The 55,927-nt window shown below is 58.9% G+C and carries 48 protein-coding genes; 11 read left to right on the plus strand and 37 right to left on the minus strand.

The window, feature by feature from the left end; translation table 11 throughout:
- The coding region (locus GA0061102_RS33345; protein WP_208858706.1) for a hypothetical protein at nucleotides 1–265 on the minus strand (265 nt) is incomplete at its 3' end.
- Between the two features lie 332 nt (nucleotides 266–597).
- Between GA0061102_RS33345 and GA0061102_RS26140 the strand changes: the two genes are divergently transcribed.
- Nucleotides 598–1,203 carry a Pr6Pr family membrane protein gene (locus GA0061102_RS26140; protein ID WP_245298143.1) on the plus strand — a complete coding sequence of 202 codons (606 nt, stop codon included), beginning with the start codon at nucleotides 598–600 and terminating at the stop codon, nucleotides 1,201–1,203.
- 92 nt (nucleotides 1,204–1,295) lie between these two features.
- Here GA0061102_RS26140 and GA0061102_RS26145 read toward each other — a convergent pair whose 3' ends face one another.
- From GA0061102_RS26145 to GA0061102_RS26165, 5 genes are all read right to left on the minus strand, one after another.
- Complete coding sequence (locus GA0061102_RS26145; RefSeq protein WP_092854627.1) at nucleotides 1,296–2,483, minus strand: galactarate dehydratase; 1,188 nt, start codon at nucleotides 2,481–2,483, stop codon at nucleotides 1,296–1,298.
- Between the two features lie 128 nt (nucleotides 2,484–2,611).
- Nucleotides 2,612–4,333, minus strand: a complete 1,722-nt coding sequence (locus GA0061102_RS26150) for an ABC transporter ATP-binding protein (RefSeq protein ID WP_092854628.1) — start codon at nucleotides 4,331–4,333, stop codon at nucleotides 2,612–2,614.
- Nucleotides 4,334–4,340: 7 nt separating this feature from the next.
- A complete protein-coding gene (locus GA0061102_RS26155; RefSeq protein WP_092854630.1) occupies nucleotides 4,341–5,462 on the minus strand; it encodes an ABC transporter permease in 1,122 nt (373 codons plus the stop codon).
- Between the two features lie 9 nt (nucleotides 5,463–5,471).
- Nucleotides 5,472–6,458 carry an ABC transporter permease gene (locus GA0061102_RS26160; protein ID WP_092854632.1) on the minus strand — a complete coding sequence of 329 codons (987 nt, stop codon included), beginning with the start codon at nucleotides 6,456–6,458 and terminating at the stop codon, nucleotides 5,472–5,474.
- Nucleotides 6,459–6,544: 86 nt separating this feature from the next.
- Nucleotides 6,545–8,491 (minus strand): ABC transporter substrate-binding protein, encoded by a 1,947-nt coding sequence (locus GA0061102_RS26165; protein WP_092854634.1) that lies wholly within the window; start codon nucleotides 8,489–8,491, stop codon nucleotides 6,545–6,547.
- A 212-nt stretch (nucleotides 8,492–8,703) separates the two neighbouring features.
- Here GA0061102_RS26165 and GA0061102_RS26170 point away from each other — a divergent pair, with 212 nt between their 5' ends.
- Together GA0061102_RS26170 and GA0061102_RS26175 are read left to right on the plus strand one after the other, a co-directional pair.
- The gene (locus GA0061102_RS26170) at nucleotides 8,704–9,417 is read left to right on the plus strand and encodes a FadR/GntR family transcriptional regulator (protein ID WP_092854712.1); all 714 of its coding nucleotides are present in this window, start codon (nucleotides 8,704–8,706) and stop codon (nucleotides 9,415–9,417) included.
- 89 nt (nucleotides 9,418–9,506) lie between these two features.
- On the plus strand, nucleotides 9,507–10,421 hold the full coding sequence (locus GA0061102_RS26175; protein ID WP_092854636.1) for a dihydrodipicolinate synthase family protein: 915 nt from the start codon (nucleotides 9,507–9,509) through the stop codon (nucleotides 10,419–10,421).
- Nucleotides 10,422–10,509: 88 nt separating this feature from the next.
- Here the strand turns inward: GA0061102_RS26175 and GA0061102_RS33035 are convergent, their stop codons facing one another.
- The 9 genes from GA0061102_RS33035 to GA0061102_RS26215 all read right to left on the minus strand — a co-directional run bounded on the left by GA0061102_RS33035 (nucleotide 10,510) and on the right by GA0061102_RS26215 (nucleotide 20,241).
- Entirely contained in the window at nucleotides 10,510–10,656 is a 147-nt protein-coding gene (locus tag GA0061102_RS33035) for a hypothetical protein (protein ID WP_159432212.1), read from the minus strand.
- 47 nt (nucleotides 10,657–10,703) lie between these two features.
- Nucleotides 10,704–11,465: an ABC transporter ATP-binding protein gene (locus tag GA0061102_RS26180; protein ID WP_092854638.1), complete on the minus strand. Its 762-nt coding sequence runs from the start codon at nucleotides 11,463–11,465 to the stop codon at nucleotides 10,704–10,706.
- The gene (locus tag GA0061102_RS26185) at nucleotides 11,462–12,502 is read right to left on the minus strand and encodes a FecCD family ABC transporter permease (RefSeq protein WP_092854640.1); all 1,041 of its coding nucleotides are present in this window, start codon (nucleotides 12,500–12,502) and stop codon (nucleotides 11,462–11,464) included. Before GA0061102_RS26185 ends, GA0061102_RS26180 begins: the two co-directional genes overlap by 4 nt.
- Nucleotides 12,499–13,524: an ABC transporter substrate-binding protein gene (locus tag GA0061102_RS26190; protein ID WP_092854642.1), complete on the minus strand. Its 1,026-nt coding sequence runs from the start codon at nucleotides 13,522–13,524 to the stop codon at nucleotides 12,499–12,501. The genes GA0061102_RS26185 and GA0061102_RS26190 overlap by 4 nt, the downstream gene beginning before the upstream one ends.
- A gap of 242 nt (nucleotides 13,525–13,766) precedes the next feature.
- Nucleotides 13,767–15,908 carry a beta-galactosidase gene (locus GA0061102_RS26195; RefSeq protein WP_092854644.1) on the minus strand — a complete coding sequence of 714 codons (2,142 nt, stop codon included), beginning with the start codon at nucleotides 15,906–15,908 and terminating at the stop codon, nucleotides 13,767–13,769.
- 17 nt (nucleotides 15,909–15,925) lie between these two features.
- The gene (locus GA0061102_RS26200; protein WP_092854646.1) at nucleotides 15,926–17,077 is read right to left on the minus strand and encodes an ABC transporter ATP-binding protein; all 1,152 of its coding nucleotides are present in this window, start codon (nucleotides 17,075–17,077) and stop codon (nucleotides 15,926–15,928) included.
- Nucleotides 17,078–17,116: 39 nt separating this feature from the next.
- The gene (locus GA0061102_RS26205; RefSeq protein WP_092854648.1) at nucleotides 17,117–17,968 is read right to left on the minus strand and encodes a carbohydrate ABC transporter permease; all 852 of its coding nucleotides are present in this window, start codon (nucleotides 17,966–17,968) and stop codon (nucleotides 17,117–17,119) included.
- On the minus strand, nucleotides 17,968–18,843 hold the full coding sequence (locus GA0061102_RS26210) for a carbohydrate ABC transporter permease (RefSeq protein WP_092854650.1): 876 nt from the start codon (nucleotides 18,841–18,843) through the stop codon (nucleotides 17,968–17,970). Before GA0061102_RS26210 ends, GA0061102_RS26205 begins: the two co-directional genes overlap by 1 nt.
- Nucleotides 18,844–18,963: 120 nt before the next feature.
- On the minus strand, nucleotides 18,964–20,241 hold the full coding sequence (locus tag GA0061102_RS26215; protein WP_092854652.1) for an ABC transporter substrate-binding protein: 1,278 nt from the start codon (nucleotides 20,239–20,241) through the stop codon (nucleotides 18,964–18,966).
- A gap of 200 nt (nucleotides 20,242–20,441) precedes the next feature.
- Between GA0061102_RS26215 and GA0061102_RS26220 the strand changes: the two genes are divergently transcribed.
- Nucleotides 20,442–21,587 (plus strand): ROK family transcriptional regulator, encoded by a 1,146-nt coding sequence (locus tag GA0061102_RS26220; protein ID WP_092854654.1) that lies wholly within the window; start codon nucleotides 20,442–20,444, stop codon nucleotides 21,585–21,587.
- 285 nt (nucleotides 21,588–21,872) lie between these two features.
- Here GA0061102_RS26220 and GA0061102_RS26225 read toward each other — a convergent pair whose 3' ends face one another.
- Both GA0061102_RS26225 and GA0061102_RS26230 read right to left on the minus strand, forming a co-directional pair.
- Nucleotides 21,873–24,131, minus strand: a complete 2,259-nt coding sequence (locus GA0061102_RS26225) for a bifunctional diguanylate cyclase/phosphodiesterase (protein ID WP_092854656.1) — start codon at nucleotides 24,129–24,131, stop codon at nucleotides 21,873–21,875.
- A gap of 474 nt (nucleotides 24,132–24,605) precedes the next feature.
- The gene (locus tag GA0061102_RS26230; protein ID WP_092854658.1) at nucleotides 24,606–25,247 is read right to left on the minus strand and encodes a dihydrofolate reductase family protein; all 642 of its coding nucleotides are present in this window, start codon (nucleotides 25,245–25,247) and stop codon (nucleotides 24,606–24,608) included.
- A gap of 33 nt (nucleotides 25,248–25,280) precedes the next feature.
- Between GA0061102_RS26230 and GA0061102_RS26235 the strand changes: the two genes are divergently transcribed.
- Complete coding sequence (locus GA0061102_RS26235) at nucleotides 25,281–25,526, plus strand: hypothetical protein (RefSeq protein ID WP_092854660.1); 246 nt, start codon at nucleotides 25,281–25,283, stop codon at nucleotides 25,524–25,526.
- A gap of 539 nt (nucleotides 25,527–26,065) precedes the next feature.
- Here GA0061102_RS26235 and GA0061102_RS26240 read toward each other — a convergent pair.
- Both GA0061102_RS26240 and GA0061102_RS26245 read right to left on the minus strand, forming a co-directional pair.
- A complete protein-coding gene (locus GA0061102_RS26240; protein ID WP_092854662.1) occupies nucleotides 26,066–26,842 on the minus strand; it encodes an SDR family oxidoreductase in 777 nt (258 codons plus the stop codon).
- 55 nt (nucleotides 26,843–26,897) lie between these two features.
- On the minus strand, nucleotides 26,898–27,791 hold the full coding sequence (locus tag GA0061102_RS26245) for an aldose 1-epimerase (protein WP_092854664.1): 894 nt from the start codon (nucleotides 27,789–27,791) through the stop codon (nucleotides 26,898–26,900).
- A 288-nt stretch (nucleotides 27,792–28,079) separates the two neighbouring features.
- On the opposite strand from GA0061102_RS26245, the gene GA0061102_RS26250 reads away from it, so the two are divergent.
- The 5 genes from GA0061102_RS26250 to GA0061102_RS26270 all read left to right on the plus strand — a co-directional run bounded on the left by GA0061102_RS26250 (nucleotide 28,080) and on the right by GA0061102_RS26270 (nucleotide 33,316).
- Nucleotides 28,080–29,063 carry an arabinose ABC transporter substrate-binding protein gene (locus GA0061102_RS26250; RefSeq protein WP_092854665.1) on the plus strand — a complete coding sequence of 328 codons (984 nt, stop codon included), beginning with the start codon at nucleotides 28,080–28,082 and terminating at the stop codon, nucleotides 29,061–29,063.
- A 71-nt stretch (nucleotides 29,064–29,134) separates the two neighbouring features.
- Entirely contained in the window at nucleotides 29,135–30,640 is a 1,506-nt protein-coding gene (gene araG, locus GA0061102_RS26255) for an L-arabinose ABC transporter ATP-binding protein AraG (RefSeq protein ID WP_092854667.1), read from the plus strand.
- Between the two features lie 16 nt (nucleotides 30,641–30,656).
- Entirely contained in the window at nucleotides 30,657–31,613 is a 957-nt protein-coding gene (gene araH, locus GA0061102_RS26260; RefSeq protein ID WP_167668064.1) for an L-arabinose ABC transporter permease AraH, read from the plus strand.
- A 107-nt stretch (nucleotides 31,614–31,720) separates the two neighbouring features.
- A complete protein-coding gene (locus tag GA0061102_RS26265; RefSeq protein WP_092854671.1) occupies nucleotides 31,721–32,497 on the plus strand; it encodes a FadR/GntR family transcriptional regulator in 777 nt (258 codons plus the stop codon).
- A gap of 312 nt (nucleotides 32,498–32,809) precedes the next feature.
- Nucleotides 32,810–33,316, plus strand: a complete 507-nt coding sequence (locus GA0061102_RS26270) for a hypothetical protein (RefSeq protein ID WP_092854673.1) — start codon at nucleotides 32,810–32,812, stop codon at nucleotides 33,314–33,316.
- 87 nt (nucleotides 33,317–33,403) lie between these two features.
- Here the strand turns inward: GA0061102_RS26270 and GA0061102_RS26275 are convergent, their stop codons facing one another.
- The 18 genes from GA0061102_RS26275 to oiaX form a co-directional block, all read right to left on the minus strand.
- Nucleotides 33,404–34,309, minus strand: a complete 906-nt coding sequence (locus tag GA0061102_RS26275) for a LysR substrate-binding domain-containing protein (RefSeq protein WP_092854675.1) — start codon at nucleotides 34,307–34,309, stop codon at nucleotides 33,404–33,406.
- 75 nt (nucleotides 34,310–34,384) lie between these two features.
- Entirely contained in the window at nucleotides 34,385–35,773 is a 1,389-nt protein-coding gene (gene argH / locus GA0061102_RS26280; RefSeq protein ID WP_092854677.1) for an argininosuccinate lyase, read from the minus strand.
- Between the two features lie 48 nt (nucleotides 35,774–35,821).
- Nucleotides 35,822–37,183 carry an MmgE/PrpD family protein gene (locus GA0061102_RS26285; protein ID WP_092854679.1) on the minus strand — a complete coding sequence of 454 codons (1,362 nt, stop codon included), beginning with the start codon at nucleotides 37,181–37,183 and terminating at the stop codon, nucleotides 35,822–35,824.
- Nucleotides 37,173–38,072, minus strand: a complete 900-nt coding sequence (locus tag GA0061102_RS26290) for a polysaccharide deacetylase family protein (RefSeq protein ID WP_092854681.1) — start codon at nucleotides 38,070–38,072, stop codon at nucleotides 37,173–37,175. Before GA0061102_RS26290 ends, GA0061102_RS26285 begins: the two co-directional genes overlap by 11 nt.
- On the minus strand, nucleotides 38,069–38,941 hold the full coding sequence (locus GA0061102_RS26295) for a polysaccharide deacetylase family protein (protein WP_092854683.1): 873 nt from the start codon (nucleotides 38,939–38,941) through the stop codon (nucleotides 38,069–38,071). Before GA0061102_RS26295 ends, GA0061102_RS26290 begins: the two co-directional genes overlap by 4 nt.
- A gap of 131 nt (nucleotides 38,942–39,072) precedes the next feature.
- Nucleotides 39,073–39,903 (minus strand): ABC transporter substrate-binding protein, encoded by an 831-nt coding sequence (locus GA0061102_RS26300; protein WP_092854685.1) that lies wholly within the window; start codon nucleotides 39,901–39,903, stop codon nucleotides 39,073–39,075.
- A 38-nt stretch (nucleotides 39,904–39,941) separates the two neighbouring features.
- The gene (locus GA0061102_RS26305; RefSeq protein WP_092854687.1) at nucleotides 39,942–40,703 is read right to left on the minus strand and encodes an amino acid ABC transporter ATP-binding protein; all 762 of its coding nucleotides are present in this window, start codon (nucleotides 40,701–40,703) and stop codon (nucleotides 39,942–39,944) included.
- Nucleotides 40,703–41,590, minus strand: a complete 888-nt coding sequence (locus GA0061102_RS26310) for an amino acid ABC transporter permease (RefSeq protein WP_245298144.1) — start codon at nucleotides 41,588–41,590, stop codon at nucleotides 40,703–40,705. The genes GA0061102_RS26305 and GA0061102_RS26310 overlap by 1 nt, the downstream gene beginning before the upstream one ends.
- A 398-nt stretch (nucleotides 41,591–41,988) precedes the next feature.
- Entirely contained in the window at nucleotides 41,989–43,059 is a 1,071-nt protein-coding gene (locus tag GA0061102_RS26315) for an ABC transporter ATP-binding protein (protein ID WP_092854690.1), read from the minus strand.
- 15 nt (nucleotides 43,060–43,074) lie between these two features.
- On the minus strand, nucleotides 43,075–44,595 hold the full coding sequence (locus tag GA0061102_RS26320) for a DUF5060 domain-containing protein (RefSeq protein WP_092854692.1): 1,521 nt from the start codon (nucleotides 44,593–44,595) through the stop codon (nucleotides 43,075–43,077).
- Nucleotides 44,596–44,625: 30 nt separating this feature from the next.
- Nucleotides 44,626–45,507, minus strand: a complete 882-nt coding sequence (locus GA0061102_RS26325) for a carbohydrate ABC transporter permease (RefSeq protein ID WP_092854694.1) — start codon at nucleotides 45,505–45,507, stop codon at nucleotides 44,626–44,628.
- Nucleotides 45,504–46,403 (minus strand): carbohydrate ABC transporter permease, encoded by a 900-nt coding sequence (locus tag GA0061102_RS26330; protein ID WP_092854696.1) that lies wholly within the window; start codon nucleotides 46,401–46,403, stop codon nucleotides 45,504–45,506. Before GA0061102_RS26330 ends, GA0061102_RS26325 begins: the two co-directional genes overlap by 4 nt.
- 92 nt (nucleotides 46,404–46,495) lie before the next feature.
- The gene (locus tag GA0061102_RS26335) at nucleotides 46,496–47,749 is read right to left on the minus strand and encodes an ABC transporter substrate-binding protein (protein ID WP_092854698.1); all 1,254 of its coding nucleotides are present in this window, start codon (nucleotides 47,747–47,749) and stop codon (nucleotides 46,496–46,498) included.
- A gap of 224 nt (nucleotides 47,750–47,973) precedes the next feature.
- Nucleotides 47,974–49,827, minus strand: a complete 1,854-nt coding sequence (gene apnL / locus GA0061102_RS26340; RefSeq protein ID WP_092854700.1) for a D-apionate lactonase — start codon at nucleotides 49,825–49,827, stop codon at nucleotides 47,974–47,976.
- On the minus strand, nucleotides 49,824–50,858 hold the full coding sequence (locus GA0061102_RS26345) for a Gfo/Idh/MocA family protein (protein WP_092854702.1): 1,035 nt from the start codon (nucleotides 50,856–50,858) through the stop codon (nucleotides 49,824–49,826). The genes apnL and GA0061102_RS26345 overlap by 4 nt, the downstream gene beginning before the upstream one ends.
- Before the next feature lie 100 nt (nucleotides 50,859–50,958).
- Nucleotides 50,959–51,786 carry a phosphogluconate dehydrogenase C-terminal domain-containing protein gene (locus GA0061102_RS26350; protein ID WP_092854704.1) on the minus strand — a complete coding sequence of 276 codons (828 nt, stop codon included), beginning with the start codon at nucleotides 51,784–51,786 and terminating at the stop codon, nucleotides 50,959–50,961.
- Nucleotides 51,787–52,028: 242 nt separating this feature from the next.
- A complete protein-coding gene (locus GA0061102_RS26355) occupies nucleotides 52,029–53,363 on the minus strand; it encodes a four-carbon acid sugar kinase family protein (protein WP_092854714.1) in 1,335 nt (444 codons plus the stop codon).
- Nucleotides 53,364–53,368: 5 nt separating this feature from the next.
- Nucleotides 53,369–54,625 (minus strand): 3-oxo-isoapionate-4-phosphate decarboxylase OiaX, encoded by a 1,257-nt coding sequence (gene oiaX / locus GA0061102_RS26360; RefSeq protein ID WP_092854706.1) that lies wholly within the window; start codon nucleotides 54,623–54,625, stop codon nucleotides 53,369–53,371.
- Between the two features lie 175 nt (nucleotides 54,626–54,800).
- On the opposite strand from oiaX, the gene GA0061102_RS26365 reads away from it, so the two are divergent.
- On the plus strand, nucleotides 54,801–55,505 hold the full coding sequence (locus GA0061102_RS26365) for a transcriptional regulator NanR (protein ID WP_092854708.1): 705 nt from the start codon (nucleotides 54,801–54,803) through the stop codon (nucleotides 55,503–55,505).
- Nucleotides 55,506–55,927: the final 422 nt, after the last annotated feature.

Below are 55,927 nucleotides of genomic sequence, written 5' to 3' on the forward strand. Positions count from 1 at the left end.
TTCCCATTCCCCCCACAAAGGCAGCCTGACGAAGGGGCGCCAAATACAAAGGAGAAAGGTTTAATTCCATCACGCTGCTTATTGTTGGGCGTGGCGGCCGGTCAGGGCAACCCTCGTTGTGATTCTGCGAGCCTGAAACGGCAACACGCGCCATGTGAGACAGAGGAAGGCCCGAGACGAACCACGGTCCTGCGGTATTCAACCCGCGCATCAGAGTCTGATCAACCGTCGTCTCAATGCCGCCGCGTCCTGCAATAGGCAGCATATTTGTCCCTCGTCGACGCTGAAAAAGGCGACAAGAAAAACCTATGCCCAAACTCTTGAAAACGGACATGAGAATCATACATCGCATTTTTTGCCCGGAATGCAGAGGCTCATTTTGAGTGGCTTTGCACATAGGTGCCCGACGATCCTCAGCCATCGAGCCGAAAATAGATTCCGATTTTGGAGTTGATGCGCTAGAGACAGGCTCTGTCGATTTGACCGCACGGCCGCGTAAATCTTTTGCTTTTCGTGGGCCGCTCGGTTGCCTTAGAGTTTTGCGAGTCCACGATGTCCATGAGAGCTTCAGTCCGCCTTTACCGCTGGGCGATCGCGTTGCTGGCGCTGTCAGGTGTCGTCATATCATATGTTGCCATTACACCGGCAGCGCATGTCTCGCGATTGACGTTGACGACGAATTTTCTCAGCTACTTTACGATCCAGGCGAACATTCTGTTTGCCGTTGTGCTGCTGTCGGCGGAGATCGCACCGTCATTGGCATTTGGGCGATGGGCGAGCCGTTCCTCGACAAAGACCGCTCTGCTCATATATGTCGGGGTCGCCGGCGGCATCTATGCCTGGCTGCTAAAAGATGTCTGGCATCCGAGCGGCTGGCAGCTGCGGGGCGATCAGATACTTCACTATTGCATCCCTTTATTGGCTGCGTTCGATTGGATATTCCTTGTCGAGCGTAACAGGCTCGACTGGCGCAATGCGATTTGGTGGTTGTTATTTCCGGCGCTCTACTCGGTGTACTCGCTCGTGCACGGTCAATTATCGCGCTTTTATCCCTATCCTTTTTTGGACGTGCGCGACATCGGTCTGCAAGCCGTTCTGATCAATATGGCGTTCCTGGGCGTATTGTTCCTGGCTCTTGGAGGCGTGCTCATTCTGCTTGATCGTGTTGCGGCCAGGTTTGGTTCGCAGACACCGCAAGCTTGACACGCTTGAAATGAAAAAAGCGGCCAAAAGGCCGCTCCTCTCAAATCGATGATAGCAATTCCTGCATTTGTCGGCAGTGCATTCAGAGATCGTCAGGCAAAGGCATAGGATCCGTCGGGACGCTTAGGCACGCGCCGCTGCCAATGGATATAGCCTTCCTCTTCCATCGCCTTTTCGTCCATATCGACGCCCCAGCCAGGTCGATCGGGCCGAAGCTCCAGATAGCCGTCCTTCGGCAGGTAGGGGTCGACGACGTAGCGCGTTTCTCCCTGTCTCTGCTCGACCTCGTTGCCGCCGTAGACATAGGCCTGGCCCTTCGGCAGCCGGTATTCGAGGATCTTGAAGTTCTGCGCGGCGGCCGAGAAATGCACATTGACGGCGGTTGCCAGCGGGCCCATCGGATTGTGTGGAGCAACACCGACGAAATGCGCCTCGGCGATCGTCGCAATGCGCCGCATCTCGCTGATGCCGCCGACGACGCAGATATCGGGCTGGATCAGGTCGGCGCCCTTGACCTGCAGCAGGCGCAGAAACTCATTGCGGTTATAAAGGGATTCACCGGTCGCCAAGACGCAATTGAGGCCTTGCTTCAATTCACCCCACATCTCGATATTCTCTGGCCGAAGGGGCTCCTCGTAGAAGAGCGGATCATAAGGTGCGAGCGCATTGCCGAGCTGACGCGCAGCGACCGGCTCGAAGATCTTGGCGTGCGCATCGAAGGCGATCTCATAATCGTCACGCACGGTTTCGCGCAGCGAGCGGAAGTAGTCGGCCGATGCCTTGACGACATTGCCCCAGCGATGAGCATGCATGTCGATGCGCCATGGGCTGAGCTTGAACGCGGTAAAGCCCCATTCGGCATTCAGGCGATCAAACTCTTCGCGCGCTGCCGGAGCATCCGGTGCGGTATAGACGCCGGCATAGACCTTGATGCGATCACGCACCGCGCCGCCGAGCAGCTTGTAGACCGGAACATTGAGGGCTTTTGCCGAGAGGTCCCAGAGGCAATGGTCGAGCGCGGAGATCGCTGAAAGTCCAAGGGCGCCGGGCGGGAAGCGGCTTTGCTGGATCAGCAGGTTGATGAGATAGTCGATGCGGCTTGGGTCCTGGCCGGCGATAAAGCCATAGAGATAGTCGAGGATCGGCGGCAGTGCCAAATCGGGGCCGTGATTGTAGCATTCGCCCCAGCCGGTCAGTCCGTCATCCGTATCCAGTGCCACGATGACGCGCGGACGATCCTTGTCGCGGGTCATGAATATCCGCATGCGGTCGATCTTCATCTTACTTTCCTTCTATCGATGATTATGGATGCGGCATGGGAGGTGCTGCAGGTCAGGAAATCGTCGCCACGTCGAACCGAAGTCGGATCGGTGGCGAATGCGTTCCGGGGCAATGTCGATCGAGAGCCTCATGCGGCACTGCCGTTCTTCACGGTTTCGGGCTCGACATAGCGGAAGCGCCGCGAACGATCCCGATCGCGAGGATCGGGGCGCGGGATCGCTGAGATCAGCGCTTGCGTATAGGCATGTTCGGGTGCGTTGCAGACCTTGTCGGCATCACCGACCTCGACCAAGCGCCCCTTGTACATGACGCCGACGCGGTCGCACATGTAACGGATGACGCCGATATCGTGGCTGATGAAGATATAGGCAAGACCGAGTTCGTCCTGCAGGCGCATCAATAGATCAAGCACCTGGGAGCGTACGGAAACGTCAAGAGCCGACGTCGCCTCGTCGGCGACGATCACCCGTGGATTGAGGGTTATGGCGCGGGCAATACCGATGCGCTGGCGCTGACCGCCGGAGAAGGCATGCGGATAGCGCTCGCGCGACCTTGGATCGAGCCCGACTTGCTCCATCAGATGGCAAACGCGTTCATCGAGTGCCCGGCCCTTGACAATGCCGTTGACGAGCAACGGCTCACCGATGATCTGCGAGACGGTCATGCGCGGATTGAGGGAGCCGAAGGGATCCTGAAACACCATGCGCAGTTCGCGGCGGGCGGCCGCAAGAGTTGTCCCTTTCGCGCTTGCCAGATCCGTGACGCCGCCATCGGAGCCACGATAAAGGATTTCCCCGGCAGTTGGGTCGATAAGACGCATGATCGAACGGCCCATCGTCGTTTTGCCTGATCCACTCTCGCCGACGATTCCGAGCGTTTCGCGCGGCAAAAGCGAGATCGAGACATCATTGAGGGCGCGGACTTCGCTGAAGGCCATCGACACGTTGCGCAATTCAAGGATCGGAGCCGCGGCTCTGTCGAGCGGCGGGCGTGCCAACCGGATTTCGGCCTTCCTTTCGAGCTTCAGCACCGAGCCGATCAGCATGCGCGTATAATCATCCTTCGGCGCATGGAAGATCTGCTCGACCGGCCCGTACTCCTTGACGACACCATTATGCATGACGAGCACGTCGTCAGCGATCTGGGCGACCACGCCCATGTCGTGGGTGATGAACAGCACCGCCATGCCTTTGGCCTTCTGCAGCCGGGCAATGAGATCGAGGATCTCGGCCTGCGTCGTCACGTCGAGCGCCGTCGTCGGCTCGTCGGCGATCAGGAGCTGCGGCTTGCAGGCAAGCGCCATGGCGATCATGGCGCGTTGCCGCATGCCGCCCGAATATTGAAAAGCGTAGCGGTCTATAGCCCTTTCCGGCGAGGGGATTTCCACCTGTTTCAGAAGCGAGATCGTCTCGGCGCGCGCTTCGGCCTTGCTCATTTTTGTATGGAGGCGCAGTGCTTCCATGATCTGGTCGCCGACCGTGTGGACTGGCGAGAGCGATGCCATCGGCTCCTGAAAGATCATGGCGATGTCGTGCCCGCGGATCGACCTGATCTGGCGCCCGCGCGGGTTGAGCTTGACGAGATCCACCGAATTGCCGCCGGCGCCATTCAGGATGATCGAACCGCCGGTGATGCGTCCGGGGGAATCGACGATCTGGAGGATCGAGCGTGCGGTGACAGATTTGCCCGAGCCGCTTTCCCCGACGACGCAAAGTGTCTTTCCAGACTCGATGGAGAAGGAGAGGTTGTCGACCGCGCGAAATGTGCCGGTTCGCAAGGGAAAGTCGACAGTGAGATTCTTGACCTGCAGCAGCGGGCGGGCGGTACTCATTGAAACGATATCGGTCATGCCCGCCTCATTTGTTGTAGGGATCGGCCGCGTCACGCAGGCCATCGCCGAGAAGGTTCAGAGCCATCACGGCGATGACGACGGCGACCCCCGGCAGGAAGAGCCATGGTGCTGTGGCGATCGAGCGGATGTTTTGCGCCTCGCGCAACAGCACGCCCCAGGAGACGGTCGGCGGCTGCAGGCCGAGCCCTAGGAAGGAGAGGGACGTCTCGGCCAGGATCATCGCCGGCACTGCAAGCGTGATAGAAGCAATGATGTGGCTGGCGAAGCTCGGCAGCATATGGCGGAAGATGATGCGCCCCTCGCTGGCGCCATCGAGCCTTGCTGCAGCGACGAATTCTTCCGTTCGCAGCGACAGGAAACGACCGCGTACGACGCGGGCAAGCTGCGCCCAGCCAGTCAGCGACAGGATGATTGTGATCATCATATATTGCAGCGCTGCCGGCCAGCCTTGCGGCAGGGCCGCCGCCATGGCGAGCCAGATCGGGATAGTAGGCAGGGACAGCACGAAGTCGATCAAGCGTTGGATGAAGAAGTCGAGCTTTCCGCCGTAATAGCCTGAAATTCCTCCAAGAACGATACCGAGCAGAAGCGAAAAGAACACGCCGACCAGACCGATCGACAGCGAAATCTGTGCGCCTTGGACGGTGCGGCTGAAGACGTCGCGGCCGAGCCGATCGGCTCCGAACAACAAAAGAGGCGTCGATTTGTCCGAGGATGCCAGCAGATGGATGTTGCTCGTGAAGAGACCCAGCACGGAATATTCGTAGCCGCGCCCGAACAGGCTGATGGCGACGCGCTTCGAGGTATCTTCCTTGAAGATTGCCGCGAGCGTTTCCGGGTCGCGAGTCAGCTTCAGCGGGTAGTAGTGCAGCCCGATAGAGAAGCCGTTAGCCGTATCGATGAAATGGACCCTTTGCGGCGGATGGAAGGTTGCGCGCGCGTTTTGCTGATTGGGATCGTTGATCGCAAAGAACCCAGGCAGGATCGCGACGACATACATCACCACGGTGACGACGAGGGCGGCCATGGCGAGCTTGTGGCGGCGGAATGCCCACCAGATCAGCTGCCATTGCGAGGCGACCGCGTTGCGGTCAGGGCGCAGGTTTGTAACGGCAGTATCGGCCATGGGCTGCTCCTATTCCAACCGGATGCGGGGATCGACGAGGGCAAGCAGGATGTCGCTGATGAGTGACCCGATCAGCGTCAGCGCACAGATCAGCAGCACGAAGGCACCGGCGAGATACATGTCCTGCGCCATCAGGGCCTGCAGCAGCAGAGGTGCTGCCGTTGGCAGATTGAGAACGATCGCCACGACGACGGACCCCGAAATGAGATTTGGCAGCAGCCAGGCAATTGTCGAGATGAACGGATTGAGCGCGATGCGCAGCGGATATTTCACCAGCAGCCGGAACTCCGACAGGCCTTTCGCGCGGGCGGTCGTCACATAGGGCTTTGGTAGCTCATCGAGCATATTGGCGCGCATGACGCGGATCAGGCTTGCCGTCGAGGAGACTGCGAGAATGATCACCGGCAACCAGAGATGCGACAGGAGGTTCAGCATCTTGGCGATGCTCCAGGGGGCTGTCTCGAATTCGGAGGAGAACAGGCCGCCGACATCCTGACCGAACTCGACCGCGGCGACATACATCAGCGCCAGCGCCAGCAGGAAGGAGGGGATGGCAAGCCCGAGAAAGGTGAAGGCGGTAAAGAAATAATCGCCGATCGAGTATTTCCTGACGGCGGAATAGACGCCGATCGGAAGCGCGATCGCCCAGGTGGCGATCAGGGTCGCAAGCGCCAGCACGAGCGTCAGCGCCATGCGCTCCCAGATGAGGCCGGAGACGGGCTGCTGCCATTCGAACGAAATGCCGAAATCACCGCGCGAAAGAATGCCCCACATCCATTTGATATATTGGATGATCATTGGCTGATCGAGACCGAAGCGCTCGCGCAATTCCGCGGCCATGTTCTGGTCGATCACTTCATTCGAGGAGGCAAGCGTGGCGATATAAGTGGTCACATAGTCGCCGGGCGGCAGCTGGATCAGCACGAAGGCGAGGAAGCTGATGGCAAACAGGGATGGGATCATCCATAAGAGACGTTTGGCGATAAAGACCAGCATGGCTATTTCTCGCATTGAACGCTGCCTTGGGCAGCTTCGCATGAAGGAGAGCGCCGCCCTTTGCGGACGGCGCAGGATCATTGTGATCAGCTGGTGAAGAAGAATTGCTGCGGCATGGCCGGTCCTGGATTGGGCCAGGACCAGCTATCCGGCTGCTTCTCCGGAACATTGTGCAGGTTGTTGCGGATGATACCGAAGCCGCCGACGGCAAGGCAAAGCCCAACGGTTTCAAACTCTTCGGCGGCGATGTCGAAGATCTGCTTCATGACGGCGCCGCGCTTTTCCAGATCGGCCGTCGAGCGCGCCTCGTCGAAAAGTTTCATGCGCTTCTTCTGGCTTTCCGGCGGCTCCTCGCCCTGCTTGCCGTTCGAGGTGTACCAGACCGACCATGGAATGGCGTAGCGCGAACCCTGCGGATGGAAGGCGAAGAAATCGCGCGGATCGAGCATGGGATCGAGACCGCCGGGCCCCGGCCAGACCTGGGCATCATGGGCGTTGTCGTCGCCGCGGGTGTAGTAGAGCGCCCGCTCGATCGTATTGACCTTCATGTCGACGCCGATCTGCGCCCAATGTGCCTTCACCAGTTCAAGTGCGTCGACCAGATCGGGATAGAGGGTCGGAATGACATCGATGGCGAAGAACATCTTTTGACCGTCCGGTCTCAGACGGAAGCCGTTCGCATCCTTTTTGCCGTAACCGGCTTGATCGAGCATGGCGCCTGCCTTGTCCGGATCGTAGCCGGTGAATTGGCGGGCATACTTCTCATTGTACCAGGGATGCTCCGGTCGCGGCCCAGCCTGGTAGCTCTGGCTTTGGCCAAAGTAGACGATGTCGATGATTTCCTGCCGATTGATCCCGAGTGAGAGCGCCTGCCTGACCGATTTGTCGGCAAACATCTTGCGCATAGCGGGATCTTTATGGGTAATGTTGAAGTAGATCTGGCATTGCTGCGAGCTCGAAGGAATAAGAGTTAGAAGGCGATAGTCACCTTTCTTCATGTTCTGCGAAAGTGTCGGCTTGTTCGCGAGCACGCTGATGTGACGTTCCTGGATATCGATCTTGCCGGAAATGACATTCAGCATCAGAGATTCCACGTCCTGCGAGATGCCGAAATTGATCTCGTCGACATAGGGAAGCTGGTTGCCGGCCGTGTCGACCTGCCAAAAATAAGGGTTGCGGGTCATGACGACGCGGGTGGCGCCGCCGCTATAGGGTTCCTTGACGACCCAAGGATCGAGCGTCGGTTTATCGGGATTGCCCCAGCGCGACGGAATTTCGATATCGCCGCAGCGTGCACGGAAGAGTTCGGCCCAGCTGCTGGCACCGGCCTTTTTCGCGTCTTCTGCCACGTTCGGATTGTATTTCGGCAGGAACTGGCTGCAATAGTGCTTCGGAAACAGCGTCGGATGCTGGCCGAGCGGCGTCGCCAGATTTTCGAGATAGAGTGCATTCGGTGCAGCAAAGGTGAATTTCACCGTGTAGTCGTCGATCTTCGTGACATCGACGGCCTTGCCGGCGACGGTCAGTTGTGCCGGCGTCGCGCTGTAGAGATTGGTATTCTTGACGCAGTCTTCGATGGCGAAGACCACATCGTCGGCTGTGAACGGATGGCCGTCAGACCAGCGCGCGCCCTGGATGAGATAGAAGGTGAATTGCGTGGCGTCGGCATTGACGTCCCAGTGCTCGGCAAGGTTCGGCAGCACCTGGGTGAACTCAAGATTCCAGCGCACCAGGCTCTGATTGCCTACCATGCGCAGAATGCCGTTATGGTCGGATGAGCCGCGCAGGCCGCGTCGCAACGTGCCACCATAACTGCCGACCTTCTCGTAAGGGGTGACGACCATCGGCTTTTTCGGCAGTCGGTCCGCCAGCGCCGGCAGCTTGCCGTCCTTGACGAGTTGCGCCAAGGCAGGCGCCTCGCCACCGGTGTCAGCAGCGCTGGCGCGGCCGGCCAAAGATAGGGCGGCCATTCCTGCCATGCCTCCGAGGACGGCGCGTCTGCTCACGCCGCGAGACAATATTTCATCGCGCATCGAATCCCTCCCAATTGAACCTCGGCCGGACTGTGCCTCTGCCGATGCGACAAGCTCCCAACCCGCCGCGATGCACCCCTCTGGCGCAGCGTCGAGACCATATTATGTTCTCAGATAATTACAAGAGTTGACAGATATTTACAGATTTAGTAGCCCTGTCGCGCAGGAAATGCGCTATGGCTGTCGCCGGTCGGCATTCACGAAGGACGATGATGAAACTCTCTGTCGCCAACGATTCCGGTACGGGCGCGACGCGCTTCGGCGACATCATCTACGAGAGGATCGTCGCCATGATTGCGGACGGAACGTTTCCGGTAAACGAACGACTGCCCGCGGAAGCGAAGCTCGCAGAGATGTTCGGCGCCTCACGGCCCGTGGTGCGCGACGCTTTGGAACGGCTTCGCGCCGACGGTTTGATCGTCTCGCGCAAGGGGTCAGGTTCCTATGTCAGGCAAAGGCCCGATTCCTCGGTCCTGAAGATGGTGCCGGTCGGATCGCTCGCCGATGTCCAGCGCTTCTTCGAATTTCGCGCCGGGCTTGAAGCCGAGGCTGCAGAGCTCGCTGCACGTAACTGGCAGCCTGCCGACAAGGATCGCATTATGGCCGCGCTGCAGAAGATCGAACAGTGTCTTCGTGAGGGCAGGCTCGGTGCGGAAGAGGATCAGGAATTGCACGATGCGATTGCGATCGCGACCGGCAATCAATTCCATATTACGGCTCGCGAATTGTTCCGGCCGCATTTTGCCATTGGTCATTCCGTGACCCGCAGTCTCAGCCTCAAGCGGACGGCTGAACAGATCCGCAGCGTCCAGGATGAGCATGCGGTGATCGTGCAAGCAATCTTTGCGCGTCAGGAGACCGAAGCGCACGATGCCATGAAGCGACACATATTGAATGCACGCGCCCGCATGTTCCAGGGCGTCTAGGACATTGGATGAGGTGAGAGTGAAGCGACCGGCTTCTTGAAGCTTCCTCGCTTCCACCTCGGCAGGTGATGAGGGTAAGGGTTAAGAAGATGAGCATTGAAACCATGCGGCAGGCGCTGACCGGCGTATCCGGCGTTCCAGTGACGGCCTATGATGGAAGCGGCGAGGTAGAACCGCGCGTGACCGCCAGGGTCTATCAGCGCGTGGCTGCCGCCGGCATTCACAACATCGTTGCGGCAGGCAACACCGGCGAGTTCTATGCGCTGACGCCAGAGGAAATCTGCCGCGTCCACGAAGCTGCGATATCAGGCGTCGATGGCAAAGCGCCGGTCACGGCGGCAATCGGCCGCTCGTTGCGCGAGGCGATCCGCATGGCCAAGGATGCCGCCTCCATCGGTGCCTCGGCGGTAATGTCCCATCAACCCGTGGATCCCTTCGCCGCTCCTGCTTCGCAGATCGACTATTTCCGCGACCTGGCGGAGGCTTCGCCCCTGCCACTGGTTGCCTATGTCCGTGCCGATGGCTTCAGCGTCGACGACATGGTTCGACTGGCCGGCCACGGCAATATTGCCGGCATCAAGTTTGCGACGACGGACCTGATGTTGCTGACGCGGGCGATCGCCGCTTCTGACCCCAATGGTGCACTGTTCGTTTGCGGTCTGGCCGAAAGCTGGGCGCCGACCTTTGCGGCGGCTGGGGCGCGGGGTTTCACCTCCGGGCTCGTCAACGTGGCACCAAAGCTGTCGCTTGCCGTTCACGCGGCCCTGGTGAAAGGCGATTTTGCCGCTGCGCGGGCCATAGTCAACAAGCTCGAACCCTTCGAGCGCATGCGCACCAAGTTCCGCAATGGGGCAAACGTCACCGTGGTCAAGGAGGCGGTCACATATTCCGGCTTGAATGTCGGGCCGGTCCGCGTTCCCGGCCTGCCACGCCTCGACGAGAAGGATCGCGACGAGTTGTTTGCTTTGCTTCGTGGTTGGCAGGAAACGGGCGACGCCTTTTAGGGCCGAATTCAACCGGCGTCGAAAAATCTCGTTTCGGCGCCCAAGACGATGAGGGCTGAGATCTCCGGTTGCTGATCTATATGGCGTCTCAGCCTTGTTGGTCTTCGGGCTTGCGTCGCAGCTGCACGATTTCATCGACAAGCAGTAGTTCGGTGACGCGAACGAGCAGGTCAACATCTTCCTGATGATTTTTCTCTGACGAGCATTCGTCGTGGCGACGGAGTGAGAAGGTCATGGCGATGGCTGGCCGTTTTATGGCTATCAATCGAGGCCCGTCGCGTTTCATCGAAGGTAATGAACGTGAGGCCGCCCATGATGGCGTGAGGTCTCGACCCGTGCTTCCACGGCGAAGACGTCGCTTAAGAGATCTTCGGTCAGCACATCTTGCGGGGTGCCGGTGGCAACGATCTTGCCCTGCTGCATGATGATCAGCCGGTCGCAGAACATGGCGGCATGGTTGAGATCGTGAAGTGCGATGATGCTGGTGACCGGCAAGCCGGCAACCAACCGCATCAGGCTAATCTGATGCTGGATATCGAGATGGTTGGTTGGTTCATCGAGGATGAGTTCCTTCGGCGCCTGTGCCAGGGCTCGTGCGATATGGGTGCGCTGCTTTTCTCCGCCCGACAGGCTCTGCCATCGGTCGTTGCGTTTCCCCATCATGCCGGTGCGTTCAAGTGCGTTTTCGACAGCCTCGTCGTCCGCCGAGGTCCAGCCTGAAAACATCGATCGATGCGGAAATCGACCGAGCTTTACCACATCGATGACCTTGAGATTGGCGTCGGTGGTACTGTGCTGTTCGACGAAGGCGATACGCTTTGCGATCGAACGGCGAGGCATCTGCCGAAGATCCTTTTGCTCAAGGATGATGCGGCCGGAATTCGGTCGTTTCAATCCGGCAAGCAGGCGCAGAAGCGAAGTCTTGCCGGAGCCGTTGGGTCCGAGCAGGCCCAGCATCTTGCCGGCCGGCACCTCGAAGGAGACCCCATCGAGAATGGTCCTCGCGCCGATTTTCCAGATGATGTTGTCGGCCTTGATGCTCATGATGCGCGCTGGAACCGGTAGAGAATGATCGAGAAGAAGGGAACGCCCACCAGTGCCGTGACCACCCCGATCGGTAGAACTTGTTGGGGGATGAGGAGGCGCGAGGCGATATCCGCCAGCACCATGAAGATTGCTCCGACGATGGCGCAGGCCGGCAGCAGCCGGACATGGAGCGGCCCGACGACGAAGCGCGCCACATGCGGCACGACGAGACCGACAAATCCAATCGAACCGACCATGCTCACGATCGTTGCCGTCATCATCGCGGTCAGTGCGAAGAATCCGATGCGCGCTCGCCCGACATTAACGCCAAGCGACGAGGCCGCCTCATCACCAAAGGCGAATGCATCGAGGACGCGCGCGTTAAGCAGGCAGGCGGCTAGACCTAAGTTGACAATGGTTGAAACCAGCATGAATTCCGGCCAGCGGACGCCGCCGAAACTACCGAGTAGCCAGAACATCACATCGCGCGCTTGCTGTGCATTTCCCGATGTCGTCACGATATAGGACGTTGCGGCGTTGAACAGCTGAGAGGCGGCAACGCCGGCAAGGATCGTGCGATCAGCGCCGCCTCGTGTGCCGTTTGACAAGAGAGCGACGAAGAGAAAGGCTGTAAATGCGCCGGCAAAGGCCCCGGCCGAGAGCGAAACGGCGCCAGCGCCGACACCCAATATGACGATTGCCACGGCGCCGGTCGAAGCGCCCGCTGAAATGCCGAGCACATAGGGTTCGGCAAGTGGATTTCGAAGGAGCGACTGCATGATCGCTCCCGATAGCGCCAGGCCGGCTCCGCAGAAAGCAGCCACCAATGCCCGACTGAGGCGATAGTCCCAGATCACCGTTTCGTGGATGCGGTTAAGTTCGATCCCCGTCCATCCCAGCTTGTTGGTGACGGCATGGAAGGTCGTCGACAGCGGGATCGGCAGGTCGCCGATACCGACGCTGACACCGATAATCAGGCTGATCGCCGCAAGAGAAGCGAAAAGCAGCAGGCCGATAGCGGCCAGCTGCCTGAGGGTCCGATAAGTGGCGGTCACTTCAGGAGGCCAAGCGCCTTGAGTTGCTGGGCGACCTGCTCGGCGCCATAGATCGTCCGGATGGTCGGGTTCATTGCCTGGCCGTCCATGACGACGATGGCCTTGTTCTTGACCGCAGGAAGCTGGCTGACGGCGGGATCGGCGGTGAGAAACTTGATCTTGGCTTCCGGCTTGTCGAGTTCCCAGCGATTGCGATCAAGGCTGGCGACGACAATGACGTCCGGGTTGGCGGCGATGATGCTCTCCCAGCCGAGCGTCGGCCATTCCGCCTCTGCCGTAATCGCGTTACGGCCGCCAAGCAGATCGGCGATAAATCCGGATGCACTGTTCTTGCCGCCAAGATAGGCGTCGGAGGAGGGCGACTGGCTGGAAAACCAGAAGACATAGGAGAGCTTTCTGCCATCTTTCGACACGGTCGAGCGCAGAGCCGCTTCACGTGCCCTGAAATCGGCAATCAGGGCCTGCCCGCGGTCGGGCACATTAAAGATCTGCGAGAGCTCGTCGATCTCCCTGTAGAGAAGGTCCATGTTCCAGAGCTGGGCGCGGCTGCCATATTGGTCCTTGACCACAGCGGTGCTGAGGCATGTGCTCGGCGAAAGATAGGTCGGGATGCCGACCTTTTCGAAATCCTCACGCTTGGCGACCTTGCTGTTCGGCCCCATCAGGCTTGGCAGGGCGGCGGCGACGAAATCGGGATTTTCGGAAAGGATCGATTCAAAAGTGGGGAACTCGACGGTCAGGAGCTTGACCTTGGCATTGGCGTCGGCGAGCTGCGGGAGAACCTTGCTCGGCCAAAAGGCGGTGCCAACCATTTTGCCCTCGAGACCGAGCAGAAGAAGGATTTCGGCACTATTCTGTCCGAGCCCGATCGCGCGCTCCGGAGCTTTTTGGAACGTGACCTTGCTGCCGCAATTATCGATAGTCAATGGATAGCTGGTCGAAGCCGCTGAGGCTGTCGTCACAGCGAAGCCGAGTGCGGCACAAAGGCCCGAGACGGCCAAAAATGATTTCAATATGGTCACGGAAAATATCCTGGCGATTACTGTGCGCTCTAACCCATGAAAGCGTCTGCGGCCGTATAGCCCAGCCAGGTGATTAAAAACAAGAGAGTTAAACTCATATTTACGTGGCGCTTGAAAATAGGAGGAGGCTTGAATAGCGGCAATTTCCCTAGCCTAAAGGCAGGCCCTGAGGATCGAGCACCTCCAACCCATGTGTCATGGCGCCGAAGATTTATCCTCGGCGCCTGCATTTCATTGGCGTGTCAGGCCGATTGTTCGATCACCAGTACGCCATAGCCGCTAAGTTCGGTCGTGCCCGATATAGCCTTGTCGGTCAGCAGATCGATACCCGCCGGCAGATTGACGGTCTTCGGTTCATGCTCCGTATTGAGAACGAACAGCAGTTTCCTGCCTTCACCTTCTCGCAGCGACACTTCGACACCCGCCGGCAGGTCCTGCACCAGGGGCATCACCACACCGTCGCCAATCACCATATCGCGGATAGTTTCAGCAAGCGGCTCGGTCAGATAGGTGCCGAGATAATAGACCTGACCATTGCCATGCCGGCGCCGCGTCAGCATGGGAGAGCCTTCCAGAAAGCGGTCGGACCAATGGCCGATGATCTCAGTATCCGCGGTCGTTTCCAGCTTCTCGTAAAGGTGCCCAGCCTCCAGCTGGCGGTTTCCGATCGCATAGGCATATTTGCGTGAGGCCGACGTCGCTGCCGGACGTGGCGAGGGTTGGTGGCTGCCGATGCCGCCCTCGCGGAAACCGGTGAACAGCCCGTCCGCACCTGGAGCGGAGACGGGGCCGAATTCGTAGACGCGCACGCCCGAAAGCTTCGAAAGTGCCGTGCCCGGCGCCTGAGTGCGGATGATGTGGTTGTTGTCGTCGCGGGTTCCCGTCATCGCCGACAGGATGAGCGTGCCGCCATCGGTGACGAATTTCTCCATCGCTGCCGACCACTCCTGCTTCCACATGACCCAATGGGGAACGTAGAGAGCCTTGATGCGCGACAGATCGTCTTCCGGATGGATGAAGCCGCAGGCGATGCCTGCCTTGTAGCAGGCGCGGTGCAGATGGGCAGCGTCCTGCATGGGGCTCGGCAGGCCGATCGCATAGGTCTTGTAGGCTTCCTGATTGTCGAAATCCGCTCCGGCGATGGCAATGTCCATGCGAACCGTCGTGCCGAGAAGCTTGTCCTCGATCTTGCGGATGTCCGACGCGAATTGCTTGGCTTCCTCGTAACGGCGACGCGGAACGTCATCGTGGTCGATAATGCCGTTCCAATAGATCTCGGCGCCGAAATGCGCGGGACGCCAGCGGAAGAACATCAGGCCGTCTGCGCCGCGCGAGACCGAGGTCATCGCCATGCGGCGCATCTCGCCCGGTTCGGGAACGGATGAGGAAAAGCCCGGCTGGCTGCCGAGGCCCGAGGCCTGTTCTGGAACGATGAAATTGCCGGAATAGGCGCGGCACTGATCGAGATGAAAGGCTTGCGTGATCGCATGCCCGCCGCTGCGACGCATCTCGTCATAGAGGAAGGGATAGATGTCGAAGCCGATGAAATCGAGATCCTGGCCGAACTGGCCGCGGAAGTCGATGTCCGCGAGGTTGCCGAGATTATGGAAGATGAACCATGCGGGATTGGTAGCTCTTAGAATTTCCACCTGATCGTGCTGGAAGAGGGCCGTGGCGAAGGCGAGAAAGCGGTGATAGTCCTGCACATGACCGGGGCTCGAGAAGGATGGATTCATCGGCTTCGGGAAGACGATCTGGTCGAAGCTTTGATAGGCTGTCGCCCAGAAATCGCCGCCCCAGGCAAAGTTCAGCGCGTCGATTGTCGCGTATTTCGCGCGGCAGAATTTCTGGAACTCGATGAGCGCCGATGGGGAGTAGCTTTCGGACGTGGTCGTGTTCAGTTCGTTATCCGTCTGCCAGCCGATGACGTGAGGATTGTCCCGGTAATGCTCGGCCATCGCACGGGTGATGCGCTGGCTGTGTCGGCGCAGCACCGGGCTTGTCGTGTCGCAATGCTGGCGCGATCCATGGCTTGCCTGCCTGCCATTGGCATCGACGCGCAGGACTTCGGGGTATTTTGCCGTCAGCCAGCGCGGCGGTGTTGCCGTCGGTGTGCAAAGGATGGTCTTGATGCCGTGTTTGGCCAGGCCGGCGATCGCCTTGTCGAAGAGCGAAAAATCGAAATGATCCTCATGCGGCTCCATGATATGCCAGGCGAATTCCGCCATGCGAACGGCGTTGAAACCGGCGGCTGCCATGCGTTCGGCATCGCGTTCCCAATAGCTCTCATCGACATGTTCGGGATAATGCGGCACACCGACCATGAAGCCGTCGAGATTGAGCGTCCGCCAGACCGACAGCGGTTTTCTTTCCAAAACTTTCATGAAATCACAAGCTTTCTTTACAGAGAGGCAATGATGGGCTTCGGCCGGCTGATGGTTCTGCCATCGGGACCGAAGAGGTAGAGGGAGGATGTGGAAGCGGAGAGCTTGATCTGCTCGCCGGCTGAAAACCCGGTCGCGTTGCCGAGCTGAACGGTGAAATTGCACGTGCCGCTTTCCGAGCCGACCGTGGCGAGCGGACCTGCGTCGACGTAGAGAATGGTTTCGCGGCCGAGTTGTTCGACGAGCCGGACCTTGCCGTCGAATGAAATGGCGGCGTCGGCAGCGGATGAGCCGATCTTCAGCGATTCCGGCCGGATGCCCAGCGTGAGGCTCGCCTCGGCCCTGATATCGCTGGCATCGCCCACAGGAACGCGGATCGTCGTGCCGCCACCCTCGAGCGCGACTTCAGCCAAGCCGTCGCGAAGGGAAACGAGCTTTGCGTTGATGAAATTGATCCGTGGTGCGCCGAGAAAGCCGGCCACGAATTGGTTTGCCGGATTGTGATAGAGGTTAAGCGGCGCGCCTTCCTGCTCGATGATGCCCTTGTTGAACACGACGATGCGGCTCGCCATGGTCATGGCCTCGACCTGATCATGGGTCACGTAGATCATCGTCGAGCCGAGCTGCTGGTGCAGCGTCGAAAGCTCCACGCGCATTTGTGTGCGCAGCGCCGCATCGAGATTGGAGAGCGGCTCGTCGAAGAGGAAAACTTCCGGCGAACGGGTAATGGCGCGGCCGATGGCGACGCGCTGGCGCTGGCCGCCCGAAAGCTGCTTCGGGCGCTTGTCAAGCTGGTCGGATATTCTAAGGATATCGGCAGCGCGCTTAACGGCAGCCTCGATCTCGGCTTGCGGACGCTTGGCCATCTTCAGGCCGAAACCCATATTCTCGGCAACCGTCATGTGCGGATACAGCGCATAGGATTGGAAGACCATGGCAATGCCGCGGTCGCCCGGCTCCTCGCGCGTCACGTTGCGGCCGTTGATCCAGATCTCGCCGGAGCTGATGGTCTCAAGGCCGGCAATCGTCTTCAGTGTGGTGGACTTGCCGCAGCCGGAGGGGCCGACCATGACGATGAATTCACCTTTGTCGACGGAAAGGTTCACCGAACGCAGGGCGTGGTAGCCACCATAATATTTGTCGATATCGATCAGTTGTACGTGGGTCATCAGTGATACTCCAAATCGTCTCCAACAATGCCGGAAAGGTCAGCCCTTGACGGCGCCCATGGTGAGGCCTGCGATGAAATGCTTTTGCATCAGGAAGAACATCAGGACCGGGGGGATGGCGACGAACAATGTTGCCGCCGCCACGATGTTCCAGGCTGACGTCCATTCGCCTCTGAGGTTGTTCAGGCCTGCCGTCACCGGTTTCACGACGTCGCTCTGGGTGAGCACGATCGCCCAGAAATAATCGTTCCAGACGAAGGTAAAGATCAGGATCGCAAGCGCTGCGAGCGCCGGCCGCATCAGCGGTATGACGACATGGCGCATGGTCTGCCAGGGAGATGCCCCTTCCGCACGCGCGGCCTGGAACAATTCGTCGGGGAGCGCCGCGATGAAATTGCGCATGAATAGGGTCGCGAAGCCGGTCTGGAAGGCGACATGGAAGATGATCAATGCGAAATAGGTGTCGTAGAGGCCAACCGAGACCATGAGGTCGCGCACCGGGATCATCATGATCTGCGCGGGCAGGAAGTTGCCGCCGACGAAGAGCGAGAAGAGCAGCCCATTGCCGCGAAAATTATAGCGCGCAAGCACGTAGCCGGTCAGCGTCGAGAACACGAGAACCAGCAACACCGAGGGCAGGGTGATGATGAGGCTGTTGATGAAATAGCCCCACATGTTCGTCTGCTGGAACACCGACTGGAAGTTCTCGATGAGATTGAAGTGCTCGGGCCAGCTCCAGTATTTGCCGGCCATGATTTCATCGGCCGTCTTGGAAGCAGTCAGCATGACGGCAAAAAGCGGCAGCAGCCAGAGTATGAGGATCAGGCCGACGAAGCCGGTATAAAGGCCGCGAAGCGCGGGCTTTTCGTCTGGGATAGGGCGAGGATACATCAGCGCGTCTCCCGTTCCATGCGCACCATGACACGCAGATACCAGGTGATGAAAATGATCATGATTGCAAAGAGGACGGTGGCGATCGCAGCGCCGTAGCCGAAACGATAGGAGAAGATCGACTGTTCGTACATCTGGTAGGCCAGCACCTCCGACGAGCCGAACGGGCCGCCCGATGTCATCACCGCGATCATGTCGAAGGATCGCAAGGCGCCGACGACCGTCACGGCAAGCGCAATGAAACCCACCTGGCGCAACTGTGGCAGAACGACGTGCCAGAGCATGTTCCAACCGCGCGCGCCATCGACACGTCCTGCCCCGATGATATCGGAGCTCAGATTATTGAGGCCGGCGAGAAAGAGCACCATGCAAAATGCGATCTGCGGCCAGAGCGCGGCGGCGACAATGGCAAAGGTCACGAAATGCTCGTCGGCAAGCAGTGCCGGTGCCGTCGCCCCGAAAAGACCGAAGATCAGAGCAAGGAGCCCATAATTCGGGTCATAGACCCAGCCGAACACGACGCCGACTGTGACTGTTGCCAGCACCAGCGGGATGAAGAAGAGCGACTTCAATATCCGCATGCCGCTAATCTGTTGGTTGACGAGCAGCGCCAGCGCCAGTCCAAGCGGCGGTGCCGCCATGAACATGGCAAGCCATATCAGGTTGTTCTTTAGTGAAACGTAGAATTGGGGGTCGGAAAGGAGTTCGGAATAGTTCGCCAATCCCACCCAGGTCTTCTGGCCGACGCCGTCCCAATCGAAGAACGATATCCAGACCGATTCCGCCGAGGAGGCGATGATGATCGTCCCGAACAGGATGCATCCCGGCACAATAAAGAGGACGGGCGTCAGCCAGTTCCTGTGCTTTTTCCACATGGCTCAGACTTTTTGGTTCGATAACTCGAGGCGCTTCAGCAAGTGCTGCTTTTGATGACAGGCGCGGCGGGCGCAGCGGGCCGCAAGACCCACGACCCGCCGCGGCTTGGTCCGGGAGGACTATTTGAAAATGCGCGCGCGGGTCTTTTCGAGCCGCGCCAGGATCTGGTCGCGCCGCTCGGGCTTGACCGTGAATTCCTGAAAGCCCTTCATGCCGTCCTGCGCCATATCCGGATCGGTGTCGCGATCGTAGTATTGCGACGTTCCCTTCACGGTCTTGAGCGACTCCACCGCGACATTGACCATCGGATCCTTGCTTGGCGGGCAATCACTGCGCGGCGGGATGGCGCCTTCGGCTTCGAGGAACGCGCCGAGATTTTCCGGCTGGTAGAAATAGGCGAGAAAATCGCGGGCACCTTGCCGGTTCTTCGCCTTGGCCGGGATATGCACCGAGTTGACGGAGAAATCCTCATAGCGTTCGATGCCGGGAACGATTTCCGGGAAGGGGGCGAAGGCAAGCTGGTCATGGTCGCTCGGCTGAAATGCGGACTTGATGAAGCCTCCAAGGTCCATCATCGCCGCCTTCTTCTGCGCCAGAGCGGCGCCGGCCTGTTCCCAGCCGAAGGACGGCCCGCTTGCGGAGAAGAAATTGGCCTTGAGGAGCTCTTCCCATTTGTCGAAGACCGGCTTCAACATCGGGTCCGTGTAAGGGATCTTGCCTTCCATCAGGGCAAGGTGCTTATCCAAGCCGTTGATGCGCAGGTTCATGTGGTCGAACCAGCCGCCGGTCGGCCATAGTTCCTTCGTGCCCATGCTGATTGGGATCATGCCGGCGGATTTCGCCGCCTCTCCGAATTTCAGGAAGTCGTCCCAGTTTTTCGGTGCCGTCCAACCCTTTTCGGCGAAAATGTCCTTGCGATAGAAAAGACCCCAGAGAATGCCGCCAAGGGGCAGGCCGTATTGCTTGCCGTTGACGGTGACGGCCGTCATGGTGGCGCCCAGCTTGTCGCTGTAACCTTCCTTCGCGAACAGATCGGAAATGTCGTCAAACAGCCCGCGATCGACGAAAGCCTTCATTCGATTGCCGGAGAACCAGAAGCAGATATCGGGGGCGCCGACGACAAGGTAGCTGCGGATAGCCGTCTTGTGGGCTTCATGGTCCATATTGTTGATGGTGACTTTCGTCCCCGTCTTCTTGGTGAAATCGGCAGCGATGCGCTCTAGGACCGCCCGCTGGTCGGCGTTGCCGATATCCGAGATGATCGTCACTTCGCCGCCATTGGCAATTGCCGGGCGATAGAGCGTGGTAGCAGCCAGGGCAGCACCCGTGCCGATTATGAACTGACGCCGAGACGCCCTGATTGCATTGATGAGTGAAATTTCGTTCTTCGATGCCATCTACTTCCTCCCGAGGCACATAAAATCCAACCCCGTCCACAGATGTGAACGGCCGCTAACCTTCAGAAATTACGCAATAAACCGGCATTTCCGCTTATGCGACCACAAGCGGATATTCCTCCATTGCCATGGGCTATTGCATACCGTATCTTGCGGGAGGCAACAATAGTTAATTTACAAAATTAATTTAAAGGATCATCGTGCGCGGCAACCCAAGTACCTCCAGAGCTCTCAACCGGCGGCTCATCCTCAACCTGCTGCGAAACCGCGGACCGATGCCGCGTGCCGAGATCGCCACGGTGACGGGCCTCAGCCCGGCGGCCGTGACCTTCGTGGTCACGGAACTGATCGAGGAGGGGCTCGTCGTCGAAGGAAAGACGCAGCCGGGTGCAACGGGGCGTCGGCCGATACCGGTTGACATCAACTACGCTGGCCATCTGGCGGTCGGCTTCAAGCTACGCCACGATAGCATTGATTGTGTTCTGACCGATCTGGCGACGACGCCAATTGCCTCTTTCGACATGCCGGTGCCAGACACGTTGCCGGAAACGATGGTCGAGGCCATTGCGACGGCGATCCCGAGGCTTCTGGCCGATGCTGATCGCGCCGGCTCACCCGTGATGGGCGTCGGCGTTTCCATCCCTGGCGAGGTCGACGCAGTCAAAGGTATCTGCATCCAGAGCCCGCGCTTTGGCTGGCGCAATCTCGCCTTTCCCGAATTGCTGCGTGAGCGGGTCAATATCCCGGTCTGGATCGATGACGATATCAGTGCCTTCACCGTCGCGCAGCGGCTTTTCGGAGCTGGCCGCAACTACAGCAATTTCGCGACGATCGCAGTCGGTACAGGGGTTGGGTCATCGCTGGTCATGGGTGGCGAGATCTATCACGGAAGCCATGGTCTTGCGGGGAAGCTTGGTCACATCATCACGGTTCCAGGTGGTCGGCTTTGCGAATGCGGACGAAAGGGTTGCCTTCAGGCCCATACGGCAGAGGCCGCGATGATCGACGAGTGGGGTCTGCGCCGAGGCGCAAAGGCAACGCGTGATGAATACGCCGCCGCGATCGAGGGTGGCGATGCGGATGCCCTCGAGACCATGGCGCAAGCGGGGGAGTTGATTGGGCGTCACCTGGCGGATCTCGTAAACTTGTTCGACCCCGAGGTTCTGATTGCTGGTGGCGAAGCCATGCAGTTCGGCGATGCGATTCTCGAGCCGATCCGACGCTCGATGGCAAAATATGTCTTCTTGAATACGCCCGAATTGCTTCCGGATTGGGTGCCGGGTTCCTGGGCGCGGGGTGCCGCCGCTCTGGCGACCCAGCATTTCTTTGATCTCGACGTCGAATAGCGGCACCGGAGCGGATGGTTCATATTATAGGGGCATCATATGTTCGAGAAAGTCGCGCATCGGCTCCGGACACATGCGCCTTTTCGTTATTTGCGCTTGACGTCGAACCATCGCAATAGCGCAGTTCGCTTGGGAAATTGACCGGCGGAGCGATTTAACGCTATTCTCGTCACCTCCGCGTCCATCTTGCATAGAATTTCTGCTGGTGGCCGTTCAGATCGAACATATTCGGCAACCGAGGCGCACTTCAACTGGAGTGCGGCGGCGGAAAGCATGATGTCGCTTTTATCCCGCCTGTGCGAATCCAACGTCCTTCGTGCGGCAAAATTCGATCAAATGCTTCGAGGTCATTGGTCGAGCCAGGGCGTAACCTTGCAATAGATGGCAGCCAAGATCCCTCAGGATTTTGGCGTGCTCCATTGTCTCCACGCCTTCCGCAACAATGTCGATGTTCTGCGACCGGCCGATTTCGATAATAGAGGAGACCAGGCGACGTTGAGACGGTGACGTTACAATCGGCTTGATAATTTCTCGATCAATTTTGAGCCTTCGTGGCTCGAATCTGAGTAGGCTGACAATGCTGGCATGCCCGGTGCCGAAATCATCGATCTCGATTTCGATACCAAGCTCTTTCACCGCTGGAATGATCTGATTGAGAACAGGCTGGAGATCGTCGAAGGAGATCGTCTCCAGCAGTTCAAAACACAGGCGTCCCCTCGCCAAGGGCAGTGCGGAAAGCTCGGCAAGCAGATTTGGCTCCGCCAGCCGACGTGCTGAAATATTGACTGAGACGCGCGGGATGTGCATTCCAAGGGCATCCCATCTTGCCATCTCGAACAGCGCTTTTTGAAGGATGAGCCGATCCATGTCTCCGGAACGCCCTAGGCTTTCGGCGACGCCAAGAAATTTGTCTGGTCCGAGCAGGCCTCTTATGGGGTGATTCCAACGGGCAAGTGTTTCGACGCCGGCAATATCCAACGTGTTTGCGTTAAACTGCGGCTGAAAGAATGCGACCAGTTCGTCGCGATCGAGCGCATTGTTGAATTCGTCCGCCAATTCCTTCGAACGGATTGCAGCGCTACGAAGCTCTTCGGTGAAGAGGACCGCACGGCCGCGGCCAGTCTTCTTCGCTTCGTACAGAGCCAAATCAGCACTTTGTAGCAATTGGCCGAGGTCTCGGACGTCCGCACGTTCGTTTTCCCAGGCGACACCGACGCTTGCACCGACCAGGCACTCGGAGCCGTCAATGAAGAGGCTCTGCTGAAGGGTGGCAACGATCTGTTGGGCCAATTCGTTTGCTTTGGACCCGGGATTGTCGCTCCAGCTGGCAAAGATGAACTCATCTCCACCAATCCGAGCTGCAACATCGTTCGGACCAGTCAGGCCGGCAAGGCGCGAAGCCGTCGTCTGCAAGACCGCATCGCCTCCGATATGTCCTTTCGTGTCGTTGATCTCTTTGAACCGATCCAGGTCTATGTGAATAAGGATCAGGCAATCTTTTGGACCAGGTCTCCGTGGTTGCGAGATCATTTGGTCAACAAATCGCCGATTGGGAAGCCCCGTTAGCGCATCATGCAACGATAGGTACTCCAGCCGTTGCCGCGCTCGGACGAGCTTTTTCTTGTGAAGGCGAAGCTTTTCAATGGTTCTTTGGCGTGATTTAGTCAGAAGGCCAACCCAAACGATCGGCGCAACGACACATAAAGCCAACAGGCTCGCGAAAATCTCGAATGTGGCTATGCCATTGTTTTGGCCCCATCCACCTGCTGGCACAGCGACTAGCGTCCATCGGCCATACGTCATATCAACGGACGCCGCGACAGGTTGTTTTGAAAACGTTTCTAGACCGCCGAGAAAAACTTGCTTGGGCAGGTTCGGATCCGGGACGGCGCTGATGGCAATCTCAAGGTCGGTCGATCCAAGGCCGCTATCCTGGTAGAGCTTTGATATGTCTATGACTCCAGAAAGAAGTCCCCAAAAAACCTGGCTTGTTCCGTCGTTGATGTAAACCGGACACCTCACGACGAAAGCGGTCCCGCCTTGGACAAGTTCCACGGGGCCGGTCAGAACAATGTTGTGGGTGTTGCGCGCCAGCATCGCGCTATCCCGTTGCTTTTCGTTCGTTCGGTAGTCGAGTCCGATGACCTTTTCGTTTCCTCGTTCTGGATAAACCCATTTGACCACCATGCCGGGTGCAGCGGCAAAGCTTCGCAGTTGTGAATCGGGCTGTAAGATCTGTGCGGCAAGTTTGGAGAAGGCGTTTTGGTCCATTGCCGGATTGACTGTGATACCTGCCGCAAGCCCTTGCAACAGCTTCACATTGCTGTTGAGGTTCGTTTGTAGCCGTGATGATATGGTAGCAAGCTCACCCGCCACAACTGATCGTTCATCGGCCAGCGATCGCTCTAACCGCCAGTTCGTTGCAACCCATACAACGATGATTGCAATGATTGCCGCAAATATTGCAGGGGCAAATGCGCTCGTATTACTGACCGCAGAGTTCGCGAAGCTGCGCAATATCTTTGGATCTCTTCGAAGCTTCATCAGATTGCCGTTTTGAAGGTCAAGTCTGCAGTCTTGCAGAGTTTCTTTAAGGCAACACTAACCGGCTGCAGGCCCATTACCGGGAACGATGCTCGGCGGCTTAGGGGATCGCAAAAAGTCGACGGTCGTCAACAGCGACAAGGCTCCGACCTATACCGCGGCACTGACCGAACCGAAACAGGAACGCAAAGGCCCGAAGGCATGCATGCGTCGCTAGGTCAGATATCCGAACACCTCGCCGAGGCCGCCAGCTCACAAGATGACAACACCCGCGCAACCCGTACTGCTCACGCGGCAAGCACGCTGGCGGGAAGTCGGGGCGCTCTTCAGATGTAGTCTATTCAGCGACTTTGTTGGCGCAGATCAGTGCAAGCTCCTGTCCGGTAGCAAAGAAGCATCCCTCCGGCTGATCTCATCGTTACCGATACCGCTCGCCGGCGCGGCGCCCGCCTGCGGCGGCGACGCAGATAGACCTTACTTGGACAGAACGATGTGAGTGGCGCGTTCGCCGGCCTCATGGGCGGTGACGGAAAAGCCAAGGGCCGGCAGGTCAATGCCTGCGAACATGGCCTCGCCCTTGCCGAGAACGACCGGCGAGATGGCGAGTTGCATTTCGTCGATCAATCCCGCTTGAAGATACTGGCGCACCGTACTGACACCGCCACCGATCTTGATGTCCTTATCGCCGGCAACCGCCTTTGCCCGTTCCAGTGCCTCCTCGATGCCGCCGGTCACGAAGTAAAAGGTCGTGCCGCCTTCCATGACAATAGGCTCGCGGGCATGGTGCGTGAGGATGAAGGTCGGCGCGTGATAGGGCGGGTTGTCGCCCCACCAGCCTTTCCAGTTTTCATCGGGCCATTCGCCACGGATCGGGCCGAACATGTTGCGGCCGAGGATAAAGGCACCAAAGCCGGTATTTCCCGACGATGCGTATTTCGCGTCGACACCTTCCGATTCGCCCTCTTTACCGAACATCGCCTGGAATGTCCGGGTCGGGAAAAACCACTCAAACAATTCCGGTCCGCGCTTGCCCAAAGGGTCGTTCAGGCTTTGTTCCGGTCCGGCCCCGAAGCCATCTATCGAGAGAGAAAATGCCGCTACGCGCACACGAGCCATATCAGCCTCCATCTGATTGCATTTTGAAATCAGATGCAGGCTGACACAACTGATTTTGTCGTGCAATTAGTTTTTTTGGAAGCTCAACCTGGATTTCGATATGGGGGCGTGGTGCTCGATCACCTGGCATCGCCCAGCGCTAGGGATCGATGTGACATTCTGATCGGCAGGCAATTCCTTGATTGCATGTCGGTCGAACGGCATTTGCAGATCGATATCTATGTCGTCGGTAAAGGGATCGCACTGACGGTGAGTAACCGGGAACTTATCTGGACATAAGCGACACGCCAATCCTTGGGCCCAGCCAAGCGAATTGCCCGGCCGCTCAGTCGATTTACTGAAGTACCGTTACAGGCTGCGCCTTGGGCGGCAGTGGGCTCTCGTGGTGCCCCGAAGTCGCTCCGGCGATAACCGCAACGATTGCAACCACTATGTAGATAATGGCTCCGTTTGGCTTTCGGTCCGATATGCAACGTCTTGTCGACTCTAGCACCCGCGAATGTTCCGACATCTCGATCCTTTGCGTTGAAGGGCGGTTATTTAGTCAATCAGCGGAGCCTAATGAATACCCAGATTCGCTTGGCTCCTTTGCAAAAGGCGAATACCAGAAGACTTTTGGCCGGAACTGGTGCTGTCACTTTGTCCTTAGTTTAGCTCGCCCGCGTGTTCGAGCAGGCCTCTCGATTTTCCCGATTGTGTTCGGGCACGAGAATATGCTCTGCCTCGAAAGTATGGACGGCGAAAACACCTGGTGCCTGGGCAGGCAAACCGAGCCAGCGCTCGTCTCTATGTTCGGCCCGCTGCCTTCGCTTCAATTGTCATTGATGCTGCAGCACGCTTAGGCCACCGTCGACCGTCAGGCAGGTGGCATTCATGAAGGGGCACTCGTCCGAGATCATGAAGACCGCGGCAAGTGCGATCTCCCGTGGCGTGGCAATGCGCCCGCCCGGGTGCAGTTTCATGGTCTGCGCCTTTGCCTTCTCCGGATCGGGAAAATTCTTCCAATAGTCGATGACCTTTTGGGTCTCGACATAGCCCGGCGCCAGGGCGTTCACCCGCACATTCCTTGCTGCATATTCGATCCCCAGTGACTTGGTCATGCCAAGGAGGGCGTGCTTGGCAAGCGGGTAGGGAAACGTGTGCGGAATGATCGTGAAGGCATGCGTCGAGGCGATGTTGAGGATAACCCCGCCGCCGCGGGCGATCATATCAGGCAGAACGGATCGGCAGCAGTTCCAGGCACCCTTGAGGTTGATATCGAAGCACAGCTCCCAGTCCTCGTCCGTGGTTTGCAATGGTTCCGCAAAGACGTTGACACCTGCATTGTTGACCAGCGCATTGATGCTGCCGATCTCGCCGGCCGCCTTAGCCACGGCTGCGCGCACGGCCTCGACATCGGTGATGTCGGCAGCCTGATGGCCAACGTGAGCGCCATCTCCCTTCAGTCTGCGCGCGGACTGTTCCAGCAGGGCCTCGTCGCGGTCAACAAGAAAGATGCTTGCACCTTCCGCGGCGAAAGCCTCGGCGATTGCCAATCCGATGCCCTGCGCGGCTCCGGTAATGAGGATCCGTTTTCCGGAAAGGCGATTTGGCATTCAGTTTCCCTCTTTCAGCTTGGTCCGGAAAATCCAGCGATGAGCCGGCCGCAAGTCAATCAGCATATCTTTGTGGCTGCAGGCGAATTGATCCTGCAAGCGTCTCTCCGGGTTGCAGGATCTTCAAATCTCCCAGATCGGGGAGGTTATGACCGTTGGCTAGGTGAGACATCGGTTCGAAGCAGAAATAGTCGTGGCGAAAGGCCGGGTTGAAGCTTGTGTCGGGAATGAAGATGAATGCATGCCTAACCGCCGCATCCGCAGTCAGCTTCAGGCTGGCGCGTCTTTCCGGCCATGTGATTTGGGCCTCGCCGCTCCACCCCTCGAAGCCATTGTTGACCCAGCGGCGAGGCAGCGGCGAAGATTGCGAGAAGTCGAGATCAGCTGGGATGTCGGTGCGCTCTCCCGGCAGCCAGCCCTCGGTTTCGGTCCAAAATCGCCGCGCCGGCGCGAAGAGCGTCGTTTGCGCGGTCATCGGGAAGTAGGGATGCCAGCCAAGTCCGAACGGCAGCGCGTCCTTGCCGACATTTTCCACGCTCATATGAAGCGTCAGCCCTTCGGATGACAGGGCGATGGTCTGCCTTGCCTCGTAGCTATAGGGCGTTGCGCTTTCCTGATGGCGAAAGCCGATCTGCAATTCGTTGCTGCTGCGGGAAAGGATGGACCATTCCGCCTGCCAGCCGTCGCCGTGCAGATAGTGAGGGTCCGCGACCGTGTTTGGCCGGAGCTGATAGTCGCGCCCTGCAAATGTAAAGCGATTGTTCCGTATCCGGTTGCCGAAGGGAACGAGGGGGTAGCAGGCGGAGGATGAGGCGTCCGCCTCATCCGGGGCGGGCCTCAGCAGTGCAATCCTGTGGTTGTCGATTGTCCAAGAGTAATCGAGCAATACGCCGCCCAAGGTTAATACGCGGACTGAAAGCGAGCCATCCTGCAAATCGATAATGCTCATTAAGCGGCTGCCTTCCCCTTACAACCAAGGCCGATCCTGAATGGATGGGCACCCTATATCCGCCATCTCCAATGTCAATATATAGGATTTATTTTTGCGACATCGCCGGCGCCGTGCGCAATTGCCTAGCATTCCTTATGAAATGACATCTCTTCAAATGAGTTTTGGCTGCCTGTGGCGCAAAGCCGGCATAAATAATCATACATAAATGTTGACTGGTATGATGTTTTTTCATATTCACACTTTGCTGCCGATCAATGGCAGAGCCAAATTTCAGGGAGAGAGACCATGCGCTTTATCAAAGCAGCGATCCTTGCGGGCGCGTTTGCCGTTCTGGCCGCCGGCTCGGCCCTTGCACAGGATGTGAAGATCGGATTCATCGTGAAGCAGCCGGAGGAGCCGTGGTTCCAGGATGAGTGGAAGTTTGCCGACCAGGCGGCCAAGGAGAAGGGCTTCACACTTGTCAAGATCGGCGCCGAGGATGGCGAGAAGGTTCAGTCGGCGATCGACAATCTCGGCGCGCAAGGTGCGCAGGGCTTCATCATTTGCACGCCGGACGTCAAGCTTGGCCCCGGCATCGTTGCTAAGGCCACGGCCAACCAGCTGAAGCTGATGACCGTCGACGACCGTCTGGTGAACGCCGAGGGCAAGCCGCTCGAAGATGTGCCACATATGGGGATCTCCGCCACCAAGATCGGCGAGACCGTGGGGCAGGCGCTTGTCGACGAAATCAAGAAGCGCGGTTGGGATATGAAGAATGTCGGCGCGATCCGCGTTTCCTACGATCAGCTGCCGACGGCCGTCGACCGCGTCGAGGGCGCGATCTTGGTTCTGAAGGCCGCAGGCTTCCCGGCTGCGAATATTTATGATGCGCCGCAGGCAAAGACCGACACGGAAGCAGCACTCAATGCCGCGACCACGGTTCTCAACAAGCATGCCGATATCAAGTACTGGGTCGCCTTCGGTCTCAACGACGAAGCCGTGCTCGGCGCCGTCCGCGCATCGGAATCGGTCGGCATACCCACTGCAAACATGATCGGTGTCGGTATCGGTGGCGCGGATTCGGCGATCAACGAGTTCAAGAAGCCTGCCGCAACCGGCTTCTTCGGCACGGTCATCATCTCGCCGAAGCGCCACGGTTACGAGACTGCGCTCGATATGTACGGCTGGATCGCCAGCAATAAGGAGCCGGCGAAACTGACGCTGACCTCCGGTTCGTTGGCGTTGCGTGGCGATTACGAGAAGGTTCGCAAGGATCTCGGCATCGAATGATCATCCTGTCGGGGTGATCTCCGTCCCGGCGGCTACATCGCTGCCGCCGGGCCTTTCTCGATGGAGCAATCATGGCTTTCCTTGAATTCAAGGGCATTTCCAAGGGCTATCCTGGGGTCCAGGCACTGTCCGACGTCTCTTTCGATGTCGAAAGGGGTGCGGTGCATGGTCTGATGGGCGAAAACGGCGCCGGCAAGTCGACGCTGATCCGGGTTCTTTCCGGCGATCAGGCAGCGGATGCGGGCAGCATCGTCATCGATGGTGCGGAACAGAACTACAGTTCCGTCCGCGATGCCTTTCATGCCGGCGTTATCGTCATCCATCAGGAGCTTCAGCTGGTGCCGGAGCTGACAGTCGCCGAAAACCTCTGGCTTGGTCGCTTCCCCGGCAAAGTCGGGGTGATCGACGGCAGGACGTTGATCGAGACGGTGCGAGCGAAATTGAAAGAGATCGGCATCGATGTCGATCCCGCAGCCAAGGTCTCGTCGCTTTCGATCGGCGCCCGCCAGATGGTGGAGATCGCCAAGGCGGTCATGGTCGAAGCGCGTGTGATCGCACTCGACGAGCCGACCTCGTCGCTTTCCTCCCGAGAAAGCGAAATCCTATTCTCCCTGATCGACCGATTGAGAGCCAACGGCACGGTCATCCTTTATGTTTCGCATCGCCTGGATGAGATCTTCCAGCTTTGCGACAGCCTCACCGTGCTGCGCGACGGCAAACTCGCGGCGCATCATCCGAATATCGCCGATACGACGCGAGAGCAGATCATCGCACAGATGGTCGGCCGCGAGATCAACAATATCTGGGGCTGGCGCGAACGCCTGCTTGGCGAGGTGCGTCTCGAGGTCAATGGGCTCTCGGGCTCCAAGCTGCGCACCCCCGTCAGCTTCTCGGTCCGCAAGGGAGAAATTCTGGGCTTTTTCGGTCTCATCGGTGCCGGCCGCAGTGAGATGGCCCAGCTTCTCTACGGTGCCGATCATCGTCATCAGGGCAGCGTCTCGATAGACGGCATCGCCGTCGCGCCGAACAACCCGCAGGCTGCCATCGGCGCCGGCATGGTTCTTTGCCCCGAGGACCGCAAGTTCGACGGCATTATTCAGGGGCGGTCGGTCGAGGAGAATATTGCCATTTCCTCAAGACGGCATTTCTCGCCGTTCGGCATCCTCAATCTGAAAAAGGAGGCCTCTGTTGCCGACCAGTTCATTGCCAAGCTCAGAGTCCGGACGCCCTCGCGCCGACAGGATATCGTCAATCTTTCGGGCGGCAATCAACAGAAGGTCATCCTCGGCCGCTGGCTTTCCGAACAGGGCATCAAAGTGCTTGTCATCGATGAGCCGACGCGCGGCATCGATGTCGGCGCTAAGTCGGAAATCTACGAAATCCTCTACGAGCTTGCCGCAGGCGGCATGGCGATCGTCGTCATTTCCAGCGAGCTTCCCGAAGTCATGGGTATTTCCGATCGCATCATGGTCATGTGCCAGGGCCGCGTTGCCGCCAATGTCGTGCGCGCCGATTTCGACGAACGGGCCATTCTGACCGCGGCCCTGCCAGACAAGAATGCCGCCGGCACAATCTAATTCGGGAACGATAGTGATGAACTCGTTGAAAAAAATTCTCCTCGGCGAACAGGGCCTCGTGTTGATCTTTGCGATCGCCTTCGTGGTCGTTTCGCTCTTCGTTCCGAGCTTCCTGACGGAGCGCAACATGCTCGGCCTGTTGCAGTCGGTGGTCACGATCGGCATCGTCGCCTGCACCATGATGTTTTGCCTCGCCTCGCGCGACTTCGACCTGTCGGTCGGCTCGACCGTCGCCTTCTCGGGCATGATCGCCGTCATGGTGTCCAATTCCACCGGTTCGATTCCGCTTGGGCTCGTGGCAGCCCTGATCTGCGGCAGCGTCGTCGGTGTCGTCAACGGCGTCGTCATCGCCAAGTTCCGCATCAATGCCTTGATCACCACGCTTGCCACGATGCAGATCGTTCGCGGTCTCGCCTTGATTGCATCGGACGGTCGCGCCGTCGGCATCAATGATCCGGCCTTCTATCAGCTGGCGCTTTCGCGCTTCCTGACAGTGCCGACGCCAATATGGATCATGATCCTGCTGTTCATCGTCTTCGGCTTCACCCTCAATCGCACCGTTTTCGGCAAGAATACATTGGCAATCGGCGGCAATCCCGAGGCGTCGCGCCTTGCCGGCGTCAATGTCGTCAACATGCGGATCTGGATATTCGCCTTGCAGGGGCTTGTCTGCGCCATCGCGGGCATTCTGCTGGCCTCGCGCATCACGTCAGGACAACCGAATGCGGCAACAGGGCTCGAGCTGTCCGTCATCTCCGCCTGCGTGCTCGGCGGTGTGTCTCTCGCAGGTGGCCGCGCAGCAATGACCGGTGTGATCGTCGGCGTCCTCATCATGGGCATCGCTGAGAATGTGATGAACCTGCTCAACATACAGGCCTTTTATCAATATCTCGTGCGCGGCTGCATTCTGCTGATCGCCGTTCTGCTTGACAATCTGCGCTCGTCAGCGGCAGGGCAACGCGCACGCTCATGACGATCAGATTCCTTGGGAGAAGTTTGCCGGGCTTGCAGTTGCGCATTGATGCCTGGGCGTGGCGCCACTCATGATCGCCACCGGGCCAGCGGAAGGGAGTGCAAGTGATGAGTACGCGTTTGGGGTCTTTACGGACGACGCACGGTCGGGCCACGCCCGAGCAGGGAAGGCGTACAGTGCGCGAGGAACTGTTGAAGAAGCTCATCGGGCAGATCGTCTCGGGCGCCCTTGCCGAAGGTTCGATCCTTCCCAATGAAGCCGAGCTTTCCGAGGTCTATGGCGTCAGCCGCACCAGCCTGCGGGAGGCTATGCAATATCTCTCGGCGCTGGGAATGGTTCGCTCGCGTACCCGCGCAGGCACCACGGTCCTGCCGCGGGAGAACTGGAACTATCTGGACCCGCTGGTTCTCGACGCCACTCTGGCGCTCAGCAACGACCGGAGCTTCTACGATTCCCTGCTCGATGCGCGGCAGGTGCTGGAGCCCGCCGCCGCCGCGCAAGCAGCCGCCAACGCTACTGCAAAGCAGCTCGCGCGGATCGCCGAGGCATTCGAGGACATGGTCGCCGCCAATGCCCGTGACAACGAGGCGTGGAGCCAAGCGGACCTGGAGTTTCACACAGCTATTATCAATGCCAGCGGCAACTGGGTGTTTCGCCAATTTGCCACCGCCATCGGGGCAGCCCTGCTTGCAAGTTTCCGCCTGACCAACCGGGCCAGCCAGTCTCATGAATATGCCATCGCGCGGCATCAGGATGTTCTGGACGCGATCCGCATGCGCCGTCCTGATGCCGCCCGCTTTGCCATGGAGCAACTGATCGGAACGGCTAGAATGGAGCTGAGCGACGCTCTGCGCGCCGCCAAGCCAAAGGAACAATCGGATTAGACCCAGGCCTTGTTGCCGGTTGCCGGAAACGGGATCGATCAGCTTGCTTTGAAGGGAGCAGCTTTGCGGTGTGAGCGGCCCTCCGAGGCGGCAGGGATGATGCCTGCTATGGTGATGCCAATCGAGATTGGCTTGACGGGTGCACATTGTGCACTGAGATCGAACTCTGCTCCAGGCTTTATCAAACTCGACTCATGATGTTGCCATCATACGGCTATTCTGTAGAACGTTCTGGCAGACAGGTGCCAAGGCACTTTGTTGCCGTGAAGCATGACAATCCGTTTGATGACGAAACAAAAAGAGACATACATAATGGCGAATTTTCTGGAGAAATGGTCTTCGAAGAAGGCTGACAAGCCCAAGACCGGTATGCGCAGTGCCATCGACACCTTCCGTGGAAGAATAGCAGAACAGAAGGCCTATCTCGAAGAGTTCGAGCGCGATGCTGCTGGCTTCAATAAGTGGCGTTCGACCTGGTTTCAGCGCGTGCCCGGTGGCTTTGGCGTGACCATCGGCCGAGATGCGGTCAATGCGGGAGAGGGGCTGAGCTACATCGTCGTGGAAACGGTGAGCCAAGTTGCCGAGTTTCTGGATGACCTTGCCCAGCATGCGGAGAATGACGTCGCCTTTCAGCAGGCACTCGAGGAAAACCGCCTGCGTCGCGCAGCCCTGCTGAATGCGGCCAAGTCGAAGGTGAAGGCGCCTGCATCGAGGCCGGCCGCTTCGAAATCCGCGTCTATCAAGACGGCCGGTGCCAAGGCAGCGGCGGCAACGACGGATGCCGACAAGCCGAAGCGTGGCCGCAAACCACAGGCTTAACAGACACAAGGAGAGAAGCTCTTTGAACGTGCTCCTCTCCTAATAACTTAGTCTTGCAAGAGCGCCCCACAAAAATGGGGCTCTCATTCAGTCCGAATTCGCGCTGACGGCCTCAAGCCAGTCCGCAAAGGCACGCACCTTTTGGCGCGCTTCCGCCCGGGCCGGCCAAAGCGCGTAGTAGCCGTAACCGCTATCGATGATCCGCTCAAAGGGCGCAACCAGCTCGCCGCTTTGCAGATCCTGCCGCGAAAAGGCGAGATCGCCCATCGTCACCCCATAGCCGCTTGCAGCCGCCGTCATCGCGAAGTCCTGCGTGTCGAAGACCTGATGACGAGAAGCCTGGAAGGAATAGGCGCCTTCAGCCTGCAGCCAGAGCGTCCAGTCGCTATGACGTGGATTGGAGTGCAGCAGGACGCAGTCTTGCAGGTTCTTCACCTCAGGCGGATCCCCAAGCTTGAAAAGGAGTTGTGGGGAACACATCGGCGTCAGCCGTTCATGTAGCAGCGGCAATATATCCATGCCGGGCCAATGACCGTTGCCGTAGGTAATGAGCATGTCGATATCGCCAACCGAAAAGGTGGGCCGCAGGAACCATGCGGTGTCGATATTGATATTCAGATCTTCATGATGGCTGTGGAGATCGGGTAGTCGCGGGAGGAACCATTTTCGTGCGAATGTTGGCGGCATGCGGACAGTCAACGAACTCACCGTCATTCGCGTTGCCTCGAACGAGGTCTTCAGCGACGCAAGAAGGCTGTCGACGATCGGGATCAGCGCCATGCCGCGCTCCGTCAGCGCCACCTTGCGGGTATGGCGCTCGAACAGGCTGCAACCGAAATAATGTTCGAGTTGCTGGACCTGCCTGCTGATGGCGCTTTGGCTGAGATTGAGCTCGGCCGCCGCCGCCGTGAAGCTGCCCGTTTCCGCGACGACGGAAAAGGTTTGCAGCGTTTGCAACGGCGGCAACCTGTTATGATCGAATCTCGGCTCCATCCCTTATCCGGCTTCCCCGCTGCTGTTGGAAGCCACAAGCTTTAAAGCATGCAGATTGAATGGCAACCGATACGCTCAGGCGATCGTTAGCCGCGCCGCCTGAGCAGCCTCCTTGACCCGGCGTGGTGAAGTTCCGCCCTTGTGATCGCGGCTGGCAACCGATCCCTCAACCGTCAGCACCGCAAAAACGTCCTCGCGAATGGATGGCGCAAAGGCCTGCATGTCAGCGAGCGAAAGCTGCGAGAGCGTCGGCAGCGCCTTGTCGCGCGCCGCGCCGACGATCGCTGCGACGGCGTGGTGAGCATCGCGAAACGGCAGTCCGGCGCGCACGAGGTAGTCGGCAAGGTCGGTTGCTGTCGAATAGCCCTGGTTGGCGGCTGCCAGCATCTTCTCATGCTTCACTTTGATGGTCGCAAGCATCTGGGCCGTGACGCTGACGGCCGCACGGACGGTTTCGAAAGTGTCGGTCAGCGGCGGCTTCGATTCCTGTTGGTCCTTGTTGAATGCAAGTGGCTGGCTTTTCATCAGCGCCGCGGAAAAGGCAAGGTTGCCGATGACACGAGCGGCCTTGCCGCGCACCAGTTCCGCCAGATCGGGATTGCGCTTCTGAGGCATGATCGAGGAACCGGTGCAGAACTGATCGCCAACTTCGATGAAATCGAACATCGGTGTGCACCACAGGATGACCTCCTCGCTGAAGCGTGACAGGTGCCCCATGATCACCGCACCGGCGCTGCAGACGTCGACGACATAGTCGCGGTCGGAAACGGCATCGAGGGAGTTGGCAAAGGACCCCGAAAAGCCGAGCTGAGAAGCACTGTACTCGGGATCGATAGGATAGCCCGTGCCCGCCAGTGCGGCGGCCCCAAGTGGCGAGACATTGAGCCGTTCGCGGGCGGCACCGACGCGATCGAGATCCCGCCTGAACATTTCGGCATAGGCCATCATGTGATGACCGAAGGTGATGGGTTGGGCGACCTGCAAATGCGTGAATCCGGGCATGATCGCATCGGCATGGTTTTCCGCAAGATCAACGAAGGCGCCAATCAGCCTCTTCAGATCGTCCTTCAGCAGATCCAGCTGTTCACGCGCATAAAGGCGGATATCGGTTGCCACCTGGTCGTTGCGCGACCTGGCAGTGTGCAGCTTCTTTCCTGCATCGCCAATCAGTGCCGTTAGCCGGTTTTCGACATTGGTATGAACATCCTCGAGTTCAGGCTTCCATTCGAAGGCGCCGGAACGCATTTCGTCGGCGATCTGATCGAGCCCGGTCTGGATGGCGGCATTCTCTTTGGATGTAATGATGCCGGCGCGCGCCAGCATTTTGGCATGAACCTTGGAGCCTGCAACATCGTGTAGTGCTATGCGCTTGTCCTGATCAAGGCATTCGTGAAAGCTTTCGAAGTCCCTCGAAACCGCCTCTTTGAACAGCGGGGACCATGTGGCTTCTTTCTGGTTTCTCATCTCGGTCTTCCCTTTTGCACGGATGCCGCCCTTCCTCGGCCGCATCCTTTATTGAAGCAGCGCAGGCAGGCTGCGGGCATCGATCTGGTTTTCAAGGTCGAGGACAAAGTCCTTAAGGGCATCGATCCTTGTGGCCGGCAGCACCATTCCGGCAAGTGCGGCATACTTGCCGACCAGCCGTTCGTCGCTCAGCGGGTTCTGTGGCCCGCCCAAGGGGAACTCGACGACAAGCCGGTGCCGCTCGCCAGCGACGGTCACAATGGTGATGGCCGGTTCGTCCTCATCCTTCATCGCCGGATCGATGCGGACGGAGATGCGATCCATCAACGGGCCGATCTCCGCTGCAGACCAGGCAGCCTCTTCCAGCTCCGCAAGAAAAACCTTGCCGTAACGCAGCCTGGCAGCCAACGCGTAGGGCAGGCTCATCTGCGCCTGCGCGCGAGACTCGATGACCTTGCCGCCGCACATGCCATATTGGAAACCGCTGATATCCACCTCGATGGCCGCGATGTCACGGGTTGTGAGATCATGATGCTCAAGCAGCAAATCCAATGCATCGATCCCCGCATGCGTGCCGCGGCAGGTGGCGTGCGGCTTGATGGAGCATCGGTTGAGCCGCCAAGAAAGTCCAAAGTCGCGGACAAGGGCCTGCGGATCATCTTTGCCCGCGCCGAAGGTTGCGAAGAAACTGCCCCAGCGTCCCGCCTCGAAGACGCTGTCTGGACCTTCGAAGCCCTGCCTTGCGAGATAGGCGGCCATGAGCCCGCCTTCGGCGGCGCGACCGGCATGAAGTTTTTTGGTTGAGCTGCCATTATGGATGAAGGCCCAGGTTCCTCCGGCAAAGGAACTGGCCGAACCAAGCGCGGACGCCATGGCAGTTGCCTCGAGGTTCAACATGCTGCCAACGGCGGCGGCTGCGCCGAATGCGCCGCATGTGCCTGTCGAGTGCCAGCCGAGACCATTATGCTCTTCGTATCCGCCGAGCGCTTCAAGCACACGACGGCCGACTTCATAACCAAGCAGGACACTGCGCAGGAGTTCACGGCCACTGAGCTGCCGATCACGATCGCCTAGTGCTGCGAGCACGGCGGGCAGGACGACAGCACCGGAATGGTCGCAGCCGCCGCTGTCGTCAAGCTCGTAGGCATGGGCTGAGACGCCGTTGACGAATGCCGCAGTCCTTGGGTCCGACATGATTGGCCGTCCCCAGACGGGCGAAAGTCCGGTTCCTGCTCGAAGTCCAAGTACCTCGACAACGGCATCGGTCTCGCGGGACGCTGAACCGGCGATCGCGGCGCCAAGCGTATCGAGAATATGAAGCTTCGCCTTGTGAATGGTCTCAAGGGGAAAGGCATCGAAGCTGGTCGCACAGACCAGCTCTGCCAGGATGCGTGCCAGATTATCGCTCACCGGCCTGCTCCTCATCGACATAGGCTTCGTAAACATTGATCGGATGATCGCTGGGTGCCGCGGTACCGTTGCGGGCGTGCCAGCGCGCAACCTCGGCGGCCGTCGTCAGCCATATGTCGCCGAAACTGTTGATGTGACTAAGCAGCGCTTCAACGAGCGCGATCCTGCCGGGTGTGCCGGTCCATTCCGGCCGAAGCTGGAGGACGTAGCAGAGACCGTATTTGCGGTAGGCATCGAATTCGGAGATCCAGTTGCCAAGGACCGCCTCATAGGAGGGGATGCGCCCTTGGCCCTTCGGAAAGGCCGGGGTGAAATTGAACTGGAAGTAGGGCCGGTCTTCAAGTTCGTTATGAACCGGAATCTCCACCAGCGACGATGCATGGCTATAGGGCAAATCGTCGCCGTTCAGCGATGCCGACCAGGAATAGCCTGCTTGGAGAAGCAGATGGTCAAAGTGACGCGGCCAGTTGCCGGCGGGGAGCCGGAAGCCGGAGACTTCATTCGAAGCGATCGCGCCCAGCGTCTCGCGGCTGTGCCGGAGAAGATCGAGCGCTGCGGGTACCTGCATAGTATCGTAGCGCTCGAAATCCCAGCCATGGCTTTCGATATCATGCCGAGCCGACACGATATCGCGTAGCAGCGGAGCGTGCTTTTCAGCAACAGCGCCGGGCACGAACCAGCTCGCGGATACGTCGGCATCAGCAAATGCATTACATAGGCGTTCCACGCCCCGCGCTGCGCCGTATTGCCAGACCGAAAAGCTCTTGTTGCGCCCCGTGAGATCGGGTGCCTGAGCAATCGCATCGCGCCCATCTGCGAAGATCACCGAGACGATCGCGGCGCATTTCTTGCCCTGTGGCCAGACGGCTCCGGAAGCTATACTGGTCATGCGGCATTCTCCGGATGTTGCGCGATCCACCATTTTGCGATTTCGGCGCAATGCGTCGCCCAGACACTGTCGCCATGGGTCGTGATCGTTTTGAAGAGGCCTTCGAGGATCGCAAGCCGGCCGGGCTTGGCGCAGACCTTCGGATGCAGGATCGTCGTCCAGCAGAGCCCTTCGCGGTGATAGCCTTCGAATTCGGCGCACCAGTTGCGTTGAACATCGGCGTAGCCGGAAATCCGGTCGAGACCGATCGGGAAATCAGGGTCCTCGCTGTAGGCAAGGGCGGTGTAGTCGTCGATGTCCCAGCGACCTGGAATCTCGACCAGGCCGCGGCCGCGAGAGGTGGTATGAAAATAGGGCCGGTCGTCACCGCGCATCGAACTGGAGTAGATCACGCCGAACTCGTGCAGCAGTTCGGCCGTCTCTTCGCTCCAGTCGCCAGAGGGAGTGCGGAAGCCGACCGGCGTCACTCCCATGTGGCTGCGGAAAATCTCACGGGAGCGGCCCATAATGTCGAGCTGCTGCTGTCGGCTGCAGTCGATGAAGACCTCGTGATAATGGCCGTGATAGGCAATTTCGTGGGCATCCTTGAGGATGCGTTCGCACTGCGACGGCCAATGTTCCACCACCCATGTCGGGACGAAGAACGTCGCCTTGAGATCGTAGTCGCGCAGGAGGTCGAGAAGCCGCGGCAGGGCCCGCCAGGGGCCATAGGCGCCTTGGGTGAAATAACGCGGATTGGACAGAAGCGATCCGTCGAGCATCGCGTCGCCCGTCGGGCCGTCGACGTCGAAGGCAAGCGCCACCGCCGACTGCCGACCTGCCGGCCACAGAGGAGGTTTTGCCGTCCTGGTTGCAGTCTTCGTGATCATGGAACTCTGTATGCGTCTTGAGATGTGTTTAGGGCGCAATCACCCGTCCGCGAGTGCTTGCACACCTCGGCTGAATGTTGCTTCCATTGTGTAGGGAAGCGCCGCTCTTGAGGCGGCGCTTCTTATAGAGGTTACTTGACGCCGTTCACGACGGCCTTCGGAACGGCATTGTGAACGAGACCCCACTTCTTGAGGATCTGATCATAGGTGCCGTCCTTGATGAGAGCGTCGAGTGCTCCGGCAACTGCATCGCGAAGTGCCGTGTTGTCCTTCTTGAAGGCCATGCCGAACGTGTCGTTGCTGAGCAGGGGATCGCCGACCAGCTTGTAAGTGTCTGGCTCGACATGCATTTGATAGGCAATCGTCTCGATGCCCTGTACGACAGCATCATAGCGGCCCTGTTTCATCCCGAGACGGGCAGCGTTCGAATCTGCTGTTCCCTCGAACTTGATGGCTGGCTTGCTCTTCGCCTGGCAATTGGCCGCGCTCCAATCCTTGACGTTATCGCCGAAGGACGTGCTGCGGCTTCCCGCGACCGTCTTGCCGCAAAGGTCGCTCGCCTGCTTGTAGGTGTCAGCATTGGCTTTGACAGTAAACAGGATCGGGCCGCTGGTAATGTAGTCGACGAAGTCCATGCTTGCTTGACGTTTCACATTGTCGCTCATGCCGGAAATGATCATATCGGCACGGCCGGTCTGGAGACCGCTCTGCAGCTCCTGGAAAGCCGAGGTGACCAAGACGGTCGTCAGATTGAGCTTCTTGGCGATCGCATTTGCCAGATCGACGTCAAAGCCGTCGATGGTGCCGCTGTCCGGATTGACGAATTCCATCGGCGGATAGATCGGGTTCGTCAGGATGCGCAGCTCGCCGTCCTTGAGCAGGTTCAGGTTGGAATCCGCCGAGGCGGCGGTCGCAGCGAGAGACAGCAGGGCCGCCGAAACGGCGAGACGAATGGGCTTCATGAAATTCTCCTCTGATGATCGTTCTTCAGGTTTTGTTGTTAAAGCACCGCAGAGATGAAGTTCTTCACTCTGGGATTCCTGGGGTTTTCCAATATGTCGCTGGCCGTCCCGGTCTCGACGATCATGCCGGCGTCCATGAAGACGACACGATCCGCGACCTCGCGGCAGAAGCCGATCTCATGCGTGACGACGATCATCGTCGTCCCGGAAGCGGCAAGCTCCTTCATCACACCAAGGACTTCGCCCACAAGTTCGGGATCAAGGGCCGAAGTGGGCTCATCGAACAACATGGCTTTTGGCTTCATTGCGAGCGCGCGAGCGATCGCAATGCGCTGCTGCTGGCCGCCGGAAAGTTCGCCCGGATAGGCGCCGGCCTTGTCGGCCAGTCCAACACGTTGAAGAAGCGCGCGCGCCTCGGCGATGCACTCCTGCCGCGGCCTTCTCTGCACGCCGACCGGGCCTTCGATGATGTTTTGCAAGACGGTGCGATGCGGGAAGAGATGGAACTTCTGGAAGACCATGCCGACGGCTTGGCGCTGGCGGGCGATCTCGCGATCCGGCAGCGGAAACAGCCGGTTGCCGTCGCGGCGGTAGCCCGCGATTTCATCCTCGACCGTGACATAGCCGGCATCGATCTGTTCGAGCTGGTTGATGCAGCGCAGGAAGGTGCTCTTGCCCGAACCGGAAGGGCCGATGATGCAGACGACCTCGCCCTTCCTGATCTCGAAATTAATGTCCTTCAGGACGTGAAAGGTGCCGAAATACTTCTGCAGCCCATGTGCCTTGATGATCGCGTCCATCAGCCAGCCTCCCCGACCAGAGCCTGATGGGTCGCATGCTGTGCGCCGGCATCACGCCGCCCCCAGCCCTTGGAGAAATGCCGTTCGATGTAGATCTGCGCGATGCTCAGGATGGTGACGGCGACCATGTACCAGATAGCGGCAACGATCAGCAGCTCGATGACGCGCGAGTTAACGTAGTAGATGTCTTCGACGCTCCTCAGCACCTCGGAATACTGGATGACGCTTGCGAGCGACGTCAGCTTGACCATGCCGATGGTCTCGTTGCCGATCGGCGGAACGATGACGCGCATGGCCTGGGGCAGGACGATCTTCAGCGTTGCCCGCAGCTTCGTCATGCCGATCGACTGGGCGGCTTCCATCTGGCCCTTGTCGATCGACAGGAGACCGGCACGCACCACTTCGGCGGTATAGGCACCCTGCTGGATTCCCAGACCGAGAAGTGCGGCAACGAATGGTGTCATCACATCGACGGTGCGCACCGAGAGCAGCCCCGGAATACCTATCCTCGGGAAAATCAGGGCGAGGTTGAACCACAAGAGCAGCTGCAGAAGGGCCGGTGTGCCGCGGAAGAGCCAGACATATCCGATGGAAATATTGCGCAGAACCGGATTGTCCGACATGCGCATGATGGCTGCGATAACGCCAAGAACGATACCGACGACCATGGCACAGAACGTCATAATGATCGTGTTGGAAACACCCGACAAAATGGATTTGGAGAAGAGATTCTCCGAAACATATTGCCAGGCGATGTCGCCTTGCCAGAAGGCCCTCGCCAGCAGCAAAAGCAGCACGATGCATATGGCAGCCATGATTTTGTTGCCAATTTTTCGTGGCCGCACAATTTGGAGCTTATCAAGGTCAAGGAGAGCTGAGTTATTCACGAAGTTGTTCCCTGGTATCGAATTTGAGTTCGATCTTTTAATTTGGAGGGAGCTTACGCCGCGTTCAGATTTATCCGCAAACGACATTTGGACATGGAATTTATGCGATGTTTGCATAAATTGATGTCGAGGTGCCGATGTGATGTCAGCCTTGCGATTTGAAGTTGTCACGCCCTTGTGGGCTCGAGAACGAGCTGCGGCTCCTATTGAACTCCGCTAGCTGTCCGCAGAGAGATTGATCCGTATTCTCTCCTACTCTCGTGCCGCGAGAACAGCGCCACGCGAGCGCACCGCCTCCTATCCGCCACGGCGCAAAAACGACATCAGGAGCCCTCCATATCCCGTCGAGATATGGAGGGCTCCGATTTGTTCATTGCGGCCTTGCCTTCTAGGCCGGGCTAGGCGTCCAGACGCTGATGGGTCCGCTGGTCGAAGAAGTGAGCCTTGGGGGTTTTGAAGGAAAGCTTTACGCGCTGGTCGGGAACAAGCTCGACACGGTCGCGGACGACCCATGTTAGTTCCCTGCCTTCGACCTCAATGGCCACATGGGTTTCCGAACCGGTTGGCTCGATCACTTTCACGACTGCGTCGACGCCATCCTCGTCGCCGAGCGCTATGTCCTCCGGCCGGATTCCGAGCATCAAAGGCCTGCCCTCCGACGCGCTTGGCGCTCGCGAAAGCTTTATCCGCGAGCCGCCTGGCAAGCTCAATGCTGGACCACCGGCGTCCTGTAGAGATCCCTCGAGGAAGTTCATCGCTGGCGATCCCAGGAAGCCTGCAACAAACGCGTTCTTGGGCCGGTCGTATAGTTCGAGAGGGCTACCGATCTGTTCCACTCGACCGCCCTGCAGCACGACGATCTTGTCAGCCATGGTCATGGCCTCGATCTGATCGTGGGTGACATAGACGATCGTGGTCTTCAGCCGCTGATGCAGCGCCTTGATCTCAGCTCTCATCTTGACGCGTAGCTTGGCATCGAGGTTCGACAGAGGCTCGTCAAAGAGAAATACTTTCGGATCTCGAACGATGGCTCGGCCCATCGCGACACGCTGCCGCTGGCCGCCGGATAGCTGTGCGGGTTTCCGTCCCAGCAGAGGCTGCAGGCCCAGGATGGATGCAGCCTCGCCGACTTTCCTGTCGATTTCCGGCCGCTTCACTCCGGCAAGCTCCAGGGCGAAGCCCATGTTCTGAGCAACCGTCATCTGCGGATAGAGCGCATAGTTCTGGAAGACCATCGCGATGTCGCGATCCTTCGGCTGGAGGTTGTTCACGACCCTGCCGTCGATGCTGATCTGGCCAGCGGATATTTCCTCAAGGCCGGCAATCATTCGCAACAAGGTGGACTTGCCGCAGCCGGAGGGGCCGACAAGAATGACGAACTCGCCGTCGGCGATATCGACATCGACGCCGTGGATGATGTCGACCGAGCCGAAGGACTTCTTGACGTTCTTGATGTTCAATCCAGACATTTCAACTCCTCTAGACTAGCGCTGTCTGCGGACCCGTAGAGCCTGATGCGGCTTGCGTGGAATGACCACGCCGAACGCCGCATCCGGCTTTCCGCCGCGCGTTACCGCACCATGACGCACGGGATGGGTAACCGGAGCCTTGACCCTCTCGGCGGGAGTGATGGCCATTTCCCAGGTGTCGATGATGTCGACGTCATAATTATCGTCGTCCATTGGCAGGCCAGACGACCAAATAATCGGCTGATGCTCGCCGAAGTAAATCAGCCGGAAGTCGCCATCCCCGTCCCGTGCCCCCGAGACGCGCGACCATGGCCATTGGGTGACCGGGCCGATCGGATCCAGGCCGTTCTTGACGTCCGCATCGAGAAGACCACGGAGGAAGCCGATCCGCTTCCAGGCTTCGCCGTGAAGTTCGCCACCCTTCGCCCACCAGATCAGGTCCTTAGGGTGGGAGTAGGTTTCGCCGTGGCCGATGTAGCCACCGCGGGTGACCGTGATCCAATAGCGGTGGACCAGTTCTTGCGCACTCAGATTACCCCAGGACTCCAGAATGTCTCCTTCGTACTCAGGTTCGTCATTTACAACGGGCTTGCCATAGGTCTCACGCCATTCCTGGGTGCGCTTGACGTCGGGATTCTGGATGCAGGTGTGGGTCACCCACGGCTTGCGGTGGTCGTAGTTCGAGTTGACGTCACCATTGTGGATCGATCTCAGGTGCTGGTACGGATCATTCTCCTCGAGGATGTGGAAATAGCGATCCCACTGCGTCATGGGCTTCGTGTCGATCAGGAAGTCGTATTCATTGGCAAGCGACCACCAGACGTTTCGATAGGCCGACAGACGGGCTGCGAGATAGGCGACATAGCGATAGTCCTGCTCCGCAGACATGTCGGCATAGCCCCACCGGTCATACGGATGAAACATGATGATGTCGGCTTCGATCCCAAGGGTGCACAATGCAGCGACTTGCTGTTCGAAATGCTGGAAGAGGACCGGGTTCGGCCGATCGAAGTCTTCCTTGCCGTCGGCACTCTTTTCGAAGCAGGCGTAAAGCGGCTCGTTCACATTGTACGGGTAGTCTTTCGGGAAGACGCCCATTCGGATCTTGTTGAAGCGCGTTTTCGCCAGCGTCTCCAGTGTCTGCTTCTGCATGTCGAGCGGCTGATGTGTCCAGGCGTAGCAGGTCGTCCCAAAGGAGAAGAACGGCGTTCCGTCGGCGTAGGCGAAGTGAAACTTGTTGCGCACGCGAACCGGCCCACGATTGCCGGAGGAGGGTGCCGTTGCCACCACAGAGCCAGTCTTGCCATCCAGTGCTTCTGTCGCGGAGCGCGTTCGGAAAGTCCATTCGCCTTCAACGTCAGGCATGAACCGTACACGGTATGTCCCGTTGCCGTCGTAAAAGCCCGGAACGCAGACCTCCCGGCTCTTGTGGGTGAACACGGCATCGAACGCCACGTCGAGATAGGGATTTCCGTGCGAAGGCCCTTGGAAGGAGGCCTCGAACATGCCCCATTTTTCGACAGCTGCATTAGACATTGAATTCTCCTCGTAGAAATTCTTCTGGCCTTAGCCTTTGACCGCGCCGGAGGTGAGGCCGGACACGAAGTAGCGCTGGAACATCAGGTAGACGATGGTGGCCGGCAGGACCGTCATGACGATCGCGGCATTGAGCTGGCCGTAATTGCTTGAGAACTGCCCCTGGAACGACATGAGACCCAGCGGCAGCGTCCACATGTGCTGGTCTTGCAGCAGCACCAGCGCCATGGCGAACTCGTTCCAGGTCGAGACGAAGTCGAGAATGAGCAGAGCCGCAAGAACCGGAAGGCAGACGGGCAGGAAGATCCGGCGAAAAATCGTGAAGTGCGTTGCGCCGTCGATCAGCGCTGCTTCCGACAGTTCCTTCGGAATTCCCTTGAAGAACCCATGCAGGATGAAGACCTGGTAGGGGACGCCGAAGGCGATGTAGGGAAGGATGACCCCCGGATAGGTGTCGATCAGCCCGAACGAATTCACCAAAGTGAACAATGGAGCGAGCATGACCTGGAAGGGGATCATGGTTCCGAAAACGACGAGCAGAAGCAGTAGCTTGCTGATCCTCAATCTGATCTTGGCGAGCGCATAGGCTGCCATGGCCGAGAGCATCAGGCCGAGCGGCACTTTGATAACCGTGATGATGACGCTGTTGAGGAAGGAATTCGCAAAGTTACCGCGGCTCCAGGCGCCGCTATAGTTGTCGATGGCGAGTTCGGTCGGCGGCATGAATGCTCCCGTGCCGGTGATGGCAGCCGGCGTCTTCAGCGACGTGAACACGATGAAGACGAAGGGCGCGACCCAGATCAGGGCGACCAGCACGAGCGTGATCCACAATGCGATGAGTACGGGGTCACGCTTTGCGGATGAGGCTTGCGTGTCCGCGTGGGCGATGGTTTCGGTTTGAATGGCTGTCACGCTTCCGTCTCCTCGTGCTTTTGGGTCCAGCGCAGGTAGGGGATGACGATCGCCATCGTGATGGCCAGCAGGACGACCGATATCGCGGCGCCTCGGCCAAAATCGAAGATCTGCATTGCTTGCGTGAAGGCCCAAAGTGCGAGCATCTGCGTCGATTGTGCCGGTCCGCCGCCGGTAAGGCCGTAGACAATGTCAAAGGCCTTGAGCGACGAGATGATTGAAAGCACCAGCACGATGGTAACGGTCGGACGCAGCGCGGGAAGCGTCACATGCTTGAAGACGGCCCAACGGCCGGCGCCATCGATGCGAGCCGCCTCCACGAGGGTTTGGGACACGTTCTGAAGGCCCGCAAGGAAGAGAACCATCGAAAACCCGACCGTCTGCCAGAGGTAGGCGATGAAGACCGAATAAAGCGCGATGTCCTTGTTACCAAGCCAATCCTTGATCCAGCTCTGCAGGCCCCAGTTCGTCAGCAACTGACTGAACAGACCAAAAAACGGGTCATACATCCACTTCCACATGGTCGCGACCGCGATCGGCGCGATGATAACCGGGAGGTAGAAGATCGCCCTGAGGCCGTTGCGGCCGAAAATCCTCTGATTGAGGCTAAGAGCCAGCATCAGACCCACCATCGGGGGGAAGACCAGGCTCATCAGCGTCCAGATGACGGTGTTGCGAAAGGCCACCCAGAAAACCGGGTCCCTCGTAAAGATCGCGGAGTAGTTTGCAAGCCCGACAAACTGGCGCTGGGGATCCAGTCCGTTCCACTTCTGGAAACTCAGCAGGACGACGTTGAACATCGGGTAAAGGGCGAAAACGGCGTAGATCGCCAGAGCCGGCACAAGCAGAATGAACGCTTGCACACGCGGGTCATGTGTCGATTGCTTGATGGACATGCTCTCCTCCAGGCAGCGGATGGCCACTGCCAGTTCTGCGAAACGAACCAGCGAGCCGACCGACAGATCGATCGGCTCGCGACTTGGGAGGACTAGGTTCGGCTCGAAATAAATGCCTGCAACTGTTTCGGTGCATCGGCCGGTGCGGAGTTGCCGGCAGCGACGTCGTTGATGACCCGGAAGTATTCGGTCGTAACGTCAAGCGGGAACGCCTGGTCGCCATTCATATAGACCTTGCCGTAGGTCTTGAAGATATCCAGCCATTTCGCCTCGAGCGGCTTCTGGTTGGTGTATTGAACATTCTTGTTCACCGAGATCGCGCTGATCTGCCCGACGAGGTCCTGCTGCACTTTGGTCGACAGGAAGTAGTCGAGGAACTTGGCGGCAAGATCGGGGTTTTTGCTCTTGGTGCTGATGTAGTTGTACTCGGCAAAGCCATAAAGGCGGTTGGTGTTCGTCGGGAACGGGAAAATGCCGTAGTCGTCGAGATTCGCGCCACTGCCGCTGAGCTGGCTCACCAGCCAATCGCCTTCGAGCATCATCGCAGCCCGCCCCGCCGTAAACAGGCTGTAGGACTGCTTGTTGTCGATTCCCATGAAAGGCTGGAGCGTGTAGTCCTTGGTCCACTTGGCGAATTCGGTAAAGGCGTCAGTCGCGCAGGGCTGCTTGGTCCAATCGACCTTCATTGCCATGAGCGCGTCGTGTTTCTCAGCGCCGCACTTCGTCTCAAGGATAACGTCCATAAGACGCATGACATGCCAGTTGACGGTCCCACCGAACGTAAAGCCGGGGATACCCGCAGCCGTCAGCTTTTCAGCAGCGGCGAGCAGTTCCTCATAGGTCTTCGGCTCCTGGGTGATGCCGGCCTTCTGGAAGAGCTTCCTGTTGTAGTAGACCGCTTCGCCCTTGAATGTGAACGGGACGCCATGCTTGCCGCCTAGGTAGAGATCGGCAAAGGCGGAGGCAGAGGGAAGCAGCTCGTCGTTCCATTTGTACTGGGTGTAGTACTTGTCGAGCGGCAGCGAGAGGCCCGCCTTTACATATTCGCCGCCGAGGCCGAGCCCGGCCCAGCTGAAATAGATATCCGGGCCCTTGCTGGAACCCGCCGCTACGCGAAGTGCGGTCTTGTGCTCGTCAACGGCGCGCTGAACAATTTCGACGTGCGCACCGGGATTGGCAGCCTCGAAATCGCTGGCCACCTTTTTCAGAGCGCTATTGGCTGCGTTGTTGTCGAAATTCAGGGTCCAGAGAGTGAGATTGTCGGCCATCCCCGGCGTTGCTGAGAGAGCGGCAACCGTCAGCGCAGCGATGCTCACAGATTTCAATTTCGCGGTAAACGTCAGCATTACCATCCTCCTCTTGTAAAGCTCAGGTCTTTTTGCAGATAGTCGTCGACATGTCAACTGGTATAACAAGGTAGTCAGCATACATTGCGGATAGGCAGAAAAGACCTGAAAGGCAAAGCACGCACTGAGCATCAACCGCCATTTAGAGATGGGACGCCGTAAGAGCTGGTCGGCGTCCGCTTTGTTCCCGATGACGACCACCCGTCGCAGCCGTTCGACCGATTTCAATGAATGAGCGGCAGCGTCGCAGTTGCAAACGGAGCGACCTCGACGAACATGGCTTCGGCACCGCATGCGCCGCAATCGACCCTCTGCGTCTTGCTGGTCAGATTGACGGCGTAGAGCGTCGATCCCGAACCATCCTTGACGATAACGGCGAGGAACTCCGCCGGCGCCGTCGAGATACATTCCTGCCAGACCGCGCCTGTCAGCCTGGACAGCGTCCGCACCGTATTGAACAATGGACGAGGGAGCGCCCGCTCCATCGGTTCGTCACCGTCGGCAATCAGGCCAAAAGGCCCCGTCAGCGCAGACAGCGTCAAGCATTCGAGATGAGCGTCAAGCACCCGGATGGCGTATCCAAGAGCGAAAGCTTCTGCGAAGCGCCCGTTTTGACGGGGGTCTCGGTTGGCCATCGGGATCCGCTCACCCGATGGGTTTTCCATTGTGCGACTACCGTAGGGGTTCTGCCGCATCGGGATCGTCGATGGGCCGATCCGATATGGCATGTCGCCGTAGATGGCCCGCACGGAACGGGTGATGAAGGGCAGGGCCTCCAGCGTTTGCATGACACTGAGATCGTCGGCGGCGTGCACGATGGGGTTGGTGCAATGACTGACGAAGCCAAGCTGCCTGGCCGGAACGCGCTTTCGATTGAGCTCGGTGAAGTAACTCAGCATGCCGCCACCAATCCGAATGCCGGGAAACGCGGCATGAGCGGCGGCATAGACCTCGTCAAGCGGTGGGCAGTCCGGCCATTGGCTGCCCGGCGGCGTCGATTGCCTGTCGACCGAGGGCGAGACCATGATCGCATCGGGCTTGAGGCCGGCCGAATGCATGAGCCGGGCAATGTCCGCAGCTTCCGTGGATGGACTCTGCCTGCAGGGAAGGGCGATCTCGAGCGTCGTGTGCCCAGGATGGATCGTGGCAATTTCCGCAAATCGCCTGAGGTCGTCACCGCTGTGACCGGCACCGGGATCGAAATGGAAAATAAGCTCTTTTGGAGCGATCTCCGACAAGGCCTCTCGCGCGGCGAGTGTCGCTTCGGCTTCCTCTGGAGTGATGGCAAGCCCGATTGCCGGCATGACGCCGGTTCGATGTCCTGGTTCAAGCCTGATCATGTCGTTCGGCGACGCGTGGCGGCTCGACTGGCTGACGCGTCCATCCTTGATGATCAGCGATGTTCTCTGGCCTGCGGGTTCGTCTATTGCGATCCGATAGGGCCAGGGGAGCGCCAGCGGTCTGACATAGGTCTTGTAGGAAGCGTCGGACCAGTTGCGCTGGTCCTCCATTTCAAATGTATCCCCCTCCATGCGGCATTCCACAGTGACGCCGGGCATTGCGGTATGGGTGATGGCGCGCATGTCCTTGAACGGCTGCCATGGATCGATGAGATCGGGAAACCGGGTCGTCTCGATCGTCCCATCAACGTGTTCTACAATGGCCGACATGCCCGCAACGCCGACGATTGGGTGAAGAATGCAGAAGCCGCAGCGGTTGGTCTCAAAGCCGGTGTATGAGATGGCTTCAGCCTCGAAGTCGAGCCGATCGGTTGTACCTGCGATGCGGACGTCGATGGTGAGCTCGGTCCTGTCGGGACCTTCGAGACGCGCCCGATAGGAGACTTCGAAGTAACCTTCGCTGTCTTCGATTTTTAGATCGGTGATCTCTGGACTATACGTGCCCCAGTCACGGTCACGGACAAGATAGGAGACGGCGCGAAGTACCTCGATCCCGTCATAGCGAATGTTGCGCAGATTGCCGCTCGCAAGATCCGCTTCAAGCCTTCCGGCGCGCAATTGAACGGGTGGCGCTTCAACGTCGCGGGTGCCATAAAGTTGGAACGCATCCGCCGTCATCGCAGCATCGCCTCGACATCGACCGTCAGGTGCCCGGCAGCACTGTCATAGGCTGCCTCGACAAGAGCGAATGTCTTCAGATTGTCGGCACCCGACGTCGAATGTTCGCCACCTCGCTTCAGCTGATCGACCCAGTGCTGCTGGATCGCATAGACGCTTTCCTGGATGTTGTGCCAAGGCCGCGAAGCCCAGGATAACAGCTTGGGGGATACGTCAAGCGTGTGCGTGCCCCGAGCATTGGTCACCTCGAGCTGGTAGCCTGGAGTAAGCCGGATGGTTCCGTCGGAACCATCGAGTTCTATCAATGTCTCGGGGAAAGGCTCCCTCGAAAGCTTAGTGACGTAGCTGACGTCGACGATCGATGTCGCACCGCTTTGATGGTCGAGCAGGATGGTTGCCACATCCTCGCCCTTGATTTTTGGGTTGACCCGTTTTGTTCGGGCCGTGACGGCGCGGACGTCTCCGAGGATATAGCGGGCGATATCCAGGGTATGGATACCCAGGTCCTCGATGATGAAACGATCCTGTGCGGCGAGATAGGGCTGACCCGAGAAGACGTCGTAGCCCGAGCGAAACGAGAACCGGCCCCAGAATGGTACGCCGATCGCATTCTCTTCGAGAGCCTTGCGGACGGCCTGGATCGGGGCCTGCCAACGGAAATTCTCGTGAACCATCAGGGGAATGCCGGCGTTTTGGCATGCTTCCACCATGGCCTTTGCATCGGCAAGCGACTTGGCAAACGGTTTCTGGCAAATGGCAGCAATCTTGTGCCGCGCCGCCAACTCGACAAGCGGGCGGTGGCTCTGGACGGTCGTCGCGATGTCGACGAAATCAAAGCGGCCATCGGAAAATAGCGCCTCGGCATCGCTGTACCGCCGTTCGATCCCGAATTGATCGCCGACTGTCTTCAGGCGTTCAGGGTCGCGATCGCAAATCGCGACGATCCTGGCGCCCTCGACATCGTTCCAGGCATGCATCTGGTTGACTGCGAAGAAGCCGCAACCGATCAATGCACCTTTCAAGTCCGTCATTTCAATCTGCCTTTGCCATCTACAATGAGAGGAGCCGACCGACCAAAATCGGTCGGCTCCGACCGAGCGTGTTAGGCGAGGCCCTGCCTCGCCATCTGTTTCAGGTGATGCGCCGGATGCTGTCGGCGATCTCCTGAGGTTCGAAGACCCTTTTCCAGTCATCGCGCATCAAGGCGGGAATACCGAACTCGATGGCCTTGTTGCAGGCATCCGAGAACACTCCATCGACTTCTCCGAAGATGACGGCGCCGAGAACGTTCATGTGGCCGAGCAGGAAATCGCGGGCAGCTTCTTTGGGCACGCCACGCGCCACGCACTCATCCATTGCCTGGCGCATGACGACGAGCAGTGAAGCGCACACCGTCTCGGAAAGCCCCGGCTCCAACATGGCCAGCTGATCGACAGTCACCCGATGCGAACGCATGACCGGTGCCCAGATGACCTTGGCGATCTCTTCTCCGAGTTCGTAGGCGCTTTCAGGTCCCTGCATCAGCGCCGAGACGATGTGCTGCTTGGCAAAGAGGCCACCGAAATGGTCCTTCTTGGCCTGCATCTCGGTCTCGTCGTTGAAGATCGGCGGGTGGCAGGGATGGGTGACGAAATAAGTAAGATCGTCGCGCTTGGGCAAGTGACCCGCAAAGGGTGCCGCTGCGTCGAGAGCGACGACCATAGTGCCGGGCTTCAGCTTGTCTGCAATACCGGCAGCGACCTTGCCGATTGCCGTGTCAGGGACTGCGAGGATGACAACTTCGGCTCCATCGAGCCCGGCCTCCGCCGAGACGCAATCGATGCCGAGATCATTTTTCAGGCGTGCTTTGCCGGCATCGCTGAGTTCGATGTGGCGAACATCGAAGCGCGAGCCTTTGAAGTTCTTGGCAAGACGATAGCCCATTTTGCCGCCGGCGCCGAAGAGGGCAACTCTAGTCATTTTCTCTGACCTTTCAGATGCTGGATTTGAAATCACGCCGATACGGTGGACAGATCACCATATCGTTGTGGCCACTCAGGCGCTGGCATCCGAAAGACCACGGGTGCCAGCGCCCCAATTCAACGATGGACTTCGGCAGATCAGATGGATCTTGCGCCCGCACGTCGTACGAAGCGCGCGCTTTGCGCCGCTCGATTTGCCTGCTCCTTAACGTTGCCTGGATTGCCAGGGCGATCGATCATCTAGGATCTCCTTCCGTTGCGGATCTGGGCGAAGTACCCATCGGTTCCGATCTGTCCGCCCTTGAGCGCAATCTGCAGCCCATCGGTGGGCACGTATGTTCCATGGGCAACGCAGAGCGGAGATCCGGGCGTCTGTGGAAGAGGCAAAAGGGTCGTCAGAGCTTCCACGCGCAGTTCCGTCAATGCGTGACTGGACGTGTCGCCGCCGGCAATGACTGCGCGCTTGAGGCCTTCAGCTTCCACAAGCTGGCGCAAAATCGTCCCGAGGGCGCGACTGAGCCGATGCCGCGCGTCTGGAACGTCTTGAAGCGCCTTGCCGACGTCGGAAGATGGTCCGAGCGCCGTGTGGACAATAACACTCCTGCCGTTTCTGAGCTTCTCGCGGCCGGCAGCGACGGCGGCCTGAACCGCTTGTGTGCCCTGCGATGTGGCAAGCGCGAGCGGATCGACCGCAACCGCATCGAAGCCCTGTTCGAGGGCGGTCCGGATCTGCCGTTCCGTCGTCGGCGAAACGCTTCCTGAGACCACGGCCAGTCGATCGACGGCACCGACGTCGGCGAACCCGGCGCCTGCCTTCAGTTCGCCCTGCTCCTGCAGCGCCCTTACGATCGCGTACTCCACTCCGGACGAACCTGCGACGAACGTGCCCACCTTTCCCGTGACGCGGAGCATCTGTCGGCCGGCCGCCAGCTGTGTGTCGGCGGAGTTGACGTCGATCATGAGTATGCCGGCATCCGTGGCGACGAGTTCGTCGATGCGGTCGTCGGCGTCGGGAGCCGTGATGACAGTAGAGTCCGCCAATGCGACGGGAACCTCGGTCTGCATCGCAAGATGCCGCACCAGGTCCGCCTCATGCATCGGCGTTACCGGATGGCGGCTCATGACCGGGTGGCGGTCGATGCGAAAGGTGCGGCCCTGGTAAGCGGCAAACAGGTTGCCGAAAGCCGTATAGCGTTTCAATTGCGGGGCGCCGACAATTACAGGCACGGTAGACTGATCGAAGACCCCGCGACCGATTTCGATCGCTTTTCCGATGTTGCCGATCTTGGGACTGGAATCGAACGTCGAGCAGACCTTGTAGTGGCAAATGCTCGCCCCGAGGGATTTCAGCCATTCGAACGCAGGTGTCAGGTGCGACTGCATCCATTCCGGCGTCTCGCTTCGGCTCGTTCCGGCAATGCCGATCGCCTGGCATTCCTTGAAGCGGCCGCGCATCTCGGAGGAAGGAACCCCTAGAAAGAGCACCGTCGCAACGCCGTTCGATGCCAAAGCTTCCATCACGTCCGTCGAGCCGGTGAAGTCGTCGCCGTAGTAGCTGATGAGGGGGGCCGTCATCTTTTTCACGCGTCTCTGCCATTGCCGAATTTCGCGATAGAGGCGGCGAGCTCGCGATGGTCTTTTGCGTAGATCTCCAAGGGAATGTCAGCCACGGCCGCCTGCCAGGCCTGCTGCACGGCGCGAACGCCGGCTGCCGGACCACCGGGGTGGCTGACAATGCCTCCGCCGCAGAGATAGAGAAGGTCGGTGGTGCGGCCGGTCCGCTGATATGTCTCGGGCGCCTGCCCGCCCCATTGGCCGGAGCCAACAACCGGAAGCGGGCAATCCGACCGATCGAAGAGTGGGGCGCTGACCGCCTCGAAGGAGGAAACGAAGCTCTCGTCCGGCTCCCAATATTTGACCTTGATGCCGTTGATCTGAAACTGGTCGACGCCAAGGAGGCGCCAGAATTGCTGGTAGACCTTGAAGTCCAGGCCTGCGCCCGGATGACGTGTCAGCACGTCCCAGCCGTTCCGGTGAGCGTGCAGCACCAGATTGGACCGCTTACGCAGAAAGCTCATGCCGCCAAAGCCAATCGAATTGATGTTGATGACCGCGCAGTTACCGCCGGCCTTGGCGACGATATCGTGGTTGCGCATCATCTCGTCGGGATCGGCGTGCGAGATGCCAAAGGCGTACATCACCTTCTTGCCCGTCTTCTGCTCGTGATCGAGAATTCGCGGCATGATCGCCATAACCCGGTCCTTGAGCGGCGAGTAGGCCGGGCTCATGAGCTTCTCGTCATCCTTGATGAAATCTACGCCGGATTCGATTAGTTCGCCGACAAGGTCTGCGGTTTCGTGCGGACGAAGCCCCAGCGCCGGCTTGACGATCGTGCCGATGATCGGGCGCCCTTCGACGCCGGTCAGGCGACGGCTGCCGGGAATGCCGAATTGCGGTCCGGGATGCGCGTCCTTGAAGGCATCAGGCAATTTCATGTCGACGATGCGGATGCCTGTCATACCCTTGATGGAAAATACGCCGCCGATCGCGATGGTCATCAGCGCGGAGAGATCGGTGCCGATCGCGTCCAGAGGAAAGGCAATGTCGACGTCGGCGCGGCTAAGGCGTGTGCCAGGGGCTACCTCCGGCCAGGTCGGCTGGTCCCCGTCATCAAGTGGGCGGACCGCCAATACCCGTGCGGCAACCCGCAACTTCAATTCCTCGGTCTCGCCGGGGATCGACACGAAGGTTCCGGTCGACTGATCGCTTGCGATCTTGTCCGCCATAGCCTCGACGCTGCCTGATGTCTCGATGCGGTAAGTCAGCGTAATCATCATCGAATGCCAGTTGCTCCTCTCGCCAGATCAAATAGTCGTGGCGTCAACTCGTTAGCTGGTATAATGAGTATTCCATGTGATTGGAAGCGAAAATTTTAGAAGCCGTAATTTCGGGCGCTTTGCCCCGAGACGCGAACGTAGTAGGAGGAGGGAAGATTTGAGCCAGCGGAACCCAATGACCCAACCCATCGAACAAATCGTGCGTCGGAAGCTGTCCGACGAGGTATTCGATCGACTTGAGCGAATGATCACATCAGGTGATCTCAAGCCTGACGACGAAATGCCTTCCGAACGTGTCCTGATGGAGCGATTTGGCGTCGGCCGCCCTGCCATTCGCGAAGCGATGCAGGCGCTGGCCGCCAAAGGTCTCGTAAACATTTCTCATGGCGAAAGAGCCAAGGTTCTCAGGTTGACGGCGCAGTCGATATTCCAGCAAGTCGACCTGACGGCGAAGATCATGCTTTCCCAGTCGCACGACACGCTCGAACATCTGAAGAGCGCCCGGATTTTTTTTGAGCGCGGCATGGCCCGCGAAGCGGCTCAGCGTGTGTCCAAGAACGACATCGACGATCTGAAGGCTATAATTCAACGTCAGCGAAGCTCGATTGGCGATGCAGACAGCTTCATCGACGCGGATATGGAGTTTCACACGCGTATCGCGAAGATCTCTGGAAACCCGATATTTGTCGCCTTCAGTGAAGCAATGCTTGCCTGGCTGAAGGAGTATCACACCGACATGCTGATTTGGGCGGGCAAGGAGAAATTCACGCTTGTCGAACACGAGGAAATCGTCAGCCGGATCGAGCAAAGCGATGCCGACGGCGCGGAGAACGCCATCTTGAAGCACTTAGAACGCTCCCGTGCGCTCTACGGCAAATGACGACGACCGTATCAGGATCGGTCGACAGCTAAGTAACTTGGCGCTGTGGTCGGTTTCTGCGGGGCGCTGAAGTCGTCAGACTGCGGGACCATCGCTGATATGGTCCAGTCCCCTGAGCGTGGCCGCATATATTTCAACCGAAGAAGCCGTCTTGGCATGCGCAGCAATTTGTACGCTCGGTCGAAACAAAGGCTCAATATTGCTGTGCTCGATGTCCCATTGAAAGCTGACTGAAAGGTTGGTGGCGCTAGCGTGCTGAAGCTTCGAGGAGGAAGCGTGCTGTGCGGCGATCAACTGCCCCGGCACACAAATGGAGAGGAAAACTAAATGCGTGCATCAAACGTTCTCAAATATTCGGTGGCACTTTCCCTCGCGATGACTGCGGCGTCGTTTGCGACGACGGCTGCACAGGCGGCCGGCAA

It is taken from the genome of Martinezella miluonensis, assembly GCF_900094545.1.
GTDB classification, from domain to species: domain Bacteria; phylum Pseudomonadota; class Alphaproteobacteria; order Rhizobiales; family Rhizobiaceae; genus Rhizobium; species Rhizobium miluonense.

Excerpts from the sequence above, each read along its gene's own strand:
- GA0061102_RS26210 (WP_092854650.1), bottom strand. The coding sequence starts at position 18,843 with ATGTGGAAAAAGCACAGGAACTGGCTGACGCCCGTCCTCTTTATTGTG.
- oiaX (WP_092854706.1), bottom strand. The coding sequence starts at position 54,625 with ATGATGATTACGCTGACTTACCGCATCGAGACATCAGGCAGCGTCGAG.
- GA0061102_RS26175 (WP_092854636.1), top strand. The coding sequence starts at position 9,507 with ATGAGCATTGAAACCATGCGGCAGGCGCTGACCGGCGTATCCGGCGTT.
- GA0061102_RS26275 (WP_092854675.1), bottom strand. The coding sequence starts at position 34,309 with ATGGAGCCGAGATTCGATCATAACAGGTTGCCGCCGTTGCAAACGCTG.
- GA0061102_RS26225 (WP_092854656.1), bottom strand. The coding sequence starts at position 24,131 with ATGAAGCTTCGAAGAGATCCAAAGATATTGCGCAGCTTCGCGAACTCT.
- GA0061102_RS26180 (WP_092854638.1), bottom strand. The coding sequence starts at position 11,465 with ATGAGCATCAAGGCCGACAACATCATCTGGAAAATCGGCGCGAGGACC.
- apnL (WP_092854700.1), bottom strand. The coding sequence starts at position 49,827 with ATGACGGCGGATGCGTTCCAACTTTATGGCACCCGCGACGTTGAAGCG.
- GA0061102_RS26335 (WP_092854698.1), bottom strand. The coding sequence starts at position 47,749 with ATGCTGACGTTTACCGCGAAATTGAAATCTGTGAGCATCGCTGCGCTG.
- GA0061102_RS26195 (WP_092854644.1), bottom strand. The coding sequence starts at position 15,908 with ATGAAAGTTTTGGAAAGAAAACCGCTGTCGGTCTGGCGGACGCTCAAT.
- GA0061102_RS26230 (WP_092854658.1), bottom strand. The coding sequence starts at position 25,247 with ATGGCTCGTGTGCGCGTAGCGGCATTTTCTCTCTCGATAGATGGCTTC.
- GA0061102_RS26300 (WP_092854685.1), bottom strand. The coding sequence starts at position 39,903 with ATGAAGCCCATTCGTCTCGCCGTTTCGGCGGCCCTGCTGTCTCTCGCT.
- GA0061102_RS26250 (WP_092854665.1), top strand. The coding sequence starts at position 28,080 with ATGCGCTTTATCAAAGCAGCGATCCTTGCGGGCGCGTTTGCCGTTCTG.
- GA0061102_RS26235 (WP_092854660.1), top strand. The coding sequence starts at position 25,281 with ATGCAGGCTGACACAACTGATTTTGTCGTGCAATTAGTTTTTTTGGAA.
- argH (WP_092854677.1), bottom strand. The coding sequence starts at position 35,773 with ATGAGAAACCAGAAAGAAGCCACATGGTCCCCGCTGTTCAAAGAGGCG.
- GA0061102_RS26200 (WP_092854646.1), bottom strand. The coding sequence starts at position 17,077 with ATGACCCACGTACAACTGATCGATATCGACAAATATTATGGTGGCTAC.
- GA0061102_RS26215 (WP_092854652.1), bottom strand. The coding sequence starts at position 20,241 with ATGGCATCGAAGAACGAAATTTCACTCATCAATGCAATCAGGGCGTCT.
- GA0061102_RS26305 (WP_092854687.1), bottom strand. The coding sequence starts at position 40,703 with ATGGACGCGATCATCAAGGCACATGGGCTGCAGAAGTATTTCGGCACC.
- GA0061102_RS26245 (WP_092854664.1), bottom strand. The coding sequence starts at position 27,791 with ATGAGCATTATCGATTTGCAGGATGGCTCGCTTTCAGTCCGCGTATTA.
- GA0061102_RS26240 (WP_092854662.1), bottom strand. The coding sequence starts at position 26,842 with ATGCCAAATCGCCTTTCCGGAAAACGGATCCTCATTACCGGAGCCGCG.
- GA0061102_RS26290 (WP_092854681.1), bottom strand. The coding sequence starts at position 38,072 with ATGACCAGTATAGCTTCCGGAGCCGTCTGGCCACAGGGCAAGAAATGC.
- araG (WP_092854667.1), top strand. The coding sequence starts at position 29,135 with ATGGCTTTCCTTGAATTCAAGGGCATTTCCAAGGGCTATCCTGGGGTC.
- GA0061102_RS26270 (WP_092854673.1), top strand. The coding sequence starts at position 32,810 with ATGGCGAATTTTCTGGAGAAATGGTCTTCGAAGAAGGCTGACAAGCCC.
- araH (WP_167668064.1), top strand. The coding sequence starts at position 30,657 with ATGAACTCGTTGAAAAAAATTCTCCTCGGCGAACAGGGCCTCGTGTTG.
- GA0061102_RS26265 (WP_092854671.1), top strand. The coding sequence starts at position 31,721 with ATGAGTACGCGTTTGGGGTCTTTACGGACGACGCACGGTCGGGCCACG.
- GA0061102_RS26330 (WP_092854696.1), bottom strand. The coding sequence starts at position 46,403 with ATGTCCATCAAGCAATCGACACATGACCCGCGTGTGCAAGCGTTCATT.
- GA0061102_RS26170 (WP_092854712.1), top strand. The coding sequence starts at position 8,704 with ATGAAACTCTCTGTCGCCAACGATTCCGGTACGGGCGCGACGCGCTTC.
- GA0061102_RS26155 (WP_092854630.1), bottom strand. The coding sequence starts at position 5,462 with ATGGCCGATACTGCCGTTACAAACCTGCGCCCTGACCGCAACGCGGTC.
- GA0061102_RS26145 (WP_092854627.1), bottom strand. The coding sequence starts at position 2,483 with ATGAAGATCGACCGCATGCGGATATTCATGACCCGCGACAAGGATCGT.
- GA0061102_RS26365 (WP_092854708.1), top strand. The coding sequence starts at position 54,801 with ATGACCCAACCCATCGAACAAATCGTGCGTCGGAAGCTGTCCGACGAG.
- GA0061102_RS26295 (WP_092854683.1), bottom strand. The coding sequence starts at position 38,941 with ATGATCACGAAGACTGCAACCAGGACGGCAAAACCTCCTCTGTGGCCG.
- GA0061102_RS26355 (WP_092854714.1), bottom strand. The coding sequence starts at position 53,363 with ATGACGGCCCCCCTCATCAGCTACTACGGCGACGACTTCACCGGCTCG.
- GA0061102_RS26350 (WP_092854704.1), bottom strand. The coding sequence starts at position 51,786 with ATGACTAGAGTTGCCCTCTTCGGCGCCGGCGGCAAAATGGGCTATCGT.
- GA0061102_RS26315 (WP_092854690.1), bottom strand. The coding sequence starts at position 43,059 with ATGTCTGGATTGAACATCAAGAACGTCAAGAAGTCCTTCGGCTCGGTC.
- GA0061102_RS26150 (WP_092854628.1), bottom strand. The coding sequence starts at position 4,333 with ATGACCGATATCGTTTCAATGAGTACCGCCCGCCCGCTGCTGCAGGTC.
- GA0061102_RS26345 (WP_092854702.1), bottom strand. The coding sequence starts at position 50,858 with ATGACGGACTTGAAAGGTGCATTGATCGGTTGCGGCTTCTTCGCAGTC.
- GA0061102_RS26160 (WP_092854632.1), bottom strand. The coding sequence starts at position 6,458 with ATGCTGGTCTTTATCGCCAAACGTCTCTTATGGATGATCCCATCCCTG.
- GA0061102_RS26165 (WP_092854634.1), bottom strand. The coding sequence starts at position 8,491 with ATGCGCGATGAAATATTGTCTCGCGGCGTGAGCAGACGCGCCGTCCTC.
- GA0061102_RS33035 (WP_159432212.1), bottom strand. The coding sequence starts at position 10,656 with ATGACCTTCTCACTCCGTCGCCACGACGAATGCTCGTCAGAGAAAAAT.
- GA0061102_RS26320 (WP_092854692.1), bottom strand. The coding sequence starts at position 44,595 with ATGTCTAATGCAGCTGTCGAAAAATGGGGCATGTTCGAGGCCTCCTTC.
- GA0061102_RS26205 (WP_092854648.1), bottom strand. The coding sequence starts at position 17,968 with ATGTATCCTCGCCCTATCCCAGACGAAAAGCCCGCGCTTCGCGGCCTT.